The following is a 56,475-nucleotide window of genomic DNA, read 5'->3' as shown; positions in this document are numbered from 1 at the left end:
TAGGTTCGAAACGGGATATCACGATGCGGCCAGCGCGCAGCAAAGCGGCCGCGCAATGCGCGGCCGACGTGTCGAATGCCAATACTGTCAGGTCAGACGGCAACCGGACGAACCTCGGTCACTTCGGGAATGTAGTGACGCAGCAGGTTCTCGATCCCCATCTTCAATGTGAGGGTCGAGGAGGGACAACCCGCGCAAGCCCCTTGCATATGCAGATAGACAACCCCCCGGTCAAAGCCGTGGAAGGTTATGTCACCACCGTCTTGCGCCACGGCAGGACGCACGCGGCTGTCCAGCAGGTCTTTGATCTGGTTGACAATTTCGGCATCTTCACCGGTGTGTTCGGCATGGGCCGGTGCCGTTTCAACGCCTGCGCCCATGACGGGCTGACCGGACTGGTAATGCTCCATCACCGCGCCCAGGATCGCGGGTTTGATGTGATCCCATTGTACGTCGTCGGATTTGGTAACCGTGACGAAATCATTCCCGAAGAACACGCCCGTAACGCCGTTTACGCCAAAAATGCGTTGCGCCAGCGGAGATTTTCCTGCGGCTTCAACAGTCGGAAAATCAGCTGTGCCAGCGTCCAGAACTGTCTGACCGGGCAAAAATTTCAGGGTGGCCGGGTTGGGGGTGGATTCGGTCTGGATGAACATAGCGCGGCTCCGTTTGGGTTGCCTTTGATATGCGCGCGCAGGCAAGGGAAGTCAAGATTTGGAACGATTCTAAATCTTGGATGCGTAAGCAATTGCGCTGTCGAGGCGGTCGTCACCCCAAAAAAGCTCATCCCCGGAAACAAAACTCGGGGCGCCGAAGATTCCAAGGGTTTTTGCTTGACCAACCTGCTCATGGAGCTTGGCCTTGATTTCTGCGTCACCCGTACGAGAAAGCAAATCAGGGGGTGCGTCAGAAGCGCTCAGGCAATCTGCCAGAATGGCTTCATCCGAAATATCGTGGCCCGAGCCGAATTCGGCGGAATAAACCGAGCGAACAAATTGTGCTCTTTGGTCTTGGGATTCGATGGCTAGTGCCAGGCGCGCTGCCCTAAGGCTGTTACGCGGAAACTCGGCCGGGCGCTGAAAGGGCAGGTCATGCTCAGCACACAGACGTTCCATGTCGCGCCACATGTAGCGCCCCTTGGCAGGATAGATATTAAACGGAGAGTTGTTCCATCCCTGTTCGGCAAAGATCGGGCCCAGCAGGAATGGCTGCCACGAAACGCTAACTCCTTTTGCTGACGCGGCCCGCTCGATCCGCATCGCGCTGACGTAGGAATAGGTCGAGGCAAAATCGAACCAGAACTGGATCTGCGTGGCCATACGATCGCTTTCAGGTGATCTCTTCCAGCTTTTCCTTGCTCAAGTCGCCTGGAACGATGGTGATCGGAATCGGTAGGCTGCCTGAGTTGCGGGTAAGCTGAGTCACAAGCGGTCCGGGCCCTTTCTTGTCCGTGCCTGCGCCCAGAACGAGCACGCCGATCTCCGGGTCGGCCTGAACGTGTTCGATGATCTGAGGTACCGGATCACCCTCGCGAATGGCCAATTCGGGCTCCACGCTTTGTTTGTCGCGCATCCATTTCGCGAAAACTTCGAAATGTGCGTGGATCCGTTCGCGGGCCTCTTCGCGCATGACTTCGGCCACACCGATCCAGTGGTTGAATTCATCCGGTGGAATCACCGACAGAATTGTAACACCGCCACCAGTATGGGCCGCACGCATCGCAGCAAAACGCATAGCGTTCAGGCATTCGCGGCTGTCATCCAGAACGACCAGGAATTTGCGCATGATTGTCCTCATTTTTTTCCGGGATCATGCCCGACCGGTTGCGCTCTGGCAACTGGAACGGGATGGCCTAGCGTGTGCTGGCCGCCCAATCCCAGTACATTTCGCGGGCTCGACGGGCAATAGGGCCAATCTGGTATTGCGTGTCATCCAGCGCCGTGATCGGAGTGACCTTGTTCATGTTGCCGGACATGAACACTTCGTCGGCATTGTGGAAATCGTCGAAACTCAGAACAGTTTCGTGGACCGTCACACCGTCTGAACGCAGATTCTTGATGTGACGCGCGCGGGTGATGCCGGCGAGGAACGTGCCATTGGGGATCGGGGTAAACACCTCGCCGTCACGGACCATGAAGATATTGGCCGTGGCCGTCTCGGCTACATGACCCATTGCATCAGCGACCAGGGCGTTCGCAAATCCTTTGGACCGAGCCTCATGCAGCATTCTGGCATTGTTCGGGTAGAGGCATCCTGCCTTGGCATTCACCACCGCGGATTCCAACAATGGGCGGCGAAAGCGTGTGGTGGTCAGCGTGGCCGATGCGGTTTCGGATGCCATCGGGATTTCCTCCAGGCAGACGGCAAAGCCGGTACTGTTTTCCTGCGGCACGATCGCAGTGGCATCCCCGTCGATGCCCCAATACATCGGACGGATGTAAACTGCGGCATCTGGCCCATAGGCCTGCAAGCCTTCTTTGACAATCTCTACCATCTGTTCCGTCGTGACGGTCGGTGTCAGCATCAACGCCTCTGCCGAGCGGTTCACGCGGGCGCAATGTGCATCAAGATCGGGTGTCACCTTGTCGAAAAACCGCGCGCCGTCAAAGACAGACGATCCCAGCCAGGCACCGTGATCTGCCGCGCGCATAATGGGGGCGTCACCGTCGTGCCACCGACCTTCGAAATAAGTACGGATATTCTTGCCGACTGCCATGCGCCCTCCCAAGCTTTTGGCAAACCTAGGAAGGCGTTGCACCAAGGTCCAGCGTAATCAGCGCTATTTTGCGCCGACCATGCCCACGATTTCGTAGGTCTGCCGCAGGATCGGAGCCGCAATTTCCCGCGCTCGCTCAGCACCACGGGTCAGAATACGGTCAATCTCGGCCTCGTCGCCCATCAATCGCGCCATTTCGGTCGAGATCGGCGACAGTTTGGAAACGGCCAATTCGGCAAGCATGGGTTTGAATTCACCAAATTGCTTACCGCCCGCTTCGGCCAGAACTTGTTCGACAGTCTGATCACTGAGCGCGGCATAGATATTCACCAGGTTCCGTGCTTCGGGTCGGTCTTCCAGGCCCTTTACTTCGGAAGGCAGGGCATCCGGATCCGTTTTTGCCTTGCGAATCTTTTTGGCAATGGCGTCGGCATCGTCGGTCATGTTGATCCGGCTCATATCGGACGGATCTGATTTCGACATCTTCTTTGACCCGTCCCGCAGGCTCATGACACGGGTTGCAGCGCCCTCGATAACAGGCTCGGTGATCGGGAAGAAATCGACACCAAAGTCATTGTTGAATTTGATCGCAATGTCCCGGGTCAACTCAAGATGCTGTTTCTGGTCATCGCCCACTGGCACATGGGTCGCGTGATAGGTCAGGATGTCCGCGGCCATAAGAGACGGGTAGGCGAACAGCCCCAGCGAGGCGTTCTGCTGGTTCTTTCCCGCCTTGTCTTTCCACTGTGTCATCCGTTGCATCCAGCCCATGCGGGCGACGCAATTGAAAATCCAAGCCAGTTGCGCATGTTCAGGAACCTGGCTTTGGTTGAACAGGATCGATCCCTCGGGGTCGATTCCGGCTGCGATGAAACCTGCACACAATTCGCGGGTTGAGTGCGCCAGCTCCTTGGGGTCTTGCCACACGGTGATCGCGTGAAGGTCGACCATGCAATAGACCGTCTCCATCTCGGGGCCCTGCATATCGACAAAACGCTTTAGCGCACCCAGGTAATTGCCAAGGTGCAGGTTTCCCGAAGGCTGGATGCCGGAAAACACGCGCGGCGTGAACTGGGTCTCAGTCATCGAAGGGAACTCCCGTCTGGAAAAATCAGCCCCCGTCGCTTACCCATGAGGCCAAGGGACGTCAACAGCCTCGAAAGGCCAGCCCAATGAGCAGTGAGCATTATGCACCGCCCGTGAACCCATTGCCGCCCGTCGTGGTGGCTTTGACCCTGTTCATCATGGGGATCGAACTGGCCTTTATGCTGGGAAGCCGGGGGCTGATCGGAGGACCATCAGCGGTGGGCTGGCGGTTGGATGCGCTACAGCATTACTCATTTTCACCAGATATCTTCGATTGGATGCTTCAGAATGGACGCTGGCCGTTCGAACATGTCATCCGTTTTGTGACTTACCCCTTCGTGTCAGGCAGCTTCACGCAGGCCATTTTTGTCTGCGTTTTCGTATTGGCCATGGGCAAGATGGTCGCCGAGGTTTTTGGCGGCGTTGCGATGTTGCTGATCTTTGTCCTGTCGGGAGTGGGCGGCGCGCTGGTCTACGCGCTGCTGCTGGATCCGGCCTATCCTCTGGTCGGAGGTTTTCCACCAGTCTACGGTCTGATCGGCGCGTTCACATGGCTGTTGTGGCGTAAGCTATCTCTGGTCGGGGAAAACCAGGCGCGGGCATTTCAATTGATTGCCGTTCTGATGGGCATTCAGCTTTTGTTCGGCCTGATCTTTGGCGGCACGCCGGACTGGGTGGCAGATTTGGGCGGATTCGCCACGGGGTTTGGCTTGTCCTTCTTTCTGGCCCCCGGCGGTTGGGCGCGTATTGTGGGTCGTATCCGCCGGGATTGATCTTTTACGAGCGGCGCAGTGCGCGCTTGAAATCCGAGATTTCAAAGGCCTTGAAGACGTGCCCAAGGAAGAAATAGGCGGTCGCTGCAACTGCGATTAACAGGAGCAGGGCCAGATAGCGCCAACCTGAAAGCTCAAAAGCCCATCCGAATAGGTTGATCGCTGCGAATAGGACTACGCCCATTCCTGCCGAGGCCGCCACAATTCGCCATGCCCGGCGTTTGAAACGGTCGTCGAACCGCGCCTCGTCCCCCATCCGTCGCGCGCCTATGACCAGCAGGACGACCATGGCCCAGCCGGCGGTCGATGCCGCGATGGCCGGTGCGATCCATCCGACCACCGGGTAAAGGCCGAAGGCCAAGACTGCATTCACCACCATGGCAACAATGGCATAGTGGAATGGCGAGCGGGTATCTTCTCGCGCGAAAAACAACGGTTGCAGCAGCTTTTGCAACATGAAGGCAGGCAACCCAATGCCATAGATCGCCACGGCCAGAGCAGTCGCCGTGGTATCTTCAGCACTGAACTGACCGCGTTGGAACAACACCGATACCAGCGGATTAGGAACAATTACAAACGCCACTGTCGACGGGATCGTCAGCAAAAGCATGAACTCTCCGGCCCGAGAAAACGCATTGCGTGCTCCTTCTTTGTCATCGGCCCGCAGGCGGCGGGACAGGTCGGGTAGCAACACGATCCCCACCGCGATACCGACCACTCCCAAAGGCAGTTGATACAGACGGTCGGCGGCAAACAACCAGCTGACCGCCTTTTCTGTTTTGGAGGCAACCAGCTGACCCACAACCAGATTGACCTGCGTAACCCCCATTGCCAGAGCTGCGGGGACAGCTATGCGAACCAGATTGCGCATTTCCGGGCTGAGTTTGGGCATCCCCGGGCGTATTCGGAAACCCGCCCGTTCGGTCGCGACCCAGACGAGAATAAGCTGGGCGACACCTGCAACGGGGATAACGGTGATCAGCCACCAAATCACCTCGCCCCCTGATATCGCGCCAAATATCAGCGCTGAACAGGCGAAGATGTTCAACAAAACTGGAGCAGCAGCTGCTGCCGCAAACCGGCCCGTAGCGTTCAGGACGCCTGAGAACAGCGCGGCTAGCGACATGAACAGGATATAGGGGAAAACCACGTATCCATAGCCGACGGCAAGATCAAAGCGCTCGTCGCCATAAAACCCTTCGGCGGTTAGCCAGACCAGTCCGGGCATGAACACCATGGCCAGCCCAACCAAGGCCAATACGGCCACAGCGAGCAGGTTGAATGCGTCCTGCGCGAAGCCTTGCGCGTTCTCGTCGCCTTCCAGACGTTTGGAAAACATCGGCACAAAGGCCGCGTTAAACGCACCCTCGGCAAAGAAGCGGCGGAACATGTTCGGCAGGCGGAAGGCGGCGACAAAAGCATCCATCACCGGGCCGGGGCCGATATAGGCGGTCAGCAGAATCTCTCGCAGGAAGCCCAGAATTCTGCTGGCCAGAGTCCAGAAACCAACTGTGAACAGGCCCGAGAACAACCGGATTTGTTTCATGAGGCGGCGCGCTCCGCACCTTCGGTGATGGCGGTACGTAGTTTGCTCTCTAAGCCGCGCTGTTTGCTTTCTGAGTGGTATTTCAGGCCAAACATATCCTTGACGTAGAAGGTATCTACCACCTGTTCCCCATAGGTCGCGATCACCGCATTGGCGATATAGACATTCGCCGCTGCCAGTGTCCGAGTCAGGTCATAAAGCAGGCCGGGCCGGTCGCGGGTGTCGACCTCGATGATGGTGTAGATTTCTGATCCGTCATTGTCGAAGGTGATATGTGTCGGCACGTTGAATGCGCGTTCACGCTTTTTGATCTTGTCGCGGGATTTCAGTGCGTCCCGGGCCACGACTTCGCCTTTGAGCGTTTTGTGAATCATTTGCGTCAGGCGGGGCAGGCGGGATGCCTCGAACGGGTGTCCTTCGGCGTCCTGTATCCAGAATGCATCCGTTACGTACCCGTCTTTGGTCGTATAACTTCGGGCATCCACAACATTGGCACCAACCAGCGCCAGTGCGCCTGCGATGCGAGCAAAGATACCGGGATGATCCCCCATGGTAAAACACGCACGGGTGGCGTCGCGATCCTCATCAGGGTGCAGTCGGATCTCCATCTCGCCGGGATCGGCCCCAAGTTCCAGCGTACGCAACATTTCGGCAAATTCCACATGGGTCGACAGTTTCAGACCTTGCCAATAAGGCGCGTAGTGGCGTCCTGTTTCTGTTTTGAGGTCTGTCTTGGTCCAGTCTGACAACGCTGCCCGCAGTGCTTTCTTGGCTTCGGCTCCGCGATTGGCTCGGTTCAGGTCTTCCATACCGGTTTCAAGCGCGCGTTTGGTTTCTGCGTGCAGGGCGCGGAGCAAGGTGGCTTTCCAGTTGTTCCAGGTATTCGGCCCCACGCCGCGGATATCGCAAACCGTCAGCACAGTCAGCAGGTCCAGCCGTTTGACGGTCTGCACCGCCTTGGCAAAGTCGCGGACAGTCCGCGGATCCGAGATGTCGCGTTTCTGAGCCATATCCGACATCAGCAGATGATACCGCACCAGCCATTCGACAGTCTCGGAATCTGCTTTGTTCAATCCCAGGCGCGGTGCCACCTTGCGCGCAATCTGTGCGCCCAGGATCGAATGATCCTCGGGCCGTCCCTTCGCGATGTCATGCAGCAGCAGGGCCACATAAAGAACCCTGCGATTGACGCCCTCTTTCAGAATGGACGAGGCCAGAGGCAGCGATTCAACCAGTTCGCCGCGCTCGATCTGGGCGAGATTGACAATGCACTGAATGGTATGCTCGTCCACCGTGTAGCTGTGATACATGTTGAACTGCATCATCGCCACGATGTGCTCAAACTCAGGCAGAAACGCGGACAAGACGCCCAGCTCGTTCATCCGCCGCAGGGCGCGTTCCGGGTTGCCGTGCTTGAGCATCAGATCAAGGAAAATGCGTCGAGCTTCCTTGTTGTTGCGCATGTCGTCATCGAACAGGTTCAGATTGGCGGTTACCAGCCGCATCGCGTCTGGGTGGATCAGTAATCCGGTGCGCAACCCCTCTTCGAACAGCCGCAGAATGTTGACTTTGTCTGACAGAAACTTTTCCGGGTCCGCCACGTCCAGACGGCCATGGACAACCTGGTACCCTGCCTTGACCCGGGGGCGGCGGCGAAAGATGCGTTCCAGCATTGGCGCGCCCTTCATGTGGGCCGCCTCCAGTTTGGTCAGGAAAATCCGGGTCAGCTCGCCGACGCGTGTGGCCTCGCGGAAATAGCGCTGCATGAAAACCTCGACCGCGCGTCGCCCGGCGCGGTCCTCGTATCCCATACGGTCGGCCACTTCGACCTGCAAATCGAATGTCAGTTGCTCCGTCGCACGCCCGGTCACCAGATGAAGGTGCGAACGGACGGCCCAAAGGAAATCTTCGGCCTGGACGAAGCCCTTGAACTCTTCTGGTGTAAACAAACCCAATGGTACGAGCTCGGCCACATCCTGAACGCCGTAGATGTACTTTGCGATCCAATAAAGCGACTGTAGGTCGCGCAACCCGCCTTTGCCCTCTTTGACGTTGGGCTCGACCATATATCGCTCGCCCTGCTTTAGGTGGCGCGCGTCGCGTTCCTGCAGTTTAGCTTCGATGAATTCGCGTTCGCTGCCCTTGAACAGATCGTTCTTTAGACGTTGTTCCAATTCGGCTGCCAGTACCTTGTCGCCAGCCAGATAGCGCTGTTCCAACATCGCTGTTCTGATCGTGAAGTCGTCGCCGCCCAGGCGCAGACAATCTTTGATTGTGCGCGAGGAATGGCCAACCTTCAGCCGCAGGTCCCACAAGATGTAGAGCATGGACTCGATTACACTCTCGGCCCAGGCGGTGATTTTATATGGCGTCAGAAACAGCAGGTCCACGTCTGAAGACGGCGCCATTTCCCCGCGCCCGTACCCGCCGACCGCCAGAACGGCGATCTTTTCGCCCTGCGTCGGAGTCGCCAGCGGGTGCAGGCGTTCACTGGAGACGCGCATGGCCGTGCAAACCAGCTGGTCGGTCAGATAGGTATACGAGCGCGTCAAAGGGCGCGCGTCAAAGGGGCGCTGGGCGAAGGCCTGTGCAATGGCATTGCGGCCGGATTTTTGCGCCTCTCGCAGAATACGCACCGTTTCGGCGCGTATAGCCGAGTTGTCTTTGCTGGTCCCGAAGGCGCTCGATAACCGAGTGGAAACTCCGACACTGTCGAAAATTTCTTCAGCCGGACAGATCAACGCACCATTGGGCGCACCGGTTTGTGCGAGCTGATCAGAATCCGGCGCCAGAGAAGCTTTGTGGGGCAGGGTCAATCACAACCACCTGTTTGTTTTGGATCGTGGCCACAGCCAGACCGCGTTCGTTGGTACCATTCGGACGTAGACGGAAAATTCCGCCTACACCTTGAAAGCCTGCGTTTTGCGTGAGGGCAGCGCCAGTCAAAGCATCGGATTTCCCCTGACTAACCAACGCGGCGATCGCGGCGATGCCATCATAAGCCAGCCCGCTGATGGGGTGCGGCGCCTCGCCGTAAGTCGCATTGTAACGCTGTCGGTATGCTTGCGCCTTGGCTGGGTCAGGCAAGGCGAACCACCCGCCCTGAACACCGGGCAGTTCCAGCGTTTGCGACGGTATATCCCAGCGCGTCAAGCCGATGTACTGCGTTGTTGCTGGCGAAACGCCGGCCTCAGGCAACAGCTGCGTGAGCAATGGCAAAGCTCCGGCTGTAGTTGAGGTTAGAAAGATCGAATCGGCGGCGTTTGCATCCACCGTCGCCTTAATGGTTGGCACGGAGTTGATTACACCTTGCTGCGACCGATCATATCCGACTGTGCCGGCATTGTTGACCCGGCTGTTGGTTAGTGCGCCGGCAATGGCGGATTGCCCAAGCTGACCAGCGGCATCGTTGCTGTGCACAATGACCACCCCAGTTTTGCCCTGTTGCCCCGCATAGCTGACCAGACGGTTCGCCGTGTTTTCAAATGTTGGCCCCAGAACAAAGACATTGCCGCCAGCAATGCTGGTATTGTTCGAAAAAGACAGGACGTTGACGTTGTTGTTCAGAACCGCAAGGCCGGCGGCGTTGGCCGCCTGCGCATAAACGGGCCCAATGATGATCTTGGCGCCATCCGACACCGCCTGCTGAGCAACGGTGGACGCTGTTGCGGCACTACCCGCCGTGTCATAGACGCGCAGATCGATCTGAACGTTCTGCAGATCGGACATCGCCAAACGCGCCGCATTCTCGAGGCTTCGAGCCAGAGACGCATCACCGGATTGGGGCGAGCCGCTGGGAACCAGAAGGGCGACAGGCACTGGTTTGGACGTGTTGATCGAGGGACCTCCACCTAGCCCGCCCGGCTCGCATGCAGCCAAAAATGCTGCGGTGGCCAGGACAGCTGCGGATTTCGCCAGCTTGCGAACGGGCTTGCAAACGGTAAACATCTAAATGAAAACTCCCTGATCCAGCGGCCAAAGCAACTGCTATTATGTTGAGCCGCGATAATAAACGTCACGCGGTGAGGGTCCAGCTTTGAATTTCCAAAAGGTAAGATTGAGCGCAGGTCTGTATTTCGTGGCCACTCCGATCGGTACAGCGCGCGACATCACGCTCAGAGCTCTGGACGTACTGGCTTCGGCGGACATGATTGCTGCCGAGGATACCCGTAGTCTGCGTCGCTTGATGGAGATTCACGGCGTCCCTTTGGAAGGTCGGCGCATTCAAGCCTATCACGATCACAGCGGCGCCGGTGCACGCGGCAAGATCATAGAAGCTCTGGAACAGGGGAAATCCGTCGCCTACGCGTCCGAGGCCGGTATGCCGCTGATTGCAGATCCCGGATATGATCTGGGTAAACAAGCGTCAGAGGCGGGATACGCTGTCACCTGCGCCCCCGGTCCCTCGGCTGCGCTGGCGGCGCTGACCTTGGCGGGACTTCCGACAGATGCATTCTTTTTTGCAGGGTTCCTGCCCAACGCTTCCGGTGCGCGTCGTACAAGGATTGAAGCGCTACGAGATATCCCCGGAACACTTGTGTTTTACGAATCACCCAAGCGCGTCGCGGCGTGCCTTGCAGATTTGGCGCAAGTGCTGGGTTCTGACCGAAAGGTGGCGGTGTGCAGGGAACTCACGAAAAAATTCGAAGAGGTCAGACGCGGTACGTTGGATGAACTGGCAACCGAGTTTCAGGACGCATCTGTCAAAGGCGAGATCGTTTTGTTGGTGGACCGTAGCCATTCGCCCTCTGTTAACGAATCTGACGTAGAACAGGCTTTGAAAAGAGCCCTGGAAACCCATTCCGTGCGCGATGCGGCTGACCTTGTGTCAGAAATGTACGACCTTCCGCGCCGTCCCATATACCAGAAGGCTCTGAAGCTGGGGAAGGGATGACATGACCAGACGATCTGCTCAGGGTTCGATTTCATTTCACTCTGGGCAGGCCGCAGAAATGTGTGTGGCCGCGGATTACGAACGGCGGGGGTTTACTATTGTTCATCGACGCTGGCGCGGTGTCGGCGGTGAAATCGACTTGATTGCGCGTAACACGGATGGGTTGGTGTTCGTCGAAGTTAAAAAAAGCGCCAGTTTCGATCAGGCTGCGGTCCGTATCAGCCGGCGGCAGATGGATCGAATTTGCGCTTCGGCTGCCCAGTTTCTCGAACACGAATCTACGGGGCAACTGACCAATGTGCGCTTTGACGCGGCCCTCGTTAATGCTGAGGGCGCGGTCCAAATCATCGAAAACGCCTTCGGACAGGTCTGAACGGCATTGAACCCTTGGACGTGCTGAGCCATGTATCAGGCGTCAAAACGAGGGACGCGCCATGAAAATCGCCTTTCAGATGGACCCAATCGGGGCCGTGGATATCAATGCCGACAGTTCATTTCGTCTGGCCGAAGAGGCGCAGGCGCGTGGTCATCAGCTGTTTTTCTATGGACCGGACCAATTGGCCTATCAGGAGGGCCGCATCACGGCGCGCGGGCAGGACATGACCGTTCAGCGCGTTCCCGGTGATCCGGCGGTGCTGAGTCCCGAGCGCGAAGTGGATCTGGCCGAGTTCGACGTGGTCTGGCTGCGGCAGGATCCGCCCTTTGACATGCATTACATTACCTCGACCCACCTGCTGGATCGGTTGAACGGGCAGACTTTGGTGGTGAACGACCCTTTCTGGGTGCGTAACTACCCGGAAAAGCTGCTGGTGCTGGACTTTCCCGATCTGACGCCGCCGACAACTGTCGCGCGTGATCTGCAGACCATTAAGGCGTTCAAGGAAAAGCATGGCGACATCATCCTGAAACCGCTTTACGGTAATGGCGGTGCTGGGGTTTTCCGCTTGGATGCAGCTGACCGCAACCTAACGTCTTTGCACGAGCTGTTCACCGGGTTTTCGCGCGAGCCTCTGATCGTGCAGAAATTCCTGCCTGATGTTCGCAACGGCGACAAACGTATCATTCTGGTGGATGGCGAACCTGTCGGCGCGATCAACCGCATCCCGGCAGAAGGCGAAACCCGCTCGAACATGCATGTGGGTGGACGCCCCGAAAAGATTGGGTTGTCCGAACGGGATTTGGAAATCTGCGCCGCTATCGGACCACTGTTGAAAGAAAAGGGTCAGATTTTCGTCGGGATCGATGTGATCGGAGATTACCTGACCGAGATTAACGTGACTTCACCCACAGGCATTCAAGAACTGGAGCGGTTCGACGGCGTTAATATCGCGTGCAAAATCTGGGATGCTATCGAAGCCAGAGTCTAAGCTGCGACACGGGCGCTGATCCGAAAACTCAGCGCCTCGGCCACATGCGGGCGGCGTATGTCTGCACTGCCCTCAAGGTCGGCGATGGTACGTGCGACCCGCAGGATGCGATGAAACGCGCGGGCCGACAGCCCGAACTTTTCCGCGGCTTTTACCAGTAGCTCTTTGCCTTCGGCATCCGGCGCTGCAATTTCTTCCAGCATTTTTCCTTCCATATCCGCGTTCTGGCGGGTTCCGGGAATGTCTACGAACCGTGCCGCCTGTATTTGCCGCACTTCTTCTACCCGTGCCGCAACCATGGCTGAACTGTCGCCGGAAGGGGGGAGGTCCAGGTCGGTGAACCCGACCGGAGGAACCTCGATACGCAGATCAAAACGATCCATCAGCGGGCCTGAGATACGTCCCAAGTAATCTTCCCCGCATCCCGGGGCACGCGAACAGGCGCGCGCCGGGTCAGTTAGGTATCCACATTTGCAAGGGTTTGCCGCGGCCACCAGCATGAACCGGCAGGGATATTTGACATGGGCATTGGCGCGGGCCACCATGACCTCGCCGGTCTCTATCGGCTGGCGCAGTGTTTCCAAAACCGTGCGTGGGAATTCCGGAAACTCATCCATAAAAAGAACGCCATTGTGAGCCAACGAAATCTCGCCTGGCTTGGCCCCTTTGCCCCCACCAACAATAGCCGCCATCGAAGCTGTATGATGTGGTTCCCGAAACGGTCTGGATCGACTGATGCCGCCTTCGTCCATCAAGCCGCAAAGCGATTGTATCATTGACGTTTCCAATGCCTCGATCGGTGTCAGAGGGGGCAAAATGCCCGGCAAACGTGCAGCCAGCATGGACTTCCCCGATCCCGGCGTCCCGATCATGATCATATGGTGCCGACCAGCGGCTGCGATTTCCATCGCTCGTTTTGCGCGTTCCTGCCCTTTTACGTCTCGCAGATCTCGGTTGCTTGGGGCGAGGTCGACTTCGCCGGGTGTTGCCGCGGGGAGTGGCGACTGGCCGGTGAAATGGCGCACAACATCGCCAAGTGATCCTGCGCCGATAACTTGTGTAGCGTCGACCCACGCAGCCTCGGCACTGGATAATCGAGGGCAAAGCAAGGCACGGTCTTCCGCTGCCGCTGTCATCGCGGCGGGTAGGGCACCCACTACGGGAACCAGCGAGCCGTCCAGTGATAACTCCCCCAATGCCACTGCCCCCTCGGCGGCATCCGACGGGATGATTTCCAGCGCCGAAAGCAGTGCAACGGCGATGGGCAGGTCGAAATGGCTGCCTTCTTTCGGTAGATCGGCGGGCGACAGGTTGATGGTGATACGTTTGGAGGGCAGTGCGATAGCCATGGAACTAAGCGCGCTACGGACCCGGTCGCGAGCTTCAGAGACCGCTTTGTCCGGAAGGCCCACAATCGAAAAAGCAGGCAAACCAGGTGACACGGCGCATTGAACTTCAACCGGGCGGGCATCTACCCCTTGAAAAGCAACAGTGTGGGCGCGGGAGACCATGGCGATCCTGTTCTTGGTTAACAGGTCGTTGCTGCCATGGTTGCGGTTTAAGAAGCGTTAACGGCACCGGTCATTGCGACGAATTTTGGCCACGCATCCGGGTCAGCGACGGTTTTGTCGCGGCAGAACGGGTTGCAGAAGCCCCAGATTTGTCCGTTTAATTCGAGAAGATCTTTCACGGGCTTACCGGAATAGGGACAAGTTGTGTTTTCGGATTGCCCGTCGGACACTGGTTTGGCCCGTGACACTCCTCCTACCGGCCAGGGTTGGGAAGGCAAATCCTGAGGGTAAGGAAACGGATCGTAGGACACGGTCAAGCCCATCGCTCGCCATTGTCGCACGGAAAGGTCTGACAAAAGTTCAAGGCAGTAAGCCCGGTTGGGGTCTGATACGGGAAGCCCATAGCCGATGATCCGCGCGGCAACAGGGGTATAGAATATCTCGGCCAGAGAATAGGCGCCGAACAACGGCCCAGTTGCTGCCCCTGAAACTGATCGCGCGTGGGCCCAGAGAGTTTCGATCCGGTCAAGATCGGCAAGGGTCTCGGGTGAGGGTACAAACCCGTCCCAACACTTTTGCAGCTGCATAGGGCACTGGCCGCGCAAGGCGGTAAAACCGGCCACCATCTCGGCGCAGAGCCAACGGGCGGTTGCCCGAGACGCCGGGTCCTGAGGCCAAAGGCCAGCATCGGGATGTCGCTCGGCCAGTGTTTCTGCCATAGCGAGGCTTTCCCCTAAAACAGTACCCTCAGGCAGGCGCAAGGCAGGGACCAGGCGCGCTGGTGCAAGAGGTTTCATATCCTCGGCCATAGTGCCGGAATAAAGGCCAATCATTTGGCTGCGATACGGCAGAGCGAACTTTTCAAGCATCAGCCAGCCGCGTAACGACCAGCTGGAGAACAGGCGGTCACCGATATAAAGATCATAGGTCATGAACCAACGATGTCGGAGAGATCTGTGTCCGTAAATCAGAGAATTGTGCGCAGTCAGATCACGGACAGTGATTGATGCGGCCCACTGACCACCGGTTGCCATGATGGGTGATTTCTGTCACCGACAGGTTGTCTATCCGATGTGACAGTGCTTGTAGTGCATCCAATCCAAGCGCGCGTTGTACCTGAGTCAGAATGACGCCGAAATGGGCAACCACGATCAGGTCCCGTCCAGAATGTTGCGTAATCAGGGCATCGATCACCCCATCCACTCGGGCACACACTTCGTTCCAGCTTTCGCCTTCAGGTGGGCGCACCTCGCCGGGGTTATCCCAGTAGGCAAAGGCCAGTTCTGGGTCCTCGGCCTCGATTTCGACGAATGCTCGCTGTTCCCATGAGCCGAAATTGATCTCACGCAGGTCCGGATGGTGCGGCAAACGTTGTCGCCCGCCCTGAATGGCGGAAGCCGTGTCAGCCGCGCGTGAGAGATCAGAGGATACGACCACTGCATCGGACGGCAGATGCGCGTGCAAACGGTCCAACGCCGCGCGGTCGCTCAGGTCTGCGGGCAGATCAGACCATCCGACCATGGTTTTCGCGTGGGTCGGCCCGTGGCGGACCAGATGCAGCCGTGTCATGGCAGTTGTCCCTTGAGTACAAGTGGAAGCCCCGCTGTAACCTGCACAGCCAGCTCGGCCTGCGCCGCCAGTGCGATATTCAGACGTCCCTGCGCTTCGCGGAACCGGCGGGCCAGGGCATTCTCGGGGACAATTCCGTGGCCCACCTCGTTCGAGACAATCACGATCTGCCCGGCGCAGGACTTCAGTGCGTCCATCAATGTTGCCTGCTCGTGCTTCAGGTCATGTTCGGCGAGCAGGTGATTGGTCAGCCACATTGTCGCGCAATCAATCAGACAAACGTCATCTGATGTCAGTTCTGAAAGCGGTTGCACCAGGTCGAAAGGAGCCTCGATCGTGGTCCAGCCAGCGCCGCGTTGTGCAATATGCTGCTTAACTTTTAGCCGCATTTCATCATCAAGCACTTGTGATGTTGCGACATAAACACGTTTTTTTTCTGTTGAAACAACAAGTTGCTCGGCAAGGGCCGACTTTCCTGATGCAGCGCCACCCATGACAAAGATTAATTCAGGATGCACTATTATTACCTTTCAAGTGATCCACCCGGTTTTGTTCTGCGTATCGACCACAAGTCGGCATGGCAAGCCCGGCCCGCGCCGATGTAAAGGGGAGAGTTGCATGGCACTGGACAACCCAAGAGATTTTTCGATGTCCCGGCAGGCTATGAAGGCCGAGCTTCTGGATGCGGAAACTGAATTGCGGCTCGCCTATGCTTGGCGCGATGAGAGGGACGAGCAGGCTCTGCATCGTTTGATTACAGCTTACATGCGTTTGGCTATATCGATGGCGGCCAAGTTCAAACGCTATGGCGCACCGATGAACGATCTTATCCAAGAGGCCGGATTGGGTCTGATGAAAGCTGCCGACAAGTTTGACCCGGACCGGGGCGTTCGGTTTTCGACCTATGCTGTTTGGTGGATCAAAGCCAGCATTCAGGATTATGTGATGCGCAACTGGTCGATGGTTCGGACTGGCTCGACGTCTTCCCAGAAGTCACTTTTTTTCAACATGCGCCGGGTGCAGGCGCGGCTTGAACGTGAGGCTGCCACAGACGGGCTCGAGTTGGACCGTCATCAGTTGCATCAGATGATCGCTGCCGAGATCGGTGTGCCCTTGCGCGATGTCGAAATGATGGAAGGCCGGCTTGCCGGGTCTGATTTCTCTTTGAACGCGGTGCAGTCGACGGACGAGGACGGGCGTGAGTGGATCGACGCTCTGGAAGATGATCGTGAACAAGCTGCCGAAGCCGTGGAGCACAGCCATGACAACCGGCAGCTGCGTGAGTGGCTGATTACCGCTATGAAAGCACTCAACGAACGCGAGCGGTTTATTGTCAGCGAGCGTAAGCTGCGAGAACCCGCTAGAACATTGGAAAGTCTGGGGCAGGAACTTGGCTTGTCGAAAGAACGCGTACGCCAGTTAGAGGCAGCGGCTTTCGCAAAAATGCGCAAGAACCTTGAAGCCCAATCGCGCGAGGTGCAACACTTCTTCGCATGAAACATATTGCGAATCTGGTGCTTACCTTCGGGTTTCTCGTCGCAGCAATGCGGCCGGGCCTTTCCGCCGAGCTCATCCCTGATGATGTGATCACGTCCATGCAAGCGGCGGATGTCGTGATTTTGGGAGAGATTCACGACAATCCCCAGCATCACCTGGTGCAGACCGAGGCGATCGAAGCCATCGCGCCGTCCGCCGTTGTCTGGGAGATGGTTACAGAAGAAGGTGCTCAGCGCCTTGCGCAAAAGGCGGCGTCGAATCCCGAAGAGTTATCGAAAATTCTGCGTTGGGCCGAGTCTGGTTGGCCTCCGCTCAGTATGTATTACCCGGTGTTTCAAGCTTCAGAGGCCCCGGTTTATGGTGCCTTGGTGCCGCGTAAAGCAGCCCGCGCAGCAATGGAGCGCGGGGCGGCAACGGTATTGGGGGCTGATGCGGCGAGCTATGGGTTGACCGTGCCTCTGGCGACCGAAGATCAGGCGGCCCGCGAAGCGGATCAGCTGGCTGCGCACTGCGACGCGATTCCTGCTGAAACGCTGCCACAACTAGTGGCCATTCAACGGCTGCGCGACGCTGTGCTGACACGGGCAATATTGCGTGCCGAAGAAGAAACTGGTGGCCCGGTTGCAGTAATCACCGGCAACGGTCATGCTCGAAAGGATCGGGGTATTCCTACATTTTTGTCTCGCTTGCGCCCGGGCATGAAAGTCTTTGTTCTCGGTCAATCCGAGGATGGGGTTGTGCACGGAGAATTCGATGCTGTGGTTGATAGCCCAGCAGTGGAACGTGAAGACCCCTGCAAAGCGTTCGAGACGCAGAATTAACTGCTGGAACTACCCGGTGGCGTTGCCTAATGTCAGGACCGACCGGAACGGGAAGGGCTGAACATGCTGGCATCCAAACGCATTCTGCTGATCATCGGTGCCGGGATCGCGGCCTACAAGTCGCTTGATCTGATCCGGCGGCTAAAAGAGCGGGGGGCCTCGGTTACACCGGTTTTGACTCGCGCGGCAGAGGAATTCGTGACGCCGTTGTCGGTATCGGCTCTGGCCGGAGAAAAGGTTTATCGCGATCTGTTCGACCTGACGGATGAAGCCGAGATGGGCCATATTCAATTGTCCCGATCCGCCGATCTGATTGTCGTGGCACCAGCTACAGCGGATCTGATGGGCAAGATGGCAGGGGGATTGGCCAATGATCTGGCCTCGACCTTGCTGATGGCAACGGACACGCCGGTGCTATGCGCGCCCGCGATGAACGTGCGCATGTGGGATCACCCGGCAACGCGGCGCAATCTCACGCAGTTGCAGGCGGACGGCGTGCGATTTGTCGGCCCCAACGAAGGCGACATGGCCTGTGGTGAATACGGACCGGGGCGCATGTCCGAACCTCTGGAGATCGTGGCTGCAATTGAGGCCGCACTGGGCGAAGGTCCACTCAGCGGCAAACGTGTGCTTGTGACTTCCGGCCCGACGCATGAGCCGATTGACCCTGTGCGCTATATCGCCAACCGCTCTTCAGGCGCGCAAGGGGCGGCGGTTGCCCGCGCGCTGGCCGCACTGGGCGCGAACGTAGTTTTTGTCACCGGTCCCGCCGATGTGCCCCCGCCGCAGGGTGTGCAGGTCGTTCGGGTTGAGACAGCGCAACAGATGTCTGATGCAGTCGATGCTGCACTGCCCGTCGATGCAGGTGTTTTTGCAGCGGCCGTGGCGGACTGGCGCATGGCCACTGCCGCGAGCAAAAAGCTGAAGAAAAGCCGCGATGGTTTGCCAACACTGGAATTCGCCGAGAACCCGGACATTCTGAAACGCGTCGCGCAGATGGAAAAGGGTCGGCCTGCGCTGGTGGTAGGCTTTGCTGCAGAGACCGACAGCGTAGTCGATCACGCAACCGCCAAGCGGGCGCGCAAAGGGTGCGACTGGATCGTTGCCAATGATGTCAGCCCGGCGACAGGGATCATGGGGGGCTCGGAAAACGCGGTAATCCTGATCACCGACGACGGGGCCGAGGAATGGCCGCGCATGGGCAAGGATGCTGTGGCAGACAAGCTGGCGCGTAGGATCGCCGATACTCTTACCCAATAAACACTCAGAGGAAGAACGATGGTAGCAATCCGTGTAACCCGCGAGGAAGGGGCTGACCCATCGGTGGCATTGCCTTCGTATGAGACCGACGGGGCAGCGGGCGCCGATGTACGGGCCAACCTGCCGGACGCGGTTTCGATCACGTTGCAACCCGGTGAGCGCACGTTGGTACCCACGGGCCTGCGGATCGAAATCCCGATGGGATATGAGGTTCAGGTTCGGCCTCGGTCCGGCCTTGCGCTGAAGCACGGCATTACTTTGCCGAACACGCCCGGAACCATCGACAGTGACTATCGCGGCCCTCTGGGTGTGATCGTTTTGAACGCAGGGCAAGAAGCCTTCGAAATCACTCATGGAGAGCGTATCGCTCAGCTGGTCGTCGCGCCAGTGGTGCAGGCACAGTTCGAACTGTCCGAAACCCTGGGCGAGACACAACGCGGGGCTGGCGGGTTCGGCTCTACCGGACGCGGCTGATGCTTCTGGTCCTGCTTCTTTGCGCCGGATTATGGGGCATTGGATATATTGCCGGCGTAACCCGATCCGTACGAACCGTATCTGTCGCGGTGCTTTTGGCGGGCGTCATACTGGCGCAACTGGTGCTGCCCGATGGCAACGCTTTGCGTCAGGCGACTGGCGGTTCTGCCGCGCTGTGGCTGATTCTGTGTGGCTTTGCCGCGTTGGCTTTGGTTTATGGCAGGGTATTGAAGGCCTTGCGCACCCGCGCCGCGCCGATCCCGGAGAAGGAAGCCGCTATGCCTGCCAGTCAGTTCACTGAAACGGAATTGGAACGTTACGCACGGCATATTGTGCTGCGCGAACTGGGTGGGCCGGGTCAGAAACGTCTGAAACAGGCGCGGGTGCTGGTGATCGGCGCCGGGGGTCTGGGCGCTCCGGCGTTGCAATATCTGGCGGCAGCTGGTGTCGGCACTATTGGTGTGATCGACGATGACGTGGTCGAAAACGCCAATTTGCAACGCCAGGTGATCCATCGCGACACCGACATCGGAATTCCCAAGGTCTTTTCTGCACAACAGGCGATGGAGTCGCAGAACCCGAACGTGGTTGTCCTGCCCTACCATCGTCGCCTGACCGAAGAGGTCGCTACCGACCTTTTCGCGGATTTCGATCTGGTTCTCGATGGAACCGACAATTTCGACACCCGCTATCTGGCAAACCGGACGGCGGTTGCACTTGGTAAGCCGCTGATCTCCGGCGCACTGTCGCAATGGGAAGGGCAGCTGAGCGTCTTTGATCCGGCAATGGACGGCCCGTGCTATCAATGTATATTCCCCGAGGCTCCGGCCCCCGGTCTTGCGCCCTCTTGCGCCGAGGCAGGTGTGATTGGTCCTCTGCCCGGTGTGGTCGGATCGATGATGGCGGTCGAGGCCATCAAGGTGATCGCCGGCGCCGGACAGGTACTGCGTGGTGAGATGTTGATCTACGATGCGCTCTATGGAGAGAGTCGCAAGATTACTCTGTCGCGCCGAGCAGCTTGTCCGGTTTGCGGGGGCACAGCCGACTAAAGACTGTCAAAAGCAACAGGCACTCTGGATCATCCGGTCGACCTTGCCTAGCTATAGGGGCAAAGGAGACATGCATGACCAACCCAATCTTGTCCGACTGGAATACCCCCTTCGAAATAGCGCCTTTTGCTGAAATATCCGATGAGGATTATGCCTCTGCTCTTGAGCAGGCTTTGCAGACGCATAACGCTCAGATCGACATGATTGCAGCAAATCCGGACGCCGCTACCTTTGCCAACACAATCGAAGCATTGGAGGCAGCAGGTGAGCAGATGGACAAGGTGCTTGCGGTCTTCTTCACAGTTGCCGGGGCCGACAGCAATCCCAAACGGGAAGAGTTGCAGCGTGAGTTTTCACCCAAGCTAGCCGCGCATTTCTCGGGCATATCTTCGAACAAGGCGTTGTTTCGCCGCGTGGCCGAGCTTTGGGATCGGCGCGATGATCTGGGCCTGAATGACGAGCAGGCCCGCGTGCTGATGCTCAGCCATCGTGGTTTTGTTCGCGCGGGTGCTGCGCTGCAGGGCGATGAGGACGCAAGAATGCAAGAAATCAAGTCGCGCCTGGCTTCCTTGGGTACGTCCTTTACGCAAAACCTGCTGGCGGATGAACGTGACTGGTACATGCATCTGGCCGAAGGTGACTTGCAGGGCCTGCCGGAATTCGTCGTGAATTCTGCTCGGGCCGCAGGTCAGGAAAAGGACGCGGAAGGTCCAGTGGTGACGCTGTCGCGATCGCTGATCGTACCGTTTTTGCAATTCTCACCCCGTCGGGATTTACGGGAAAAAGCCTATCGCGCCTGGACCGCGCGTGGGGCAAATGGTGGGGATACAGACAACCGTGAAATCGCCGCTGAAATCCTGAAATTGCGAGAAGAACGAGCCAAGCTGCTCGGTTATGGCAGCTTTGCCGATTTCAAACTGGAACCCGAGATGGCCCGCACGCCGGACCGGGTGCGTGATCTGTTGATGAAGGTTTGGGAGCCTGCCAGGGCTCGGGCCGATGCCGATGCGGAAATCCTGACGCAGATGATGCAGGAGGACGGCGTCAACGGCCCGCTTGAGGCGTGGGATTGGCGCTACTATGCCGAGAAGCGGCGAAAATCCGAGCATGATCTGGATGAAGCCGCCCTAAAGCCGTACCTGCAGTTGGACCGAATGATCGAGGCCGTTTTTGCCTGCGCCAACCGCCTGTTCGGTTTGGAGTTTGCGCAGTTGGACGTGCCACTCTACCACCCCGACTGCCGCGCATGGGAGGTTACAAGGAACGGTCGCCACGTAGCGGTATTCATTGGTGACTATTTCGCGCGCGGGTCCAAACGCTCGGGCGCATGGTGCAGTGCGATGCGCGGGCAGGCAAAGTACCCCAAGGATCAGGCGCCAATCGTGATCAATGTTTGCAACTTCGCGAAAGGTGATCCGGCGTTGTTGTCCTATGACGATGCCCGTACTCTGTTCCACGAGTTCGGCCACGCTCTGCACCAGATGCTGTCGAATGTGACTTATGAGAGCATCTCGGGCACCTCGGTAGCCCGCGATTTCGTCGAGTTGCCAAGCCAGCTGTATGAACACTGGCTGGAGGTGCCAGAGGTTCTGGCCGAATTCGCGACCCACGCCGAAACCGGTGAGCCAATGCCTCAGGAAATGCTGGAGAAAGTGTTGAACGCCGCCAATTTCGATCAGGGTTTCCAGACGGTCGAGTATGTGGCCTCGGCGTTGGTGGATCTGGCCTTTCATGACGGTGATGCACCGGCTGATCCGATGGCCAAGCAAGCCGAGGTTTTGTCGCAAATCGGGATGCCTAATGCTATTGGCATGCGACATGCAACGCCGCACTTCGCGCATGTGTTTGCGGGCGACGGCTATAGTTCGGGCTACTACAGCTATATGTGGTCCGAAGTTATGGACGCCGACGCATTCGCCGCGTTCGAAGAGGCCGGTGGGGCGTTTGACCCGGAACGCGCCAAAGCCCTTGAGGACAACATTCTGTCGACCGGCGGCTCACGCGAGGCCGAGGATTTGTATCTGGCGTTTCGGGGACGCATGCCGGGCGTAGATGCGTTGCTGAAAGGACGCGGACTGATCTCAGCTTAAGCCAACAGGGCCGTCAGTATCCCAACTGACGGTCCACCAAATGCAAAAACGGTTCACCTGCTTCGCCACGCCTGATGTTTTCGCAAATGACTTGCGCAGCAGTGACCGGTCGGGTTTCCGACGCGATGTGCGGCGTGACAGTAACGTGGGGGTTTGCCCAGTAAGGATGCTCTGGCGGCAATGGTTCCACCCTGAATACGTCCAGCGTGGCATGGCCGACCTGACCAGAGTTCAGAGCCGCCAGCAGTGCGTCGTCGTCGATCAAAGACCCACGTCCCGGATTGATGATCTTTGCGCCTTTTGGCAACAGAGCGAGTGTTTCTACGTTCAGAATGTTCTCTGTCGCGGGGGTGTTGGGAAGCAGAAGAACAACGATCTCGGCGTTTGACAGCGCAGTGCGCAATCCGTCTGCACCGTGCAAACATGTCACCCCGGGGATGTTTTTGGGCGTCCTGCTCCAACCAGAGACGTCGAAATTCAGCGCCGCCAGTGCTCGGGCGGATGCCTCACCCAGCGCGCCCAAACCCAATACGCACACGTTGCGCTGTGAGGCTAAAGGAGGTGCCTCGGGTGTCCACGTACCGTCCTGTTGCGTGATATGCGCGTCCATCCCCAGATGGTATCGCAACACATGCCCAACCACCCATTCGGTCATGCCCTCAGTCAGCCCGTGATCAACCATTCGGGCCAGCGGCACCTTAAGGGTTTTGTTTTCCGATATAGTCTCGACCCCAGCCCAAAGGCTGAGCACTGCTTTCAGGCGGGTAAACGGAGTGAAATCCGCAAGACCTCCATTTGGAGCATAGACAACATAGTCGACCTGATCCGCAGGAACGTTCGTAGCCAGATGGAAGTCCACGCCCGCCTCTTGCAGATACTGCGACAGCAGTGGTTCATACACGGGCCACAGTTCGGGGCGCGCGGAAAACAGGACGTTCACTGTCATGGAGGGCCTTTCAGATCAACGAGGGCGATGGATATGGGCGCTTTGCACAATACCGAAAGCGGCCATAAGCACCAGCATCGCTGATCCACCGTAACTGACCATGGGCAGAGGCACACCTACAACAGGAGCCAGCCCCATCACCATCGACATATTTACGGCAAAGAACAGGAAGAAGTTCAGTGCAATGCCCAGCGTTACCAGCGACGAAAACCGGTCTTTGGCCGACAGTGCCGTAACCATGCAAAACAGCAGGATCAGACCATAGAGAACCAACAAAGTGATCCCTCCGACAAATCCGAATTCCTCTGCCAGCGTTGTAAAGATGAAATCTGTGTGTTTCTCGGGCAGGAAATTCAGACGGGATTGCGTTCCCTGCATGAATCCGCGCCCGTTCCAACCACCCGAACCCAGCGCGATCTTGGATTGGGTGATGTGATACCCTGCACCCAGCGGGTCAGTGGATGGGTCAAGGAACGTGTCGATGCGCCGAAACTGATAGTCCTTGAGCAGCTGCCACTCTGTCCCGCGGCTGTTGAACACCGTCGCGACAAGGCCAACGCCCGCGGCAATCACCACTGCAAAATAGGCCCAATGGACGCCAGCGAGAAACATAAGCCCACCACCTGCGGCCAACAGCAGGATGGACGTTCCGAGATCTGGCTGCCGCAGTACCATGAAGGTCGGGATCAGGATCAGAAGGACCGGGAGGATGACCCAAAGTGGACGAGAAGTTTTGTGCGACGGCAGCCAGTCATAGTAAGCCGCCAGAAGCATAACCAGCGTGACCTTCATCAGCTCTGAAGGCTGTAGCCGCATGAATCCAAGGTCGATCCAGCGCTGTGCGCCCATGCCAACGGTGCCAAACAGCTCAACAAACACCAGCAGGGCGATGGAGCCCAGATAGGCCAGCACCGACATGTTGCGCCAGAACCATATGGGCACAATAGCCACGATGAACATGACCGCCATCCCCAGTCCAAACCGCTCCATCTGCGGTTCGGCCCAAGGTGTCCACGACCCGCCTGCTACTGAGAAAAGCATCAGGAAACCGGCACTGGCAACGCTGATCAGCAACAGTGTCAGCGGCCAGTTCATGTAAAGGACTTTGCGAAACCCTGATGGCGTAGATTTGACTGCGTATTCAAGATAGCTCATGCGCGGTCCTTTTCGTCAGGACGCGCTTTGGGGCGTCGGTCGCCCTCCAGCCGTTTTTGCTGTTCCTTTATACGCTCGCGATCCGCTGTCGGATAAGCCTCGAGCGGGGGGGTGCCGTTGTAAAGTGCCTGCAACATGATGTCCCGAGCCACAGGGGCTGCGGCCTTGGATCCACCGCCACCGTGTTCGACAACAACCGCTACCGCGTATTTTGGATTGTCGTAGGGTGCGAAACTGACGAACAAGGCGTGGTCGCGCCGCTCCCAAGGCAGGTCTTCGTTTCGGATAACACCTGCGGCGCGTTCAGCCTTGGTGATGTTGCGCACCTGACTGGTGCCAGTTTTTCCAGCCATGCGGAATTCATCCGCGATGATCCGACTGCGATAAGCCGTGCCACGTCGGTTGTTCGAGACTGTAAACATCGCTCGGCGCACCTGCTCCAGGTTATTCCGGTTCACGTTCAGAGGCTCACCGGCGCCCGAAGGCTGTTCAACACCGTTCATGCTGCGCACCAGACGAGGCGTTACCGCGCGTCCGGTTGCCAGCCGTGCGGTCATCACTGCCAGTTGCAGGGGCGAGGCCAGCATGAAGCCCTGACCGATAGACGCGTTCGCGGTGTCGCCAACCAGCCATTCCTGCCCGTGCACCCGCCGTTTCCAATCCTGATTAGGCGCAAGGCCTGCGGCAACAGCGGACATCGGTATGTCGTGTTTGACACCCAGCCCAAATGTTCGGGCCATGTCGGATATCTTGTCGATTCCGACGCGCAGGGCTACGTCGTAGTAGTAGACGTCGCAACTGCGCTTCAGCGAGGTCTCAAGATCGACCGTGCCGTGCCCGCCGCGTTTCCAGCAGTGAAACCTGCGGCTGCCCACCTTCAGATGGCCTGGACAATAGACGGTATTGGACGGCCCCATCACCCCGGCCTCCAGCGCGGCCATGGCAGTGATCATTTTGAAGGTCGAACCGGGCGGATAGGTGCCCTGAACTGTCTTGTTGGCCAGCGGGCGGTAATTGTCTTGCGTCAGCGCCCTGTAGTCAGCGACCGAGATACCGCGCACGAACAGATTGGGGTCGAAACTGGGGGCTGAACTGATCGCCCGTATATCGCCCGTTTCGCAATCGATCACGACGGCAGCGGCGCTTTCGCCTGCAAGCCGAGCCTGTGCGTATTGCTGCAGGTCCGCGTCAACCGACAACTGAAGATCCGCACCGGCCTCACCTTCCTGGCGATCTAGTTCACGCATCACTCGACCAGTGGCGTTGACCTCGACCCGTTTGGCGCCAGCCTTGCCGCGCAGGGTAATTTCCTGCTTGGCCTCAAGCCCGACTTTGCCGATCTGAAAGCGTGGGATGCGCAGAACCGGCTCGGGGTCTTCGATCTGACTCAGATCGTAATCACTGACCGGGCCGACATAACCTACGACATGCGCAAAGTCTTCATATCGAGGATACTGGCGGGTCATACCGACTTCGGGAATGACACCGGGCAGGGCGGGGGCATTGACCGCGACTTTCGAGATATCTTCCCAAGTTACTTGGTCGGCCAGCGTCACCGGCAGGAACGGGGCCGAGCGACGCATTTCCGACTTGGCGCGTTCAATCTCGTCTTCGTTCAGGGGGATCAGCTCGGACAGTTTGGCGACGACATTGTCGATATCTCCGGCGTCTTCGCGCACAATGACGATACGATAAGACGGAGAGTTCTGGCCAATGATCTGGCCATTTCGGTCGTAAATCCGACCGCGTGTAGGAGGGATCAGGCGGATATTGATCCGGTTTTCTTCGGCCAATAGCCGATATTCATCGGCCTGATCGACCTGCATAAATCGCATTCTTGCGGCCAGGCCACCGATGAACGCGGCCTGAAGCCCTCCTAGCAACAACGCCCGGCGTGGCAGTCGTTTATAAGCAAGGCCTTGTGATTTGGGTTTGCGCTGCTTCACGGTCGCGCTCCTGCGGTGGCATTATCCGCGGCGGAAACCCGGCGAACTCCGAAGCCGCTTTGACACAGCAGAACGACCAAAGGATAAATTGCAATTGTCAGGACCACTTGTATCACCGTCGGAGCCAGTGCAGCCTGTTGGACCGACAGGATACCAAGTATCACGCGATTCATAACAAAAATCGCCGTGATTACGGCACCGACCGTGGTCCATTCACCGACAAACCCTGTATCCCGCATGCCGGGTGCAGCCGAACGAAGATAGGCCGCTCCCAGAACGACCAGCGCCGCCAGAAGGCCCGGAGGGCGTTGCAGCAGTAGATCTGCCATCAGCATCACGGCCGCGATTGTAAGCGTCGGCACGTATTCCGGGCGGCGCAGAACCCAGGCGAACGTCAAGGCAATCAGAAAATCCGGGAACGGCCAGCGATCCGGCGGTGTGTCCAGCGGCAACAGGTGCAAAAACAAGACAAGCGCCGCCAGCAAGAGATACAAACTGCGCTTGACCCAAAGTTGTGAGGTTGGCTTATCCATCGCCGGGCTCCTGCGGCGTTAGGGCGGCTTCGGGTCTTAAGGGGCCAACGATACCGCCGGGATCCTGAATGGGATTGGCGGGTTGGTATCGTAGCACGCGCAGAAATTCCAACCGTTCGAAATCAGCGGACAAGCGCACCCGCAGCCTACCTCCCGGGTCAACGGTGACCTGACCGATCAGCAAACCGCCCGGAAACACACCTCCGTCGCCAGACGTGACCACGCGATCACCCGGACGCACCAGCTCGCGATTTTCCAGAAATTCCACCACCGGTGCCGAGGTATTGTCCCCGGCTATCAAAGCGGTCTGGCCTGAGGGCTGGATAGTGGCCGGAATGGCGCTTGAGGCGTCCGTCAACAGGATCACCCGTGCTGTGTCCGACCCCACGCCCGAGATGCGCCCGACCACGCCAATGCCATCCATAGTGGCCCAGCCATTCAGGATGCCGTCCCGCTCGCCTACATTCAACAAAACCGATTGCCGGAAAGGTGATCCACTGTCGGCCATCACAACGCCGGTGACATAAGTCAGTCGCGGGTCGAGACGTACGTTGTTAAGGTCCAGCAGACGGGCGTTTTCCTGTTCCAGCTGCAAAGCAGCTTCTTTCCAAGCACGCATCAGGCGCAACTCGCTGCGCAGTTCGCGGTTTTGTTCGCTGAGCCGCTGATAACTTTGAAAATCACGCACCAGATTGATAGCGCCGGTGACGGGCACCATGGCCCACTCCATTGAGGGGACGACCTTGTCCACCACCTGAGCGCGGAACCTTTCGACACGCGGGCTGTCAATACGCCAGACGATGAAGATGCCCAGAAGACACAGAACAACGATCCCCAACAGCAAACGGCGCAGCGGGGCGGTGTAGTCATCGCGCTGTGAACGGTCTTTTGCCACAGGACTCCTTCCCGTGCTGCTCGCGTCCGATAGTCACCCTGTTATGAGAGGGTGCGCGCCTTAGCTTTCGTAGTCAATCGCATGGCGCAGTTGTTTTTCGTATTCCAGCGCTTTGCCGGTGCCCAGAGCCACACAGTTCAGGCTTTCATCGGCAATCGACACGGCCAGACCGGTCTGCTCGCGCAGGGCCAAATCCAAATCTCCAAGCAAAGCACCACCACCGGTCAGCATTACGCCACGGTCGACAATGTCCGCAGCCAGATCGGGCGGCGTGGTTTCCAGAGCGGTCATCACGGCCTCGCAAATGGCCTGAACTGGCTCGGTCAGCGCTTCGGCAACCTGAGCCTGGCTGATTTCGATTTCCTTCGGGACACCGTTCAGTAGGTCGCGTCCGCGGATATGCATCGACTGGCCGCGCCCATCGTCGGGCATGCGAGCGGTGCCGATTGTGGTCTTGATCCGCTCGGCGGTTGATTCACCGACCAGCAGGTTTTGCTGACGACGCAGATAAGAGATGATGGCTTCGTCCATGCGGTCGCCGCCAACGCGAACTGATCGGGCGTAGACAATGTCGCCGAGGGACAGAACCGCAACTTCGGTCGTGCCGCCGCCGATGTCGACGACCATGTTTCCGGTTGGATCGGTGATCGGCATTCCGGCACCAATCGCAGCTGCAATCGGTTCGGCAATCAATCCCGCGCGACGCGCGCCAGCTGACAGAACTGACTGACGGATAGCGCGTTTTTCAACAGGGGTCGCGCCGTGGGGGACGCAGACGATAATCTTGGGTTTCGAGAAGGTCGAGCGCTTGTGCACTTTGCGGATGAAATGCTTGATCATTTCTTCGGCGGTGTCGAAATCGGCAATCACGCCTTCGCGCATCGGGCGGATGGCTTCGATAGAACCGGGGGTCCGACCCAGCATCAGCTTGGCATCCTCACCAACGGCCAGAACCTTCTTCACGCCGTCCTTGACGTGGTAGGCCACCACCGAGGGTTCCGACAGGATGACACCGCGCCCCTTGACATAAACCAGCGTGTTTGCTGTTCCAAGATCAATGGCCATGTCCGCTGTGAACAAGCCGCCCAGATTGCCAAAGAATCCCATGTGTGCCCTGATCCTGTTAGTCAGATGTTTTCTACTGCCCGCGACTCGACGGTTCCGGGACGGATGTCTTATAGGGTGCGAACCCTCCCGGTAAAAGGGTTGATTCCGCGACAATCAGCACCTTTCCGCCTCATTGATAAGGACTTTAGAAGGCAAAATGCTGTCTTATCAACACATTTACCACGCTGGAAATCTGGCTGATGTACAAAAGCACGCATTGCTGGCGTGGATGCTGAGTTATCTGGCGCAAAAAGACAAACCGTTGTCCTATTTCGAAACCCATTCCGGGCGCGGTCTGTATCATCTGGACGCAGCCGAAGCCGTGCGCACAGGCGAAGCGGCCGCAGGCATTGGACGGGCTCAGGCAGAAGGTTGGTTTGACGCGCAACATCCTTTGTCACGCGCGCTTCGGCTGGTGCAGGACAAACATGGTGCGATGGCTTACCCGGGCTCGCCTGTGATTGCAGCAAATCTGTTGCGAGAAATGGATAGCCTGCATCTTGCCGAGCTGCACCCACAGGAATATGCGGCTTTGACCGACGCCATGAGGTCATACAACGCCAAGACCTATCAGCAGGACGGTTTCGAGCTGGCGCAGTCCCTGCTTCCTCCAACGCCGCGTCGAGGTTTGGCTCTGATTGATCCCAGCTATGAGGTGAAAACAGACTACGACCGTCTGCCGGGTATCGTGGCTAAGCTGCACCGCAAGTGGAACGTGGGCGTGATCGCCCTTTGGTACCCGATCCTTACAGACGGGCGGCAGGCCCCCATGGTTGCAGCGCTGAAGGCACAAAACCTGCCCAAATCGGTTTGTCACGAAGTCCGTTTTCCAGCGGCGCGTGAAGGGCACCGAATGGTGGGGTCAGGGATGTTTGTCGTCAACGCGCCGTTTGGGCTTGTCGAAGAAACCCGAAATCTGGATGCGTTGTTCACCGGCCTCGGAGAGTGATTTACAGGCATTGGGGGCATCATCTGGCCTTGAATACACGCCTTGCATGTACGTGTGAATTTCCTTGTTAGAACAAGGCGCGCGGCACTAGACTTGTCGCAGGGGGAAACGATGGAACGCCGACTTGCCGCAGTTCTTGCAGCCGATATGGTAGGCTACAGCCGTTTGATGGAAATAGACGAACAAGGCACGCTGGCTCGATTGCGCACACACCGGATCGAGCTGATCGATCCGTCAATCGAAAAGAACCGGGGCACGATCATAAAGACAACAGGCGACGGGATGCTGGTAGAATTCGCCAGTGCCTGTGATGCTGTCGCCTGTGCGGTCGAGGTTCAGAACCGGATGTTTCGTCGAAACGCTGATGTGCCCACAAACCAGCGTATCCTGTTTCGGATCGGTATCAATCTTGATGAAATCATCTTCGAAGACGGGGATATCTTTGGCAGCGGTGTCAACGTGGCTGCACGTCTGGAGCAGTCTGCCAGTGCCGGAGAAGTGCTGATCTCCGGGGCGGTGCATGAACAGGTGATCAGTCGTCTGGATTTGCATTATGAGGATCTGGGGAACCTTTCGCTCAAGAACCTGTCTCAGCCTGTCCAGGCTTTTCGCGTTGGCCTGGATGGGGTGACTGAGGCTGGCGATGAAGATACCACGGGTGATGGTTCCACCAGGGTCGTCAAACCATCCATTGCAGTTTTGCCGTTCGAGAACATGAGCGGCGACCCAGAGCAGGAGTTTTTTGTCGATGGCTTGACCGAGGACCTGCTTACCGAACTTAGCCGTCGGCACGAATTGTTCGTGATCTCGCGCAATTCCAGTTTTGTCTATAAGGGTCAGGCCGTTAACCTGCGAGATGTGGGCGAAACACTGGGCGCCAGATACATCGTCGAAGGTAGCGTGCGCAAAGCGGGGAAACGATTGCGTGTAACCGTGCAGCTTATCGACAGTCAGAACGATGCCCATATTTGGGCCGAGCGGTATGATCGCGACCTGGACGATATCTTTTCCATCCAGGACGAGGTCACGTCAGCCGTCGTCGCAACCCTTCCCGGTCGGATCGAAGCATCGCAGCAGGAAGGATTGACGCGAAAACTACCATCGAACTTTGCGGCCTATGAATGCGTTCTGGCGGCCAAGGCTCTGCATCATCGCAGTACGCGGGAAGACAATGCCGAAGCGACCAGGTTGATCGACCGGGCAATCGAGCTGGATCCCGAATATGCGCATGCGCATGCCTGGAGCGGATGTATACGCGGGCAGGCTTGGGGGTATGGTTGGTGCGACGACCCGGAAGAGATGCTGGCGCTGTGTGAAGCGGCAACTTACAAGGCGGCGTCTCTGGACGACAACGACGCCGATGTGCACCGATTGATGGCAGCGGTTGCAATTCTGCGAAACAAGCTGGCCCGGGCGCGTTATCATCAGGAACGGGCTCTGTCGTTAAATCCCAACTATGATCTGGTTGTTGTCCAAATGGGCGAGTTACTCACTTGGACAGGGCGACCACACGAGGGGGCGGAGTGGATTCAGAAAGCAATGCGCCTTAATCCGCACCATCCTGCCCGGTTCTGGAGCCATCTGGGCCGCGCCCGATTTGGGGAAAAGAACTATGAGCAGGCCATTGATGACTTTGCTCATCTGCCCTTGCTGGACACAGCGCAGAATGCCTATGTCGCCGCGTGCCATGGTTGGCTTGGGAACGCGGAAGAAGCAAAAAGGCACGTCGAGGCAGTCTATGGTGCCCAGCCGGAATTCAAGATCGAAGACCTGGTCGCGACGCTGCACTACGCCAATAACGAAGATCTGCAGCATTTCGTCGAAGGCATGGAAAAAGCCGGACTATCCTGACTACGCCATGAAACGACCGGCAAGAAGGTAACGGCCCGGATTACCGAGCCGTCTTTGTTTGTTCATTTGCCGATCAGGTCAGGTCTTTGTAGCTGATTTCCCGTGCATCTGCTCCGGGGCCGGCCTTTGCGCGACGAACGATCAACCGGTTCAGGGCGTGTATGTACGCTTTGGCCGATGCAACGACTGTGTCGGTGTTGGCGGACTGGCCTGTGGCGATCATGCCGTCTTCTTCCAGTCGGACCGAAACTGTGGCTTGTGCATCGGTCCCTTCGGTAACCGCATGCACCTGATAAAGCTGCAGATGCGCCTCGTTTGGATAGATCGCCCGGATCGCCCGAAAGGCCGCGTCAACGGGACCGTCGCCATGTTCTGTGGCTGTGACATCCGCGCCATCAACCTCGAGTTCAACGGTAGCTTCCGCTTGTCCACCTGTGCCACAGGTCACCTTCATCGATACCAGTTGCAGGTGATCGTTGGCCTCGTCATCGTCCAACGTCATCAAGGCGATGAGGTCGTCGTCGAACACCTCTTTCTTGCGATCGGCCAGATCTTTGAAACGGACGAAGATATCTTTCAGTTGGTTGTCGCCGACTTCATACCCAAGGGTTTCCAGCTTGTCGCGCAATGCTGCACGGCCGGAATGCTTGCCCAACGGCAGAGATGTGCCCGACAGGCCGATATCTTCGGGACGCATGATCTCGAAGTTTTCGCGGTTCTTCAACATACCATCCTGATGGATGCCACTTTCATGGGCAAACGCGTTCTTGCCGACGATGGCCTTGTTGAATTGAACGTTGAAGCCCGAAACCGTCGCTACCCGGCGCGATATATGCATGATCTTGGTGGTGTCGATACAGGTTTTCCAAGGCATGATGTCGTTGCGCGTGCGCAGTGCCATCACGACTTCTTCCAGCGCAGTGTTGCCCGCACGTTCGCCAAGACCGTTAATCGTGCATTCGATCTGGCGTGCACCACCGGCAACAGCCGCCAGCGAGTTCGCGGTCGCCATGCCAAGATCGTTGTGGCAGTGGGTGGCAAAGACAACTTCATCCGCGCCTGGAACCGTTTCGATCAGCCGCTTGATTAGGTCCGCAGACTCGAGCGGGGCTGTATAACCCACAGTGTCGGGAATATTGATCGTGGTGGCGCCCGCCTTGATCGCAATCTCGATCACACGGCACAGGTAGTCCCATTCGGTCCGGGTCGCATCCATCGGCGACCACTGCACGTTTTCGCAAAGGTTGCGGGCATGGCTGACCGTGTCGTGGATCTTCTCGGCCATTTCGTCCTGCGTCAGGTTCGGAATGGCCCGGTGCAGCGGAGAAGTGCCGATGAACGTGTGGATGCGGTTCTTTCCGGCGTGTTTCACCGCTTCCCAGCATCGGTCGATATCAGCAAAATTGGCGCGGGCGAGGCCGCAGATGCGGCTGTTTTTCGACCGCTGTGCAATCTCGGACACGGCCTTGAAATCGCCCTCGGACGCAATCGGGAAACCGGCTTCGATAATGTCGACGCCCATCTCGTCCAACAGCTCTGCAATTTCCAGCTTTTCGTCATGGGTCATGGTCGCGCCTGGGCTTTGCTCGCCGTCGCGCAAAGTAGTGTCAAAGATCAAGACGCGGTCTTGGTCGGTCACGTTGGTCATGGGAATCTCTTTCTTGTCTGTCCTAAAGCCTATGGCGCGCGGGCGTCCTCCTCTGAGCGGGCGCGCCGGGTGGCACGCTCAGAGGCGGATTAGGATCAGTAGGCCACGCAGCGACGCACCGCGAAGGGCGGCGTCGGCAAAAGCGATATCTGCGCGGTTGATCATGAAGTTGAGGTTATACAGTTCGATCCCGGAATGAAAAGAAGGAAATTGCCCAAGCGTGAGCTTTGCGCATTATTTGGCGGCGTACAGTGTTGATTGGTCAGTGTTGCCGACTAGCTTCCCCTCATGAAAACGGCGTTGATCATAGGTGCAACGGGTGGAATTGGCCGGGCCGTGTGTGACCGGCTGGAGGCCCAGAATGTTGTGGTTACCCGGGTGTCACGGTCTGTGGATGGGTTTGATCTGAGGCGACCAGATGTGGCTGAACGAAAACTCTCGCAGATCGAGGGCCCGTTCGATCTGATCCTTGTTACCACAGGCGCGCTTGAGATTGACAATGCAGCGCCGGAAAAGTCGCTACGTGCGGTCACGGCGCAGGCGATGATGGATCAGTTCGCTCTGAACGCAGTTGGACCAGCGTTGGTGTTGAAACAGGCAGCCCGCCTTTTGCCGCGCGAACGTCGGTCGGTATTGGGGGTTCTGTCCGCGCGAGTTGGGTCGATCGGCGACAACAGGTTGGGAGGATGGGTCAGTTACCGCGCAGCCAAAGCAGCCGTTAACCAAATCGTCCATACCGCCGCTATTGAGCTGGCGCGAACCCACAAGCAGGCCATATGCGCATCGCTTCATCCGGGAACAGTAAAAACTGACTTTACCACAAAGTACCTCGGTGGGCATCCGGCTGTGGAACCGGAAACCGCAGCCAAGAACCTCTTGACTGTGATCGACGGGCTGTCGACTGCCGATACGGGCGGATTCTTTGATTGGGCTGGAAAACCAGTGCCTTGGTAACTCGGTTTATCCGTCCGAAGTGTCTCCATCCGGCGTGTTTTCGGCAGGGTTGGTTTCCGGAGGCGTAGGTTCAGCGGCAGGTGCTTCGGCATCGTTTTCTGCCTCGGATGACAGTTCGCCGTTTTCCCAGACTCCTGTCTTCTCCTGCCCGCTCGCATAGCGCATCGTGCCATCGCCATGGCGTTTGTTGTCCAGGAATGTGCCTTCATAGACATCGCCGGTTTCATAGGTTGCGACACCGACACCGGTGATTTTCCCCCGGACCCAGTCACCGTCGTATTCGAAGCCCGTTGAAGTAACGATCTTGCCCCTGCCGTGTCGGTTCCCGTTGTCAAAGCTGCCTTCGTATACTGTTCCGTCGGGGTAGGTTGCCTTGCCCTGTCCCTGCCTGACACCATCCACCCAGTCGCCGTCGTAACGGTATCCGTCGGCGAAAGTCAGAACACCCTTGCCGTGGTTCTGGGCGTTTTTGAATTGGCCCTTGTACACGGTTCCGTTGGGAAATGTGGCGGTTCCGCTGCCTTCGAATACGCCAGCGATCCAGTCTCCGTCATATACTGCACCGTTGGGATAGGTCGTCTGACCTTTGCCGTGAGGCAGGTCAGCCTCAAAATCGCCGACATAGACCGAACCATCAGGGTAAGTCATTTCGCCCAGGCCTTCGATCTGGCCTTTTGTCCATGTGCCGGAATAACGGAAACCGTCGTTGCCGGCAAAAACACCCTGTCCATGACGTTGGTCGTCGACAAAATCACCCTCGTATACCGCACCGTTTGCGTATGTCGCTTTGCCTTTGCCCTGGCGGCGACCTTCGACCATATCACCTTCGTAAACGTCGCCATTGGCCTGAGTCGCCCGGCCGGTGCCGGTCATGTGTCCCTCGACCCAATCACCAACATAGCTCATGCCGTCTGGAAAGGTCATGGTGCCTTTCCCGTGGCGTTGGCCTGCCCGGATGTCACCTTCATAGATGCTACCGTCAGCCGAGGTGATTTTCGCTGTACCCTGTTTGACCCCCTCGACCCAATCACCGTCATAAACAAATCCGTTCTGATCGGATAATACGCCCTTGCCGTGGCGGTGCCCATCTTCGAACTGACCTTCATAGCGCATACCGCTTGAATACACAGCGACGCCCGTCCCGTTGACTGCGCCGTTTGCCCACTCACCTTCGTAAGAGCCGCCATCGGCAAACAGTATCTTGCCTTGCCCCTCGGGCTGGCCTTTGGAGAATGCGCCCTCGTAGATGGATCCATTGGCGTATCGGGCCGTTCCTTGCCCCTGAATCTCACCCGCGACCCATTCGCCTGAATACTCGAACCCGTCGGGCAATCGGTAGGTTCCGGTTCCATGGCGCAGCCCGTTTTCGAATGTACCCTCGTAAACGCCGCCAACCTCATCGTCGGCAATGATGATCTGTCCTTGCTGTGCCAGGGTAGCCTGCGCCGCCACTGCAAGCGTTACTATGGCAATTGAGTTGCGGATCACATTCATGCTGGTTCCTGCCTGCCCTGTTTTTCGGGTTGCATACTTTTTCGCAAAACTAAGGTACCGCCGGGGGCAGAGCAACGGCTTTTGCCGCATTTGTCTTTTACTCGCGGTGTGATCTGCTAAATCCCTTTGGGACCTACAAGAACAAGGGGGCAAAATGGCCGATCGTTTCCGCATCACTCTGGCGCAGCTCAACCCCGTGGTTGGGGATCTCGAGAGCAACGCGTCGAAGGCGATGGAAGCCTGGGAGCAAGGGCGCGATGCCGGCGCCGATCTGGTGGCGCTGCCCGAAATGTTCATCACCGGCTACAATACACAGGATCTGGTGATGAAGCCGGTGTTTCATCGCGCCGCGATGGCCGCGGTCGAGGTGCTGGCAGCGAAATGCGCAGACGGCCCGGCGCTTGCCATCGGTGGGCCCTGGTTCGAAGGCGGCAGTCTGTACAATGCCTACTTGATTCTGAAGGGCGGGCGCATCACCAGTAAGATGCTGAAACATCACCTGCCGAATGAAACCGTGTTCGATGAGGTGCGCCTTTATGATGCTGGGCCGCTGGGCGGGCCTTATTCCGTCGGCAATACACGGATCGGCAGCCCAATCTGCGAGGACGGCTGGCACGAGGATGTCGTAGAGACCCTGGCAGAAACGGGTGCCGAGTTCCTACTGATCCCAAATGGTTCGCCCTATTTTCGCAACAAGTATGACGTACGCCTGAACCACATGGTCGCCCGGGTGGTCGAGACCGGATTACCGCTGATTTATCTCAACATGGTCGGCGGTCAGGACGACCAGGTTTTTGATGGCGGCACGTTCGGGCTGAACCCGGGCGGCGAGCTTGCCTTTCGCATGCCGGTTTTTGATGAAGCCGTGACCCATATTGATCTTCAACGCGGCGACGACGGGTGGCAGATGGTGCCGGCTGAGATCGTGCCGCAGCCGGATGAGTGGGAGCAGGACTATCGCGCCATGGTGCAATCCCTGCGTGATTACATGGGCAAAACCGGGTTTGGGAAGGCGGTGCTGGGGCTGTCCGGCGGGGTCGATTCCGCGCTGGTGGCTGCCATAGCGGTTGATGCGATCGGGGCAGACAATGTGCGCTGTGTGATGTTGCCATCGGAGTATACCAGTCAAGGTTCCTTGGATGATGCCGAAGCCGTAGCCCAGGCGTTGGGCGTGCAGTATGACTTTGTGCCGATCTCGCAGGGACGTGCGGCGGTAACCGAGACTCTCGCTCCGCTGTTCGCCGGGCGCAATGAGGACCTGACCGAGGAAAACATTCAGTCTCGTTTGCGGGGTTTGCTGTTGATGGCGATCTCGAACAAGTTTGGCGAGATGTTGCTGACGACCGGCAATAAATCCGAGGTCGCGGTGGGGTATGCCACGATCTATGGCGACATGAATGGCGGCTACAATCCGATAAAGGATCTGTACAAGACGCGGGTTTTCGAGACCTGTCGTTGGCGCAACGCCAACCATCGTGACTGGATGATGGGACCTGAGGGCGAAGTCATTCGACCTTCGGTCATTGATAAACCTCCGAGCGCCGAGTTGCGCGAAGATCAGAAAGACAGTGATAGCCTGCCGGATTACCCGGTTCTGGACTCCATTCTTGATATTCTTGTGGATCAGGATGGTTCGATTGCTGACTGCGTTGCCGCCGGGTTTGACGAGGCTGTCGCGCGACGGGTCGAGCGCCTGATTTATATCAGCGAATACAAGCGGTTCCAGTCTGCGCCAGGAACTCGGTTGACCTCACGCGCCTTTTGGTTGGACCGACGGTATCCCATCGTGAATTGTTGGCGAGACAAGGGTTGAATAGGGGCTGGTTTTCGCGTTGAGTATACAACAGTTGGAGTCCGCACCTCTAATAGTTGACAAATCGGATGTAATTTCGAAAATCTCATATCATTGTCTATAAAAAACAGCTAGTTGCCGAACATTCCGACACGTGCGCCTTGCGCTTTTGTCCATTTTTTGCCACATTTGTGACCGGGGTTTGCCTTAGTTGGGGCAAGCGTGACGCAACCCGGTCGGTCGATCTGCCTTCTGACCAAAGCGCCGGGTTTGTTGAACTGGGAGTATTGCGCCCGTGTGTGTGGGTGCAGGTAAATGTTTTGGTGGTCAAATGTATAATGAATACGATAAGTCGCTTCATTCGCCTTTGAGGTACAAGGCGATGGAGTCACCTGCGCAAGAACTGGACGAGGTAGCATTGGATGTCGCTATTGCCGATATTCTGAGCGAAGAGACAGCTGCCGATCCAAAAACTACCCTAAATGAGCCGAATGTCCGATCCGAGTTTCCAACCCTGATGTCGCATGAGACATCTGAGGAAGAAACCAAGCCTCAGGAAAGCGGCGTAGGCGCGATCCTGCGTCAAACTTGGGCGCATTTGTCCGGCGCGGCGTAAGTCAAACGGATACGGTTGTCCTGAAGGGACTCTATTCCTGTGGGTTCGTTTGCTAATGTGCCACAGGCTCGGGCAATCGCCCGGTTTATTGTTTTTCTACATTGTCTGCACCTACGTCTTGGGGCTCCATACCGGTCCGAAGAATTTTAGTTGAGCAGTTGATGCCCGGCCCTAAGCCAACACATGTCGAATCCGATTTTACCTTGCCCAAACAGGTGGACGTCGTCGTAATAGGCGGCGGCATCATTGGCGCGTCCTCAGCGTTGGAGCTGGCAGAGCGTGGGCTTTCGGTTCTGTTGTGTGAAAAGGGTCAGATTGGGGGCGAACAAAGCTCTCGCAACTGGGGTTGGGTCCGGCTAGGGATGCGCGATCCCCGAGAGATTCCACTAATGCAGGAATCTATTCGTATCTGGCAGGGGTTGGATGCGCGGATCGGGCGAAAAACCGGTTATGTTCCATCGGGAATAATGTTTGGCGCGCGAAACGCACTGTCAGAAGGAAAGCTGAACCGCTGGCTTCGTCATCTTGAGGGGCTTCAGACCGGTGCGCGTATGGTCTGGGGCGCTGAACTGGATCAGCTGTTGCCAGGCGCTACTCTGGATTTGTCTGCGGCCCTGTACACGCCGCAGGATGGCCGGGCAGAACCACAATGGGCCGCGCCCGCAATTGCCGAAAGCGCCCGGGACAACGGAGCTACGATCCTGACCAACTGCGCGGTTCGCAGCCTTGATGTTCAGGCGGGTAAGGTTGCCGGTGTCTACACCGAGCGCGGTCGTGTGGCCTGTGAAGGGGTTGTTCTGGCCGGTGGGGCGTGGTCCCGCCTGTTTGCCGGGAATCTCGGTATCGCGCTGCCGCAGCTCAAAGTCCTGAACACCGTAATGCGGACTTCGCCGACTGAGGCAGGACCGGAAATCGCCTTGTGGTCAGACGATTGTGCGATCCGAAGGCGGGCAGATGGCGGGTTTACCATTGCTTCGGGGCACGAAAACACCGTGGACATCGTTCCCGATAGCTTTCGTCTGGCGTGGCAATTCCTGCCTGCCTTTGCACAGGAGTGGAAATCGCTGCGGTTTCGACTGTCACGACGCTGGTCGGTTGAAGCGCGGCAGAACCGGACCTGGTCTCCATCAGACATCACAGCGTTTGAAGATTGCCGCATTCTGGACCCGGAACCCTCGAAAAAGGCATTGCGGCAGGCGTTGTTCGCAGCGACCAAAGCCTTTCCCGATCTGAAGAATTCGGATGTTGTGGAAAGCTGGGCGGGCATGATCGATGTGACCCCGGATGCTATTCCGGTGATCTCGGATGTGGAAAGTCTGCCGGGTCTGTGGATTGCCACAGGTTTTTCTGGCCACGGTTTCGGGATCGGGCCGGGTGCCGGTCGGTTGGTTGCCGATCTCGTGACGCAGGTTGCGCCGTGTGTCGACCCATCGGCCTTTCGCCTGTCCCGTTTCACAGACGGTTCGAAAGTAAGGCCGGACCCAGGGTATTAGGCTATTGTGTGGTAAGCAATCTAACGCTTTTTGGTTTCCCTGTAGTCAGGATTGAGTGTTGATTTTAGGAAATCAAAATATGGAAACGCATTGTAACCGGCCCGGATTGACGACCTCCAACTGACATGACTGATTCATTGCGTGCGTCTCGGGCATATCATCTTGAATCATCACGTCTGGCCGATCTCGGGCTTCGGCGAGAGATGAAGCCGGACCATACCGGTGACCCGGAATTCATCGATAGAAACTATGATTTCGACACGGTTTGGATGACGCCATTCGGGACAAGGGCAGAACTGAGATCAAATGCCCGAAACTATTCGGTCTTCACAGGGTAATTAGTGAGAGCAGTTTTCACGTGGATGGATAACGTAGTCGGCAAGTTTTACAGCATGCAAAGAATGCTCTACTTCGATAACGGCTCCACAGGGTACGAAGTAGAAGATGTAGGAGAGGCATTGCAAGGCGCCGGTCTTGTGGAATCCGTCGTGATCAGTGTGCCCTTCCGCTATGGTGAGATCACGCAGCGTTATCACTCAGCGTTTTTGGCTTACCATTAACCGAAGGGCTGGTTTCGCGCGGCTGAGTGTTGTGAGGCGATATCCAATGACAAATGGACTGGCCGTCCAGACATTCGGATCATATCCATGCTGACCAGATGATAAGCCTGCGGGGGAAGTACTGAATCAATCCGGCCGGGCGCCGGAGTGTTTCTGAATGGCGCGTTCACGCGATCGGGTTTCTGAGAATCCGAGGCAGGCTTATTGCTCGCGAAAAAGCACGAAAATTGGCCTTGCAAGGCGATCGCGGACAGTGACTGGAGGAGGTGTTGCCGCGGCCAATCCGTAGATATTGAAATTGCCAGGAAAACTCAGTCGCAGCTTCGCGCAGGGAACTGGGATGGCGAACAGGGCTACCTGCCCAGAGGCCGAAGGTCAGGTTGCCCCCCGTCACAGTGTTTGCACCACAAGGAAACCACCGAGCGTATCGGCCACATAAGTAAGTAACGTTCGCGAAGAGCGCGTATGTTTTCGCCCCGACGCTCCGGGCGCCGGGGCTTTGTGATCTCAGCCCATCATCTGATAGCTGACCGGGACAAAACGGAAACCGTTACTGCGGGTTTCGACATACCCGGCGGCGGGGAAAGGCATGTGATAACCGATCATCGGAACCTTGTCGGCAGCCAGCATGCCCAGCACATTGCGCCGCGCCTCGGTGGCAGCGGCTTTGTCCATGTCAAACTGCACCTCCCATTCCGGATGGGCGAAGGACCAGACATAGTGGTTAGCGAGATCAGCGGTCAGGATCAGGCGTTGGCCGTTGTTTTCCAGATGATAAACCATATGACCTGGCGTATGCCCAAACGCCGCCATGGCCGTGATACCCGAGGCGACTTCGCCACCGTCTTCGACAAAGGTCATCTTTTCTACCAGTGGTGTCACCTTGGCCGCCACCAGATCACCCACCCGGTTACCTGCATCCTGAGCTGCCCAGAAGTCATATTCCGTCGCCGCAGTAACATAGCGTGCGTTCGGAAATGTCGGAGCATCGTCAGTCGTCATGCCGCCGATGTGGTCGGGATGCATGTGGGTGATGACTACCACGTCTACCTGATCCGGAGTCACGCCTGCGTCAGCCAGAGCAGCCTGTATGCCGCCCTGTCCAAGGCCGGTGTCGAACAAAACCAGTTCAGACCCGGTATTGACCAATGTGGGGGTAAAGAAGAAATGCGCCTTGTCAGCAGGTATGAAATTCTCGGCCGAGACCTTGGCAAATTCTTCGTCTGTGGCGCCGCCGCCGAAGATCTCTTTGGCTCCATCGCGCGGCAGGCTACCATCCAGAAGCGTAGTGACTTTAAAACCTCCCAGCTGGAAGGACTTGGCGATCGTAGAATTGGCTTTGGTGTCCGATCCCGCGGCCAGAACCGGTGCTGCCACTGTTGCAAATGGCAAAGCAGCGGCAGTTCCAAGAGCCGCCCGGCGTGTCAGTTTAATTGTCATTTTCGTTCTCCCTGTCAGAACATCAGGATTTCAACTAGGTCGATGCGAGCGTCCCGCCACTCTATACCCCAACACATGGGCTGCGCAGATGAACATTACGTGTTAATTTTTGTTCATGCCGCGATCTCAGAACAAAACCGTTCCAACAAAGCAAAGCGTCGAGAGCTTTCTGTCGGGCGTCCTGCCGCCTCGCAAAGCGGAAGAGGCGCGTGTGCTGGACGCGCTGTTTCGCGACATTACGGGGTTTGCACCTGTTATGTGGGGGCCTTCAATCATTGGCTATGGCAGATACCACTACCGTTATGACACCGGGCGCGAGGGGGACTTTCTTGCAACCGGTTTTTCTCCGCGCAAGGCCGCGCATTCCATTTACATCATGCCGGGATACGCCGATTTTGGAGAAATCCTGTCTCGTTTGGGAAAGCACAAGCTGGGCAAGTCGTGCCTGTATGTGAACAAGCTGCCGGACATTGATCTTCAAGTTTTGTCTGAATTGATAACTGCTGGGTTGAATGACCTGGGCCGCTATTGGCCTGTGGAACCAAACTGACACGCCTCTTGGCTGGCTATCTCCTCAAGCGGCTGCTGGACAAAACGCTGTTCATGTGACAAGAGCCGCGCCAACAGGAGACACCCATGACAACCACCCGTTTTGCCCCGTCGCCCACCGGTTACATCCACGTGGGCAACCTGCGTACCGCCCTGATGAACTATCTGATCGCCCGCAAGGCTGGCGGCACGTTCATCCTGCGTATCGACGACACTGATCCTGAGCGGTCGAAAGAAGAGTATGTCGACGCCATCAAGCAGGATCTGGAATGGCTGGGATTGCATTGGGACCGGGTTGAGCGGCAATCCGAGCGGTTGGACAGGTACGCTGAGGCCGCTGACAAGCTGCGTGAGATGGGACGGTTCTACGAGGCGTTCGAGACGCCGACCGAGCTGGACCTGAAGCGTAAGAAGCAATTGAATATGGGCAAGCCGCCGGTCTACGACCGCGCCGCGCTCAACTTGTCGGATGTAGAGAAAGAGGCGCTGCGCGCCGAGCGCGGCAACGGCGTCTGGCGCTTCAAGCTGGACCATGAGCGGATCGAATGGACCGACGGTATTCTGGGTGACATCTCGATTGATGCGGCCTCGGTGTCCGACCCGGTGCTGATCCGAGGCGACGGCCAGGTTCTGTATACGATTGCGTCCGTGGTGGATGATACCGAAATGGGCGTGACGGACGTGGTGCGTGGTTCGGACCACGTGACCAACACTGCGACCCAGATCCAGATCATCGAGGCGCTGGGCGGCACATGCCCGCGCTTTGCACATCATTCGCTGCTAACCGGCCCGCAGGGCGAGGCGCTGTCCAAGCGACTCGGTACGCTGGCACTGCGCGATCTGCGCGAGCAGGGGGTGCAACCGATGGCTCTGCTCAGCCTGATGGCGCGGCTGGGTTCGTCTGATCCGGTCGAGTTGCGGGCCGAGATGGCCGAACTGATCGAAGGGTTCGACGTCACTCGCTTTGGCGCAGCGCCGACCAAATTCGACGTACAGGACCTGTTCCCGCTGACCGCCAAACACCTGCAGTCGCTGCCTCTGGTTGACGTGGCTGATGCCGTTGCCGATGCAGGAGTTCCGGCAGCGTTGGCTGAACCGTTCTGGGCTATGGCGCGCGAGAACATCACCACTCTGGCCGACCTCAAGGGTTGGTGGGAGTTGTGCCGAGACGGAGCAGAGCCTCTGATCGCCGATGAAGATTGCGATTTCATTGCCGAGGCGATGGCATTGCTGCCTGAGGGGCCGTTTGACGGTGAAACCTGGGGTGCATGGACCAAGGCCGTGAAAGAAGCCACAGGCCGCAAGGGTAAAGGCCTGTTCATGCCATTGCGCAAAGCGCTGACCGGTATGGAACGGGGTCCGGAAATGGCGACTCTGTTGCCGTTATTGCAGGTAATCCGCGCGCGGGGCTGACGTTCCCTGCGCAGCAAGGTGAGCTGCCACTGTCGGTAATATGGATTGGAAGAAGGGTGGGGTGAAAACTCCACCCTTTTTTAGCGGGCGTCCTGCAATATCCGCGCGGATATCCGATGCAGCCGGTCGTCCACGAATTCAGTCTCGGACGGGTTCAACTGCTGATGGCGCGGATAACGCGGTTCACTGCGGTCGTTCAGAATCGGGGCCTCCCAGCCATCAGTGGTGGCAAAGAACAAATCTGCGCCTTCGGGACCGAATGCACGCAAATAACCCTGCACGACAACGTCAATGTAACTCAGCAGCAGAGGGTGGCAGTTGGTGGGTTCGTTCTGACGGCCCTTCGGCACGGCATAAACCGCAATCTCGACATCATGCGTCAGGGGATGGGTGATGGACTGTGTCGCCGGAATTCGGTCATAGGCCCATTCTCGTTCATCCAATGCGACCCAATCGTTTTTAGGGACGTGCGCGACCATGCCCTGAATTTCGGAATTCGAATCGGGGACCGCAGTCAGGAAAGCGACTGGTCGCAGATCTGTGTGCCTCCAGACGCGTCGCCAGCCTTTTAAAACAGCCGGCTGCGGATCGGGAAAATCATGCGTGGCAAGGTTCACCAGGCTGCCATAGCCAAAGAAATAGGGGTCTGCCATGCGCTGAGGTTTCCTTTTGTAGCGATTGATGTATGTCAAACCGCTTTTTTGTCCGGCATGCAATAAGATTGCATCTAGTATTCTGGGAGGATTCCATGCGGATTACCAAACGGACAAACATTGCTGTGCGGCTTTTGATGTATTGTGCTGCACATCAGGATCGGCTGGTGACCAAATCCGAGATTGCCGAAGTGTGCAATATCTCGGAAAATCATCTGGCTCAGGTGATCAACCAACTTGGCCAGCTGAACTATCTCAGTACGCAGCGCGGTCGGAATGGCGGTATGTCGCTGGCGCGGCCTGCGGATCAGATTCGTATCGGGTCGGTTTTTCGCCACGTTGAGGGCGGTCTACCGATCGCCGAGTGTTTTGCCGACGCAGACAATACGTGTCCCCTGACAGATGCCTGCCGGTTGCGGTTGGCCCTGCAGGACGCCGCCGAAGTGTTCTATGCCTCGCTGGACGAAATCACGCTTGATGCACTGGTTTGCGACAATGATCAGCTGCTCAGGATATTGCAGCCCGTCGCTTGTATGCACTGAGCTCAGTCGCAGGCACGTAGGGTACGGGCTGGCCGGACGGAAAGTGGGCGAATTGCAAAGATCAGGCCGGCGCCCAGCGTCACGGCTATCCCGGTGCCGATGATGATCAGTGCTGATGACCAGATGACGGTGAAATCCGTTTCAAAGATATAGGTCGCAACGGCCCATCCACCGAGGATTCCGGTCAAAAGGGCGACGCACCCGGCGGCAGCGCCCAGCAAAATGGCCCGCAAGGCAAAGCTGAACAGAACGCGTCGCCGACCAGCTCCCAGCGTCTTGAGGATCGCGGCCTCGTAACGCCGTGCGGGTTCCCCCGCTGCGGCAGCGCCGATCAGCACAAGAAAACCTGTCAGTAGCGAGACTCCAGCACCATAGGACGTCGCGGCAGCCAGTCCTTCGAGCAGCCCCGAGACTCGGTCGATTGCATCCCTCACGCGGATTGCCGTGATGTTGGGGAATTGCCCGGCAAGATCCCGCAGAATGGCAGCTTCAGCATGTTCCTCAGCATAAACTGTTGCAATAAAACTGTGTGGCGCGCCAGCCAGTGCCGTAGGGTTCATCGACATGACAAAACCCATGCCTGCCGTTGAAAAATCCACTTCGCGTAGCGAAGTAAGTTCCGCAGTGATATCGCGCCCAAGGATGTTGACGGTCAGCTCATCCCCCAGTTTCAAACCCATTTCCAACGCTTCTTCTGCGGCAAAGCTGACCTGTGGGGGCCCTGAATAGGTGTCAGGCCACCATCTTCCTTCGGTTATTCGGGTGTTCGGGGCTGGGCGTTCTGAATAAGTTACGCCCCGGTCGCCCTCCAATACCCAGTGATCACCAGCAACCTCGTGGGCTGGGCGCCCATTGATCTCTGAAATGATGCCGCGCAGCATCGGCGCGCTTTCGATCCGACTAACGGCGGGGTCGGTCTCTAGCCGTTTGGAAAATCCGGGCATCTGGTCCTTTTGAATGTCGACAAAGAAATATGATGGAGCGACGTCGGGCAGGTTCCCCGATATTGCGTTTCGCAATGTCCCATCAATCTGACCGACAGTAGCAAGAACCGACAGGCCTAACCCGAGCGACAGTACAACAGAGGCCGCTCCTTCGCGTGGGCCGGAAATCGCAGATAATGCCCACCGCAAGGCAGGACGACCACGTGCCAGGGGGCTGCCTTTGCGCGCAAGCCATTGGATGGCAAAGGCCGATAGCGACAGAAGGAAAAGCGCGCCGACGATCCCGCCGCCAGTCCAGAGCGTCAGCTGGGTAGACCCGCTGAACACTGCAGCAGCGGTGATCAACAACGCCAGCCCGATCCCAGTTGCGAGAACGTAAACAGGGCGTGGAATGCTGCGCGCGGATGACAGGGCATCCCTGAACAACGTTGCTGCGCGTACCTCTTCTGTGCGGGCCAAAGGCCACAAGGTGAACAGAAACGCCGTAAGCAGCCCATACAACGCAGCCTCTGCGAGAGGTTGCGGATAGAGTGTAAATACCGCTGGTACAGGCAGACGGCTTTCGATTGCCGGAGCCAGCAACAGGGGAAGCGCGCCACCAAGAAACACGCCTAACAGAACTCCTATGCCGGAAAGAACGCCGATCTGGATCATATAGGTTTGAAAAATTGTGGCTCTGTCAGCGCCCAATGTGCGTAGTGTTGCGATGGTATCGGTCTTCTGCGCCAGATACGCGCGAACTGCGGCTGAAACGCCGATCCCACCAACAGCCAGCCCGGACAAGCCCACCAGGACCAGAAATGCACTGAGGCGACCAACGAATTCGGTAATACCCGGCGCACCGTTACGGGCATCAGTCCAGCGCATTCCGGTGCCCTCAAAGGCTTGCCCTGCGTCCGCAGAAATTCGGGCGAGATCGGTTTCCCGCGGCAGGTTCAGACGGTACTTGGTAGAAAACAATGTCCCCGGCTCTAGCAAGCCGGAGTTCTCGAGATCTTGTGTGCGAACCAAAGTCCGTGGACCCAAGCCAAACCCGTCTGAGACGCCGTCCGGTTCGTGTTCCAATGCTGCCATCAGAACGAAATCCTGTGTACCGAGTGCAAACCTGTCGCCGATAGAAAGCCCCATACGTTCAATAAGCGTAGGTTCCATAATTGCGCCCGGCAGGCCGTTCGTCCCATCAAGCGCTGCTGACAACGAAATGCTCGGTTGCAGCTGGACGGAGCCCAACAAAGGGTAGGCGTCGTCCACTGCCTTAACCTGTGTTAGCGCCCGTTGCGTTTCGCCGTTGTGGTCTGTTACGGCCATCGAACGGAAGTCGACAACTTCGGATACAGCGTGCGCAGCTTCCTCCATCCACGCCCGTTCTCGATCATCCGCAAACCGATAAGTGAATTCCAGCTCGGCGTCTCCGCCAAGTAAAGCTGCCCCTTCCTGCGCCAGACCTGTCTCGATCGCCGATCGTACAGACCCGACGGCTGCAATTGCCGCGACACCCAGGGCAAGGCAGGCCAGAAACACGCGAAAACCGCGTAATCCTCCGCGCAATTCCCGACGCGCCATCCGCGCAGCAAGTCGCAGACTCATTCTGCGGCCTCTCTCGTTATGTACTCGGAAATGCGACCATCCCTTAGCCGGGCAACCCGATTACATTTCTGCGCCAGCGTATGGCTATGGGTGACCAGAACCAGTGTTGCGCCATGCTTGTCTCGCAAGTCAAAGAGCAGGTCGACAATGGCCGCCCCGTTGGCTTCGTCCAGGTTGCCGGTGGGTTCGTCTGCCAGCAAAATCTTTGGGCGCGGGGCCGAGGCCCGGGCTAGTGCCACGCGCTGCTGCTCTCCGCCCGAAAGCTGGGCGGGATAGTGATCGCGCCGATGGAACAGGCCGACAGCGTGCAATTCCTGCTCGGCGCGGACGAATGCATCCTTGTAACCTGCAAGTTCCAGCGGAGTCGCGACATTCTCAAGCGCAGTCATGGTCGGGATCAGGTGAAAATTCTGAAAGACGACGCCCATTGAATCACGCCTGAACCGAGCCAGCGCGTCTTCATCCATTCCGGTTAGGTCACGGCCAAGTGCCATCACGCTGCCAGCCGTCGCTTGTTCCAGCCCGCCCATCAGCATCAGAAGTGAGGATTTTCCTGACCCGGATGGGCCAACCAACGCCAGTGTTTCGCCTTGACCTACCGTTAAGGTGATTTCATGCAGAATATCGACACGACCGGCATTGCCATCCAGCGACAAAGCGGCATCTTTAAGCGTCAGAACTGGTGTCGTCATCGATCATTCCAAAAGGAGTTCAGTCAATTGGGATATGGCGCCGTAGAAAAAATTCGCAAGGCTTTGATTTCAGGTGTCTTCATCTGCTGCGGCTTCGCGGCCACAGCCGAGCCTGTGGTGATTGCGGCTTTGGGGGACTCGCTGACGCAGGGACACGGGCTGGCCAAACAGAACGGATTTGTACCACAATTGGAACGTTGGTTGCAGGATCAAGGGGCTGAGGTGCGTCTGATCAATGCAGGTGTCTCGGGGGATACAACGGCGGGCGGGGCGGCACGGGTGGAGTGGACGCTGACACCCGATGTTGACGGAATGATCGTGGCGCTGGGCGGAAACGACCTGTTGCGAGGTATAGACCCGACCGTTTCCCGTGCGAATCTGGATTATATTCTCAGCGTGGCCGATGCAGCGGACGTGGATGTCCTGCTGATTGGGTTGAAGTCGCCCGGCAACTATGGTGCCGCTTACAAGCAAGCGTTCGATTCAATATATCCCAACCTGGCCGGACAGTATCAGACGCTATTTGCTCCAAATTTTTTTGAAGGCTTTGGGGTCGGTGATGATCCAAGGGCTGCGCGCCGATTCATGCAGGCTGACGGTATTCATCCCAATAAGTTCGGCGTTTCCGTGATTGTAGACGCGCTTGGTCCGCATGTGCTCGAACTGGTTGAGCAGGCCTCGGAATAAGGGGTAAGTCAAACGACCGTTACGACCGTTCCCAACGGAACCCGCTGGTACAAGTCGATCACATGCTCGTTTAGCATCCGGATACACCCGTTTGACACGGCATGCCCGATTGTCTGTGGCTGCGTTGTGCCGTGGATGCGGAAATAAGTATCGACACCGTTCTGGAACAAATACAGCGCCCGCGCCCCCAAAGGGTTGTCGCCACCTCCCGGCTGAACATAGTCATTGTCCTTAAAGCGGGCATAAGTCACTGGCTCGCGCTCGATCATTTCGTCGGTCGGGCGCCAGGTCGGCCATTCCTTTTTCACATCAATCGTGGCGGTGCCGGTGAATTCGAGTCCCGCCTTGCCGACGCCGCATCCGTAGCGAATTGCCTTGCGCGGCTCGGTCACGAAATACAGATAGAATGAACGGGGTGCGACCAGAAGCTGGCCGGGTTGAAACTGCTTCTTGATCCGGACAACTTGCGGTGTCGGGTCATATTCGACCGGTTTCTTTTTGGCCAAACTCATACTGGGTGCGAGGCTGGCGGCAGCAGTTGAGGCTAGAAATGTGCGGCGTGTGAACATGGCAGGGCTCACTTATCGATCAATGAAAACATGAATCCAGTTTCCAAAGGATATCCGATCTGGTCAATCGGCGCGCACAGATAAAGAAAATGTGATGTATTGCGAGCGCCACACTATCGGGGGCTCTGAAAGAAAAAGGGCGGGGAAGATCCCCACCCTTTCAACTGGTTAGGCCAGTTCGATGTTGTCGGCGCTTTCGCGGCCGTCACGACCAGCGCGCAGCTCGTACGTGACTTTCTGGTTGTCGGCCAGACCGGTGAGGCCCGAACGCTCTACAGCAGAGATGTGTACGAAGACGTCTTTGCCGCCTTCTTCAGGTGCGATAAAGCCGAAGCCTTTGGTGGTGTTGAACCATTTTACGGTGCCTGCAGGCATATCCGTGTCTCCTGTTTAAGTGCTGCCCACGGAGTTGCGGCAGCCTGGCGTCGTTGTCTGTATCGATAGACTGAGCGCCGGAAACGGAGACAGTAGGTCGAATAGAATAACGTAAGCCCCATGGATATGGCATCGGGAAAGGCGTGTGACAAGGGAAGATTGTTCGGAATGTGCTGTGCTTTCAGGGCGCAACCGGTGTGTTTGGACGGAAATCCGCCGAGGGTAGAGTACGCAACTGAGTGGCCGTATTCTTCGATATACCACGATATTCGTTCGGGTCGGGTTGATCCGGAATGGAGTGGCGGCGCGACCGAAGGGATGTTTGGGGAACCGTAGGATGCGTGATTTCACCCATCATTTGAGATAGTTGGATTTTGGAGAATTGAGGAGTGATGGGTGCGAGTACCCATACTACGCTTGCTGGGTTCAGACAGCCATTTACCCATTGTTTAAATTGTATTTCGCACATGTGTCTCCGATTTTTTGATGGTTCGCATTTAGATTTCCTCGGCGATAAAAATCCTCAACCAAGCCAGCTGCGAAGCATGAAATAAAAGCCCCTTTTTGAATCTGCTCTTTCGAAAAACCTTCCTCTTCCAACTTCTCTCGCAATCGAGAAACAGACACAATGTAGACGTCAGAATCTAACGTTCCTCCGAAAACTCTACTTGATAACTGATAAAAATGCGTATCAACAATTGACAAAACAGTTTGGAATGAAGTGTAGAGTTTTGCCGGAACAAAATCGATGTCTTCTCTGTTTTCTATGAAAACCACAATCACATCAGATTTTTCTGGATCCACCCATTTATCGGTGAAATCAAATTTTCCCTGCTCACCGTCGTGCTTGCGCAAGAAATAAGTGAAATCCGCCGGCGCGGCAAAGGTGGTAACCTTCTTTGGCGCCTCAGCCAATGAGCTACCTGCACCGCAAACTAGGAAAGCAGAAATCTGGACACAGCGCGTCGCTAACCTAATCATTAAGAAAGCATCTCCATTTCTGCTTTTTTAGCAGTATGACGCTCATCCAGTCTTACCGCGCAAACTTCTTATGCTTCAACCGCTTAGGTTCCAGCGCGTCCGGTCCCAACCGCCGCTTCTTGTCCTCTTCGTAATCCTCGAAGTTCCCTTCGAACCACTCCACATGGGCGTCACCCTCAAACGCCAGAATATGCGTGCAAATCCGGTCGAGGAAGAAGCGGTCGTGTGAGATCACCACGGCGCAGCCGGCGAAATCGACCAGCGCGTCTTCCAGCGCACGCAGGGTTTCGACGTCGAGGTCGTTGGTCGGTTCGTCGAGCAGCAGGACGTTGCCGCCCTCTTTCAGCAGGCGGGCCATGTGGACGCGGTTGCGCTCACCGCCCGACAGCAGTGAAACCTTTTTCTGCTGGTCGCCGCCCTTGAAGTTGAAGGACGAGCAATAGGCGCGGGAATTGACCTGTGCGTCACCCAACTGGATGATCTCGGCACCGCCGGTGATTGCCTCCCACACGGTGTCGTTGTCCTTGAGGTCATCGCGGGACTGGTCGACGTAGGACAATTCCACGGTGTCGCCCAGCGTGATGGTGCCGCTGTCGGGCTGTTCCTGACCGGTGAGCATCTTGAACAGGGTCGATTTACCGGCGCCGTTGGGTCCAATGACGCCGACGATGCCGCCAGGGGGCAAGGCAAAGTCCAGCCCTTCGATCAGTTGCTTGTCGCCCATGTGTTTCGACAGTCCCTCGACCTCGATCACCTTGCCTCCAAGGCGCTGGCCATTGGGTATAACGATCTGGGCGCGGGTGAGCTTTTCGCGTTCGGACTGGTCTGCCAGCTCGTTATAGGCGTTGATCCGGGCCTTGGATTTGGCCTGACGGGCCTTTTGGCCTTGCCGCATCCATTCCAGTTCGCGCTGCAGGGTCTTCTGCTTGGACTTGTCCTCGCGGGCTTCCTGCTCCAGCCGTTTGGCCTTTTGTTCCAGCCACGCGGAATAGTTGCCCTCGTAGGGAATGCCGCGGCCACGATCGAGTTCAAGAATCCAACCGGTGATGTCATCCAGGAAATAACGGTCGTGAGTGACGATCAGGATGGTGCCCTTGTAGTCGATCAGGTGCTGTTGCAGCCATGCGATGGTCTCGGCATCCAGGTGGTTGGTCGGTTCGTCGAGCAGCAGCATGTCCGGCGCTTCGAGCAACAATTTGCAGAGCGCCACGCGACGTTTTTCACCACCCGAAAGGTTGGCGATATTCGCATCGTCCGGAGGGCAGCGCAGGGCTTCCATCGAAACGTCGATTTGGCTGTCGAGATCCCACAGGTTTTCGGCGTCGATCGCGTCCTGCAGGGTGGTCATCTCTTCCATCAGCTCGTCCGAGTAGTTTTCGGCGATCTCCATAGCGATTTCGTTGAAGCGGTCGACCTTGGCCTTTTTCGCGGCCACGCCCAGCATGACGTTTTCGCGGACGGTGAGGCTTTCGTCCAGTTGCGGTTCCTGCGGCAGATAGCCGACCTTGGCACCTTCGGCAGCCCAGGCCTCACCGGTGAAATCAGTGTCCAGACCGGCCATGATCTTCATCAGCGTTGATTTACCCGCGCCGTTGACACCGACGACACCGATTTTCACGCCGGGCAGAAAGCTCAGGTGGATGTTTTCAAAGCACTTCTTGCCACCGGGATAGGTCTTCGAGACACCCTGCATGTGGTAGACATATTGATAGGCGGCCATTGATCTGCTCCGATGGAATCCAAGTTTAATGGCGGTAATATATTGGAAGAGATTGAGGAGCAATCAGCAGATGTCATTTGACAAGATGGGAATTAGACGGCGGCACATTCAGGACGCCATAGATTGGACGAAATCACTGAGTTATTTGCCAACTGGACGGGCACCTTCGCAAAACACCTACGTCTTATGTCCGGTTGACCATACGCTTTGGGATCTGAAGATCGTCGTGAACCGGGCAATGTCAGGTGTGCCTGTCGCGACAAAGCCGCGCGAATGGGTCACGCAGACATATGAACCCGATTTGAGCCGTTTGGGATTTGAAATCGTCAAGTTTGCGACAAACAAATCTCGAATTCTCGGCGTGCGCGGTTTCGACCCGAATGAGCTGTCCGACCCACACATTGTGATCACGGCAGACGGTGAAAATGAAGAAAACGGGTTGGCGATCAGCGCCGGGGCGCAACCAGGGCGCAAGTTGGTGAGCAGCAACAGGTTTGTTCGGAATTCTGATTTTGTCAAAGGGGTCCGATCCAGAGCTGCGGGGCGGTGTGAATGTTGCGGCGAGCGGACGTTCAGGAATGCGTTGGGGGAGTGGTTTCTTGAGGTTCACCACAAGGTCTGGCTTTCCGAAGGCGGTGCCGATGAGATTTTCAACATGATAGCGCTTTGCCCTAATTGTCATAGGCGGGAGCACTTCGGAACCGACCGCCGGTACGGGCTTTCCTGTGACGCGGAATTGAGTGAAATCAGAACATGATGATTTCCGATCTTATCGGCGGCTGGACGCAGCCGGGGAGGGTTGAATGGGTTGGTCTGCGCCCTGACCGGCGGGTTGAGATGGAGATTGTGGATGCTGCCATGATCTCCGCCGGCGGGCTTTCTGGTGATCGCAGCAGGGCAGGCAAGCGAGCGGTGACTCTGATTCAGCAGGAACATCTGGCGGCCATAGGCTCGTATCTGGGGCAGGGCTCGGTGGCACCGGAAGTCCTGCGGCGCAATCTGGTGGTTTCGGGGATCAATCTGGCGGCGCTCAAGGGGCGTGAGGTGCAGGTGGGCGAGGCCATATTGCGCTTTACCGTGATCTGCGCGCCCTGCAGCCGGATGGAGGAGGCGCTGGGTAAGGGGGGCTACTCCGCCGTGCGCGGACATGGCGGCTGGTGCGCCGAGGTGGTGCGGCCCGGGCGGGTTCGGCTGGGCGACGCGGTGCAACCTGTTGATTGACAACACCCCTGAGTTCTGAACATCAGCAAGGGATGTTGCGAAGTGCTGTTCCATATGCGCGGCCGGGACAGGTCGTGGGGCTGTTCGGTGGGTCTTTTGATCCGCCGCATCAGGGACATGTGCATGTCACGCTAGAAGCGATGAAGGCTTTCGGGCTGGATCGGGTCTGGTGGCTGGTATCTCCGGGCAATCCGTTGAAAGTGAGAGGGCCTGCTCCGCTGGCGCAGCGAATGGATGTTGCGCGAGATGTGATGCGGCACCCACGGGTTGAAGTGACGGACATCGAGGCAAAAACGGGTACGCGAGCGACGGCTGATACGCTGGCTGCGCTGCAGCGATTGTATCCGGAGGTCAAATTTGTCTGGCTGATGGGCGCGGATAATCTGGCGCAGTTCCATAAATGGAAAGATTGGCGGTTGATCATGGACAATGTGCCGGTAGGCGTGGTGGCGCGGCCAGGGGACCGGATCTCGGCCCGGATGTCTCCCGCAGCGCGGGTTTATGCCAAGTACCGGATCGACGGGCAGGCGCGGCGTTTATTGGGGCGGGCGGCGGCACCGGCCTGGTGTTTCGTAAATGTGCCGATGGTCGATGTCAGCTCGACTGAAATCCGTACGCGGGGCGAATGGACGACCGGAGTGTTGCCTGAATAGCCCCCCTGGGCTCATTATCGTAATCGATGGTTGTTTGGCGGAGATCTCTGGGATTTTAATTGACCATGGTTGATCGTTTTTCGCGTCGTGCATTTCTTGGTGGGTTAGGGGCGTCTCTGCTTCCGGCCTCCGCTCTGGCCGAAGCGCCATTGGTGTCATTGCGTCCTCAGGTGCGGGGCGTACAGCTAACAGGGGCGGAGCGTCTTGTTCAGTCTGCCGGGTTGCGAGGCGAAGTCGTATTCGCCGTTGCTGACGTCAAGACAGGTTCTCAATTGGAGGCATTCGGAGGAGACCGAGGCTTACCGCCGGCGAGTGTCGCAAAGGCGCTGACTGCGCTTTATGCGTTGGATGTTTTGGGATCGGATTATCGGTTAGAGACTAAGCTGGTGGCAGATGGGGTGATCGAGAACGGAATCCTCAAAGGAGATCTGATCCTTGTCGGTGGCGGTGATCCATTGTTGGATACGGACGCCCTAGCCGCTATGGCCGCAAATCTGCGCAAGGCTGGAATTACCGAGGTTAGAGGAGCCTTCAAGGTCTATGACGGGGCTTTGCCATATGTATTCAGTATCGACCCTGGCCAGCCCGACCATCTTGGGTATAGCCCGGCTATCAGTGGCATTTCGTTGAATTTCAATCGTGTGCATTTCGAGTGGAAGCGCGAAGGCGCTAGCTATGGCGTTTCAATGGATGCGCGCAGTCAGCATTACAGACCTTCGGTCGACATGGCGTCGATGAAGGTCGAAAGTCGCAGTCTTCCAATCTACACATATCAACCCAGCGCACGGCAGGATCGTTGGACCGTGGCCAAAGGTGCGTTGGGCAATGGCGGCGCGCGTTGGCTGCCGGTACGCAAGCCAGCGCTGTATACGGGCGACGTTTTCCGGACGCTGGCACGAGCGAACGGAATCGTGTTGGGCCGCGTACAAGTCACGCGTGAAGCGCCGCAGGGAACAGTTCTGGTGGTGCACCAAAGCGACCCGCTGGATAGCATTATGCGCGGGATGCTGAAGTATTCGACCAATGTCACGGCGGAAATGGTCGGGATGGCGGCGTCGAAAGCACGCGGCGCCAACTTGCAAAGCCTTGCGGATTCGGCGGCTGAAATGAACCAATGGGCTTCCGAGGTCTTCGGCGTGGGCGGGATCGCAATGGTCGATCATTCCGGTCTTGGGGACACGTCACGCATGGCGCCGGGTGATCTGGTGGCTGTATTGGTCGCGGCGCGTAACTCCGAGGTTTTGCGACCTTTACTTAAGCCATTTGCTCTGACCGACCGAAATGGAAGACCGGTCAAAAATCACCCGATCACTGTCGACGCCAAAACGGGAACGCTGAATTTTGTATCGGGGCTTGGCGGCTTTCTGACAACGGCGGAAGGTGCCGAATTGGCCTTTGCCATCTTTTCAGCCGATGTAGATCACCGCGCCACAATTCCGCGCGCATTTCGCGAGCGCCCAGAAGGCGCCCGTAGCTGGAACAGAAGATCTCGCAAATTGCAGCGAGCCCTCATTGAACGGTGGGGCGCGCTGTACGGCAGTTGAAACCAAAGTCAGACAGTATGACGGGCACGAGCCCCGCGTTCGATGGCCGCGGCATGCAGGCGATCGATATTCAGCTCGTACCGGATCTCTTCCAGCAGACGCAGTTCAGTCTCGGCCAATGATCCGTCAGCAGCTGCCACGTCACAGGCCAGCGCATACGCGGTTTCGTGCAGTCGTTCGGGCAGGTTGTTACGGATCAAGCCGAAAAGCGCATCCAGACCATCTTCCTGTTCGAACAGATCAAAAACGATCTGTGAAACGCGGCGGGTGCGGTCGATGTCATATTCAGCAAAAACCGGCAGCATGTTCACGG

55 protein-coding genes (2 of these 55 cut by a window edge) are annotated in these 56,475 nt (G+C 57.5%); 25 read left to right on the top strand and 30 right to left on the bottom strand.

Annotated elements, in window-relative coordinates:
* The 6 genes from tsaB to trpS form a co-directional block, all read right to left on the bottom strand.
* Positions 1-103: the beginning of a tRNA (adenosine(37)-N6)-threonylcarbamoyltransferase complex dimerization subunit type 1 TsaB gene (gene tsaB, locus AC2TDA_RS18585; protein WP_480880229.1), read on the bottom strand. 488 nt of this gene lie to the left of the window's left edge; 103 of the gene's 591 nt are visible here — the first part of the coding sequence; it begins with the start codon at positions 101-103; its stop codon lies off the left edge, out of view.
* Complete coding sequence (locus AC2TDA_RS18580; protein WP_480880228.1) at positions 93-656, bottom strand: NifU family protein; 564 nt, start codon at positions 654-656, stop codon at positions 93-95. The genes tsaB and AC2TDA_RS18580 overlap by 11 nt, the downstream gene beginning before the upstream one ends.
* A 69-nt stretch (positions 657-725) precedes the next feature.
* Positions 726-1,319 carry a DsbA family protein gene (locus tag AC2TDA_RS18575; RefSeq protein ID WP_480848927.1) on the bottom strand — a complete coding sequence of 198 codons (594 nt, stop codon included), beginning with the start codon at positions 1,317-1,319 and terminating at the stop codon, positions 726-728.
* Between the two features lie 10 nt (positions 1,320-1,329).
* Positions 1,330-1,785, bottom strand: coding sequence for a universal stress protein (locus AC2TDA_RS18570; RefSeq protein ID WP_480848928.1), 456 nt, complete (start codon positions 1,783-1,785; stop codon positions 1,330-1,332).
* A gap of 67 nt (positions 1,786-1,852) precedes the next feature.
* Positions 1,853-2,716 carry a branched-chain amino acid aminotransferase gene (locus AC2TDA_RS18565; protein ID WP_480880226.1) on the bottom strand — a complete coding sequence of 288 codons (864 nt, stop codon included), beginning with the start codon at positions 2,714-2,716 and terminating at the stop codon, positions 1,853-1,855.
* A 63-nt stretch (positions 2,717-2,779) separates the two neighbouring features.
* A complete protein-coding gene (gene trpS / locus AC2TDA_RS18560; protein WP_480880225.1) occupies positions 2,780-3,802 on the bottom strand; it encodes a tryptophan--tRNA ligase in 1,023 nt (340 codons plus the stop codon).
* Between the two features lie 86 nt (positions 3,803-3,888).
* Between trpS and AC2TDA_RS18555 the strand changes: the two genes are divergently transcribed.
* A complete protein-coding gene (locus AC2TDA_RS18555) occupies positions 3,889-4,575 on the top strand; it encodes a rhomboid family intramembrane serine protease (RefSeq protein ID WP_480848932.1) in 687 nt (228 codons plus the stop codon).
* A gap of 4 nt (positions 4,576-4,579) precedes the next feature.
* Here the strand turns inward: AC2TDA_RS18555 and murJ are convergent, their stop codons facing one another.
* Genes murJ through AC2TDA_RS18540 form a run of 3 tightly spaced genes read right to left on the bottom strand, consistent with a single transcriptional unit; the run spans position 4,580 to position 10,069 of the window.
* Positions 4,580-6,121, bottom strand: a complete 1,542-nt coding sequence (gene murJ / locus AC2TDA_RS18550) for a murein biosynthesis integral membrane protein MurJ (protein WP_480880223.1) — start codon at positions 6,119-6,121, stop codon at positions 4,580-4,582.
* Complete coding sequence (locus AC2TDA_RS18545) at positions 6,118-8,937, bottom strand: [protein-PII] uridylyltransferase (protein WP_480880221.1); 2,820 nt, start codon at positions 8,935-8,937, stop codon at positions 6,118-6,120. Before AC2TDA_RS18545 ends, murJ begins: the two co-directional genes overlap by 4 nt.
* On the bottom strand, positions 8,897-10,069 hold the full coding sequence (locus tag AC2TDA_RS18540; RefSeq protein WP_480848935.1) for a penicillin-binding protein activator: 1,173 nt from the start codon (positions 10,067-10,069) through the stop codon (positions 8,897-8,899). The genes AC2TDA_RS18545 and AC2TDA_RS18540 overlap by 41 nt, the downstream gene beginning before the upstream one ends.
* Positions 10,070-10,157: 88 nt before the next feature.
* Between AC2TDA_RS18540 and rsmI the strand changes: the two genes are divergently transcribed.
* The 3 genes from rsmI to gshB all read left to right on the top strand — a co-directional run bounded on the left by rsmI (position 10,158) and on the right by gshB (position 12,382).
* Positions 10,158-11,015 carry a 16S rRNA (cytidine(1402)-2'-O)-methyltransferase gene (gene rsmI / locus AC2TDA_RS18535; RefSeq protein ID WP_480848937.1) on the top strand — a complete coding sequence of 286 codons (858 nt, stop codon included), beginning with the start codon at positions 10,158-10,160 and terminating at the stop codon, positions 11,013-11,015.
* Position 11,016: 1 nt separating this feature from the next.
* On the top strand, positions 11,017-11,388 hold the full coding sequence (locus AC2TDA_RS18530; protein WP_480880220.1) for a YraN family protein: 372 nt from the start codon (positions 11,017-11,019) through the stop codon (positions 11,386-11,388).
* A 61-nt stretch (positions 11,389-11,449) separates the two neighbouring features.
* Complete coding sequence (gene gshB / locus AC2TDA_RS18525; RefSeq protein WP_480880218.1) at positions 11,450-12,382, top strand: glutathione synthase; 933 nt, start codon at positions 11,450-11,452, stop codon at positions 12,380-12,382.
* Here the strand turns inward: gshB and AC2TDA_RS18520 are convergent.
* From AC2TDA_RS18520 to cobU, 4 genes are read right to left on the bottom strand one after another with little or no spacing between them, the layout of a single operon-like run.
* The gene (locus AC2TDA_RS18520) at positions 12,379-13,893 is read right to left on the bottom strand and encodes a YifB family Mg chelatase-like AAA ATPase (RefSeq protein WP_480880217.1); all 1,515 of its coding nucleotides are present in this window, start codon (positions 13,891-13,893) and stop codon (positions 12,379-12,381) included. The genes gshB and AC2TDA_RS18520 overlap by 4 nt on opposite strands.
* Before the next feature lie 47 nt (positions 13,894-13,940).
* Complete coding sequence (locus AC2TDA_RS18515; protein WP_480880216.1) at positions 13,941-14,825, bottom strand: glutathione S-transferase; 885 nt, start codon at positions 14,823-14,825, stop codon at positions 13,941-13,943.
* 58 nt (positions 14,826-14,883) lie between these two features.
* Entirely contained in the window at positions 14,884-15,462 is a 579-nt protein-coding gene (locus AC2TDA_RS18510; RefSeq protein WP_480880214.1) for a histidine phosphatase family protein, read from the bottom strand.
* Positions 15,459-15,980, bottom strand: coding sequence for a bifunctional adenosylcobinamide kinase/adenosylcobinamide-phosphate guanylyltransferase (gene cobU, locus AC2TDA_RS18505; RefSeq protein WP_480880213.1), 522 nt, complete (start codon positions 15,978-15,980; stop codon positions 15,459-15,461). The genes AC2TDA_RS18510 and cobU overlap by 4 nt, the downstream gene beginning before the upstream one ends.
* A gap of 100 nt (positions 15,981-16,080) precedes the next feature.
* Between cobU and AC2TDA_RS18500 the strand changes: the two genes are divergently transcribed.
* The 6 genes from AC2TDA_RS18500 (at position 16,081) to AC2TDA_RS18475 (ending at position 22,653) form a co-directional block, all read left to right on the top strand.
* The gene (locus AC2TDA_RS18500) at positions 16,081-16,959 is read left to right on the top strand and encodes an RNA polymerase factor sigma-32 (protein WP_480848949.1); all 879 of its coding nucleotides are present in this window, start codon (positions 16,081-16,083) and stop codon (positions 16,957-16,959) included.
* The gene (locus AC2TDA_RS18495; protein WP_480880211.1) at positions 16,956-17,780 is read left to right on the top strand and encodes a ChaN family lipoprotein; all 825 of its coding nucleotides are present in this window, start codon (positions 16,956-16,958) and stop codon (positions 17,778-17,780) included. The genes AC2TDA_RS18500 and AC2TDA_RS18495 overlap by 4 nt, the downstream gene beginning before the upstream one ends.
* A 63-nt stretch (positions 17,781-17,843) precedes the next feature.
* The gene (coaBC, locus tag AC2TDA_RS18490; RefSeq protein ID WP_480880210.1) at positions 17,844-19,040 is read left to right on the top strand and encodes a bifunctional phosphopantothenoylcysteine decarboxylase/phosphopantothenate--cysteine ligase CoaBC; all 1,197 of its coding nucleotides are present in this window, start codon (positions 17,844-17,846) and stop codon (positions 19,038-19,040) included.
* A gap of 18 nt (positions 19,041-19,058) precedes the next feature.
* Positions 19,059-19,514, top strand: coding sequence for a dUTP diphosphatase (gene dut, locus AC2TDA_RS18485; protein ID WP_480848954.1), 456 nt, complete (start codon positions 19,059-19,061; stop codon positions 19,512-19,514).
* Positions 19,514-20,563 carry a HesA/MoeB/ThiF family protein gene (locus AC2TDA_RS18480; protein ID WP_480880208.1) on the top strand — a complete coding sequence of 350 codons (1,050 nt, stop codon included), beginning with the start codon at positions 19,514-19,516 and terminating at the stop codon, positions 20,561-20,563. Before dut ends, AC2TDA_RS18480 begins: the two co-directional genes overlap by 1 nt.
* Before the next feature lie 74 nt (positions 20,564-20,637).
* Positions 20,638-22,653 (top strand): M3 family metallopeptidase, encoded by a 2,016-nt coding sequence (locus AC2TDA_RS18475; RefSeq protein WP_480880207.1) that lies wholly within the window; start codon positions 20,638-20,640, stop codon positions 22,651-22,653.
* A gap of 13 nt (positions 22,654-22,666) precedes the next feature.
* On the opposite strand, the gene AC2TDA_RS18470 is transcribed toward AC2TDA_RS18475, so the two are convergent.
* From AC2TDA_RS18470 to AC2TDA_RS18445, 6 genes are read right to left on the bottom strand one after another with little or no spacing between them, the layout of a single operon-like run.
* Complete coding sequence (locus AC2TDA_RS18470) at positions 22,667-23,599, bottom strand: 2-hydroxyacid dehydrogenase (RefSeq protein WP_480880206.1); 933 nt, start codon at positions 23,597-23,599, stop codon at positions 22,667-22,669.
* A gap of 15 nt (positions 23,600-23,614) precedes the next feature.
* Positions 23,615-24,754 (bottom strand): rod shape-determining protein RodA, encoded by a 1,140-nt coding sequence (rodA, locus tag AC2TDA_RS18465; RefSeq protein WP_480848959.1) that lies wholly within the window; start codon positions 24,752-24,754, stop codon positions 23,615-23,617.
* Positions 24,751-26,700: a penicillin-binding protein 2 gene (gene mrdA, locus AC2TDA_RS18460; RefSeq protein ID WP_480880205.1), complete on the bottom strand. Its 1,950-nt coding sequence runs from the start codon at positions 26,698-26,700 to the stop codon at positions 24,751-24,753. The genes rodA and mrdA overlap by 4 nt, the downstream gene beginning before the upstream one ends.
* Entirely contained in the window at positions 26,697-27,233 is a 537-nt protein-coding gene (locus tag AC2TDA_RS18455; RefSeq protein WP_480880204.1) for a rod shape-determining protein MreD, read from the bottom strand. Before AC2TDA_RS18455 ends, mrdA begins: the two co-directional genes overlap by 4 nt.
* Positions 27,226-28,128, bottom strand: coding sequence for a rod shape-determining protein MreC (gene mreC / locus AC2TDA_RS18450; protein ID WP_480848962.1), 903 nt, complete (start codon positions 28,126-28,128; stop codon positions 27,226-27,228). The genes AC2TDA_RS18455 and mreC overlap by 8 nt, the downstream gene beginning before the upstream one ends.
* 60 nt (positions 28,129-28,188) lie before the next feature.
* Positions 28,189-29,235, bottom strand: a complete 1,047-nt coding sequence (locus tag AC2TDA_RS18445; RefSeq protein ID WP_480844102.1) for a rod shape-determining protein — start codon at positions 29,233-29,235, stop codon at positions 28,189-28,191.
* A gap of 157 nt (positions 29,236-29,392) precedes the next feature.
* Between AC2TDA_RS18445 and AC2TDA_RS18440 the strand changes: the two genes are divergently transcribed.
* On the top strand, positions 29,393-30,184 hold the full coding sequence (locus tag AC2TDA_RS18440) for a 23S rRNA (adenine(2030)-N(6))-methyltransferase RlmJ (RefSeq protein ID WP_480880203.1): 792 nt from the start codon (positions 29,393-29,395) through the stop codon (positions 30,182-30,184).
* Positions 30,185-30,295: 111 nt separating this feature from the next.
* Positions 30,296-32,035 carry an adenylate/guanylate cyclase domain-containing protein gene (locus tag AC2TDA_RS18435; protein ID WP_480880202.1) on the top strand — a complete coding sequence of 580 codons (1,740 nt, stop codon included), beginning with the start codon at positions 30,296-30,298 and terminating at the stop codon, positions 32,033-32,035.
* A 73-nt stretch (positions 32,036-32,108) separates the two neighbouring features.
* Here AC2TDA_RS18435 and AC2TDA_RS18430 read toward each other — a convergent pair whose 3' ends face one another.
* The gene (locus AC2TDA_RS18430) at positions 32,109-33,683 is read right to left on the bottom strand and encodes a 2-isopropylmalate synthase (protein WP_480880201.1); all 1,575 of its coding nucleotides are present in this window, start codon (positions 33,681-33,683) and stop codon (positions 32,109-32,111) included.
* A gap of 288 nt (positions 33,684-33,971) precedes the next feature.
* On the opposite strand from AC2TDA_RS18430, the gene AC2TDA_RS18425 reads away from it, so the two are divergent.
* Positions 33,972-34,637, top strand: a complete 666-nt coding sequence (locus AC2TDA_RS18425; protein WP_480880200.1) for an SDR family NAD(P)-dependent oxidoreductase — start codon at positions 33,972-33,974, stop codon at positions 34,635-34,637.
* A gap of 6 nt (positions 34,638-34,643) precedes the next feature.
* Here the strand turns inward: AC2TDA_RS18425 and AC2TDA_RS18420 are convergent, their stop codons facing one another.
* Positions 34,644-36,131: an MORN repeat-containing protein gene (locus AC2TDA_RS18420; RefSeq protein ID WP_480880199.1), complete on the bottom strand. Its 1,488-nt coding sequence runs from the start codon at positions 36,129-36,131 to the stop codon at positions 34,644-34,646.
* 154 nt (positions 36,132-36,285) lie between these two features.
* Between AC2TDA_RS18420 and AC2TDA_RS18415 the strand changes: the two genes are divergently transcribed.
* The 4 genes from AC2TDA_RS18415 (at position 36,286) to AC2TDA_RS18400 (ending at position 40,592) form a co-directional block, all read left to right on the top strand.
* The gene (locus AC2TDA_RS18415; protein WP_480880198.1) at positions 36,286-37,944 is read left to right on the top strand and encodes an NAD+ synthase; all 1,659 of its coding nucleotides are present in this window, start codon (positions 36,286-36,288) and stop codon (positions 37,942-37,944) included.
* A 361-nt stretch (positions 37,945-38,305) separates the two neighbouring features.
* The gene (locus AC2TDA_RS18410; protein WP_480848973.1) at positions 38,306-38,539 is read left to right on the top strand and encodes a hypothetical protein; all 234 of its coding nucleotides are present in this window, start codon (positions 38,306-38,308) and stop codon (positions 38,537-38,539) included.
* Positions 38,540-38,700: 161 nt separating this feature from the next.
* Positions 38,701-40,032, top strand: coding sequence for an NAD(P)/FAD-dependent oxidoreductase (locus AC2TDA_RS18405; protein ID WP_480880197.1), 1,332 nt, complete (start codon positions 38,701-38,703; stop codon positions 40,030-40,032).
* Between the two features lie 401 nt (positions 40,033-40,433).
* Complete coding sequence (locus AC2TDA_RS18400) at positions 40,434-40,592, top strand: hypothetical protein (protein ID WP_480880196.1); 159 nt, start codon at positions 40,434-40,436, stop codon at positions 40,590-40,592.
* Positions 40,593-41,099: 507 nt separating this feature from the next.
* Here AC2TDA_RS18400 and AC2TDA_RS18395 read toward each other — a convergent pair.
* Positions 41,100-42,032, bottom strand: a complete 933-nt coding sequence (locus tag AC2TDA_RS18395) for an MBL fold metallo-hydrolase (protein ID WP_480880194.1) — start codon at positions 42,030-42,032, stop codon at positions 41,100-41,102.
* A 115-nt stretch (positions 42,033-42,147) separates the two neighbouring features.
* Between AC2TDA_RS18395 and AC2TDA_RS18390 the strand changes: the two genes are divergently transcribed.
* Positions 42,148-42,582, top strand: a complete 435-nt coding sequence (locus AC2TDA_RS18390; protein ID WP_480880192.1) for a DUF1801 domain-containing protein — start codon at positions 42,148-42,150, stop codon at positions 42,580-42,582.
* A gap of 86 nt (positions 42,583-42,668) precedes the next feature.
* Positions 42,669-43,994, top strand: a complete 1,326-nt coding sequence (gene gltX / locus AC2TDA_RS18385; protein ID WP_480880190.1) for a glutamate--tRNA ligase — start codon at positions 42,669-42,671, stop codon at positions 43,992-43,994.
* An 80-nt stretch (positions 43,995-44,074) separates the two neighbouring features.
* Here gltX and AC2TDA_RS18380 read toward each other — a convergent pair whose 3' ends face one another.
* On the bottom strand, positions 44,075-44,647 hold the full coding sequence (locus AC2TDA_RS18380) for a gamma-glutamylcyclotransferase family protein (protein WP_480880188.1): 573 nt from the start codon (positions 44,645-44,647) through the stop codon (positions 44,075-44,077).
* A 95-nt stretch (positions 44,648-44,742) separates the two neighbouring features.
* Here AC2TDA_RS18380 and AC2TDA_RS18375 point away from each other — a divergent pair, with 95 nt between their 5' ends.
* Positions 44,743-45,189 (top strand): RrF2 family transcriptional regulator, encoded by a 447-nt coding sequence (locus tag AC2TDA_RS18375; RefSeq protein WP_480880186.1) that lies wholly within the window; start codon positions 44,743-44,745, stop codon positions 45,187-45,189.
* 2 nt (positions 45,190-45,191) lie between these two features.
* Here AC2TDA_RS18375 and AC2TDA_RS18370 read toward each other — a convergent pair whose 3' ends face one another.
* Both AC2TDA_RS18370 and AC2TDA_RS18365 read right to left on the bottom strand, forming a co-directional pair.
* Complete coding sequence (locus AC2TDA_RS18370; protein WP_480880185.1) at positions 45,192-47,720, bottom strand: ABC transporter permease; 2,529 nt, start codon at positions 47,718-47,720, stop codon at positions 45,192-45,194.
* Positions 47,717-48,412 carry an ABC transporter ATP-binding protein gene (locus tag AC2TDA_RS18365; RefSeq protein ID WP_480848986.1) on the bottom strand — a complete coding sequence of 232 codons (696 nt, stop codon included), beginning with the start codon at positions 48,410-48,412 and terminating at the stop codon, positions 47,717-47,719. Before AC2TDA_RS18365 ends, AC2TDA_RS18370 begins: the two co-directional genes overlap by 4 nt.
* 27 nt (positions 48,413-48,439) lie before the next feature.
* Here AC2TDA_RS18365 and AC2TDA_RS18360 point away from each other — a divergent pair, with 27 nt between their 5' ends.
* Positions 48,440-49,099 carry an arylesterase gene (locus tag AC2TDA_RS18360; RefSeq protein ID WP_480848987.1) on the top strand — a complete coding sequence of 220 codons (660 nt, stop codon included), beginning with the start codon at positions 48,440-48,442 and terminating at the stop codon, positions 49,097-49,099.
* 8 nt (positions 49,100-49,107) lie between these two features.
* Here the strand turns inward: AC2TDA_RS18360 and AC2TDA_RS18355 are convergent, their stop codons facing one another.
* From AC2TDA_RS18355 to ettA, 4 genes are all read right to left on the bottom strand, one after another.
* Positions 49,108-49,668: a L,D-transpeptidase gene (locus AC2TDA_RS18355; RefSeq protein WP_480848989.1), complete on the bottom strand. Its 561-nt coding sequence runs from the start codon at positions 49,666-49,668 to the stop codon at positions 49,108-49,110.
* Between the two features lie 168 nt (positions 49,669-49,836).
* Entirely contained in the window at positions 49,837-50,043 is a 207-nt protein-coding gene (locus AC2TDA_RS18350) for a cold-shock protein (protein ID WP_008757902.1), read from the bottom strand.
* Positions 50,044-50,481: 438 nt separating this feature from the next.
* Positions 50,482-51,024: a pre-mRNA-splicing factor CWC21 gene (locus AC2TDA_RS18345; RefSeq protein ID WP_480880183.1), complete on the bottom strand. Its 543-nt coding sequence runs from the start codon at positions 51,022-51,024 to the stop codon at positions 50,482-50,484.
* A 52-nt stretch (positions 51,025-51,076) separates the two neighbouring features.
* Positions 51,077-52,744 carry an energy-dependent translational throttle protein EttA gene (ettA, locus tag AC2TDA_RS18340; RefSeq protein ID WP_170514038.1) on the bottom strand — a complete coding sequence of 556 codons (1,668 nt, stop codon included), beginning with the start codon at positions 52,742-52,744 and terminating at the stop codon, positions 51,077-51,079.
* A gap of 70 nt (positions 52,745-52,814) precedes the next feature.
* On the opposite strand from ettA, the gene AC2TDA_RS18335 reads away from it, so the two are divergent.
* From AC2TDA_RS18335 to dacB, 4 genes are all read left to right on the top strand, one after another.
* Complete coding sequence (locus AC2TDA_RS18335; protein WP_480880182.1) at positions 52,815-53,501, top strand: HNH endonuclease; 687 nt, start codon at positions 52,815-52,817, stop codon at positions 53,499-53,501.
* Positions 53,498-53,965 (top strand): MOSC domain-containing protein, encoded by a 468-nt coding sequence (locus tag AC2TDA_RS18330; RefSeq protein ID WP_480880181.1) that lies wholly within the window; start codon positions 53,498-53,500, stop codon positions 53,963-53,965. Before AC2TDA_RS18335 ends, AC2TDA_RS18330 begins: the two co-directional genes overlap by 4 nt.
* 32 nt (positions 53,966-53,997) lie before the next feature.
* A complete protein-coding gene (locus tag AC2TDA_RS18325; RefSeq protein WP_480880180.1) occupies positions 53,998-54,618 on the top strand; it encodes a nicotinate-nucleotide adenylyltransferase in 621 nt (206 codons plus the stop codon).
* A 65-nt stretch (positions 54,619-54,683) separates the two neighbouring features.
* On the top strand, positions 54,684-56,162 hold the full coding sequence (gene dacB / locus AC2TDA_RS18320) for a D-alanyl-D-alanine carboxypeptidase/D-alanyl-D-alanine endopeptidase (RefSeq protein ID WP_480880179.1): 1,479 nt from the start codon (positions 54,684-54,686) through the stop codon (positions 56,160-56,162).
* Between the two features lie 8 nt (positions 56,163-56,170).
* On the opposite strand, the gene AC2TDA_RS18315 is transcribed toward dacB, so the two are convergent.
* Positions 56,171-56,475: the 3' portion of a tellurite resistance TerB family protein gene (locus tag AC2TDA_RS18315; protein ID WP_480849001.1), read on the bottom strand. The gene runs 118 nt beyond the window's last position; the window shows 305 of its 423 coding nt (coding positions 119-423); the start codon falls outside the window, past its right edge; its stop codon occupies positions 56,171-56,173.

The organism is Ruegeria sp. HKCCD6426, from assembly GCF_057221115.1.
Note: the sequence above shows the minus strand (reverse complement) of the source record. Positions and strands in the feature narration are given on the sequence as shown.

Bases quoted from the DNA above. Each gene is read 5' to 3' on its own strand.
- AC2TDA_RS18580 (WP_480880228.1), bottom strand. From the start codon at position 656: ATGTTCATCCAGACCGAATCCACCCCCAACCCGGCCACCCTGAAATTT.
- AC2TDA_RS18575 (WP_480848927.1), bottom strand. From the start codon at position 1,319: ATGGCCACGCAGATCCAGTTCTGGTTCGATTTTGCCTCGACCTATTCC.
- AC2TDA_RS18570 (WP_480848928.1), bottom strand. From the start codon at position 1,785: ATGCGCAAATTCCTGGTCGTTCTGGATGACAGCCGCGAATGCCTGAAC.
- AC2TDA_RS18565 (WP_480880226.1), bottom strand. From the start codon at position 2,716: ATGGCAGTCGGCAAGAATATCCGTACTTATTTCGAAGGTCGGTGGCAC.
- trpS (WP_480880225.1), bottom strand. From the start codon at position 3,802: ATGACTGAGACCCAGTTCACGCCGCGCGTGTTTTCCGGCATCCAGCCT.
- AC2TDA_RS18555 (WP_480848932.1), top strand. From the start codon at position 3,889: ATGAGCAGTGAGCATTATGCACCGCCCGTGAACCCATTGCCGCCCGTC.
- murJ (WP_480880223.1), bottom strand. From the start codon at position 6,121: ATGAAACAAATCCGGTTGTTCTCGGGCCTGTTCACAGTTGGTTTCTGG.
- AC2TDA_RS18540 (WP_480848935.1), bottom strand. From the start codon at position 10,069: ATGTTTACCGTTTGCAAGCCCGTTCGCAAGCTGGCGAAATCCGCAGCT.
- AC2TDA_RS18530 (WP_480880220.1), top strand. From the start codon at position 11,017: ATGACCAGACGATCTGCTCAGGGTTCGATTTCATTTCACTCTGGGCAG.
- gshB (WP_480880218.1), top strand. From the start codon at position 11,450: ATGAAAATCGCCTTTCAGATGGACCCAATCGGGGCCGTGGATATCAAT.
- AC2TDA_RS18520 (WP_480880217.1), bottom strand. From the start codon at position 13,893: ATGGTCTCCCGCGCCCACACTGTTGCTTTTCAAGGGGTAGATGCCCGC.
- AC2TDA_RS18515 (WP_480880216.1), bottom strand. From the start codon at position 14,825: ATGACCTATGATCTTTATATCGGTGACCGCCTGTTCTCCAGCTGGTCG.
- AC2TDA_RS18510 (WP_480880214.1), bottom strand. From the start codon at position 15,462: ATGACACGGCTGCATCTGGTCCGCCACGGGCCGACCCACGCGAAAACC.
- AC2TDA_RS18500 (WP_480848949.1), top strand. From the start codon at position 16,081: ATGGCACTGGACAACCCAAGAGATTTTTCGATGTCCCGGCAGGCTATG.
- AC2TDA_RS18495 (WP_480880211.1), top strand. From the start codon at position 16,956: ATGAAACATATTGCGAATCTGGTGCTTACCTTCGGGTTTCTCGTCGCA.
- coaBC (WP_480880210.1), top strand. From the start codon at position 17,844: ATGCTGGCATCCAAACGCATTCTGCTGATCATCGGTGCCGGGATCGCG.
- dut (WP_480848954.1), top strand. From the start codon at position 19,059: ATGGTAGCAATCCGTGTAACCCGCGAGGAAGGGGCTGACCCATCGGTG.
- AC2TDA_RS18480 (WP_480880208.1), top strand. From the start codon at position 19,514: ATGCTTCTGGTCCTGCTTCTTTGCGCCGGATTATGGGGCATTGGATAT.
- AC2TDA_RS18475 (WP_480880207.1), top strand. From the start codon at position 20,638: ATGACCAACCCAATCTTGTCCGACTGGAATACCCCCTTCGAAATAGCG.
- AC2TDA_RS18470 (WP_480880206.1), bottom strand. From the start codon at position 23,599: ATGACAGTGAACGTCCTGTTTTCCGCGCGCCCCGAACTGTGGCCCGTG.
- rodA (WP_480848959.1), bottom strand. From the start codon at position 24,754: ATGAGCTATCTTGAATACGCAGTCAAATCTACGCCATCAGGGTTTCGC.
- AC2TDA_RS18455 (WP_480880204.1), bottom strand. From the start codon at position 27,233: ATGGATAAGCCAACCTCACAACTTTGGGTCAAGCGCAGTTTGTATCTC.
- AC2TDA_RS18445 (WP_480844102.1), bottom strand. From the start codon at position 29,235: ATGGGATTCTTTGGCAATCTGGGCGGCTTGTTCACAGCGGACATGGCC.
- AC2TDA_RS18440 (WP_480880203.1), top strand. From the start codon at position 29,393: ATGCTGTCTTATCAACACATTTACCACGCTGGAAATCTGGCTGATGTA.
- AC2TDA_RS18435 (WP_480880202.1), top strand. From the start codon at position 30,296: ATGGAACGCCGACTTGCCGCAGTTCTTGCAGCCGATATGGTAGGCTAC.
- AC2TDA_RS18430 (WP_480880201.1), bottom strand. From the start codon at position 33,683: ATGACCAACGTGACCGACCAAGACCGCGTCTTGATCTTTGACACTACT.
- AC2TDA_RS18425 (WP_480880200.1), top strand. From the start codon at position 33,972: ATGAAAACGGCGTTGATCATAGGTGCAACGGGTGGAATTGGCCGGGCC.
- AC2TDA_RS18420 (WP_480880199.1), bottom strand. From the start codon at position 36,131: ATGAATGTGATCCGCAACTCAATTGCCATAGTAACGCTTGCAGTGGCG.
- AC2TDA_RS18415 (WP_480880198.1), top strand. From the start codon at position 36,286: ATGGCCGATCGTTTCCGCATCACTCTGGCGCAGCTCAACCCCGTGGTT.
- AC2TDA_RS18410 (WP_480848973.1), top strand. From the start codon at position 38,306: ATGGAGTCACCTGCGCAAGAACTGGACGAGGTAGCATTGGATGTCGCT.
- AC2TDA_RS18405 (WP_480880197.1), top strand. From the start codon at position 38,701: ATGCCCGGCCCTAAGCCAACACATGTCGAATCCGATTTTACCTTGCCC.
- AC2TDA_RS18400 (WP_480880196.1), top strand. From the start codon at position 40,434: ATGCTCTACTTCGATAACGGCTCCACAGGGTACGAAGTAGAAGATGTA.
- AC2TDA_RS18395 (WP_480880194.1), bottom strand. From the start codon at position 42,032: ATGACAATTAAACTGACACGCCGGGCGGCTCTTGGAACTGCCGCTGCT.
- AC2TDA_RS18390 (WP_480880192.1), top strand. From the start codon at position 42,148: ATGCCGCGATCTCAGAACAAAACCGTTCCAACAAAGCAAAGCGTCGAG.
- gltX (WP_480880190.1), top strand. From the start codon at position 42,669: ATGACAACCACCCGTTTTGCCCCGTCGCCCACCGGTTACATCCACGTG.
- AC2TDA_RS18380 (WP_480880188.1), bottom strand. From the start codon at position 44,647: ATGGCAGACCCCTATTTCTTTGGCTATGGCAGCCTGGTGAACCTTGCC.
- AC2TDA_RS18375 (WP_480880186.1), top strand. From the start codon at position 44,743: ATGCGGATTACCAAACGGACAAACATTGCTGTGCGGCTTTTGATGTAT.
- AC2TDA_RS18370 (WP_480880185.1), bottom strand. From the start codon at position 47,720: ATGAGTCTGCGACTTGCTGCGCGGATGGCGCGTCGGGAATTGCGCGGA.
- AC2TDA_RS18365 (WP_480848986.1), bottom strand. From the start codon at position 48,412: ATGACGACACCAGTTCTGACGCTTAAAGATGCCGCTTTGTCGCTGGAT.
- AC2TDA_RS18355 (WP_480848989.1), bottom strand. From the start codon at position 49,668: ATGTTCACACGCCGCACATTTCTAGCCTCAACTGCTGCCGCCAGCCTC.
- AC2TDA_RS18350 (WP_008757902.1), bottom strand. From the start codon at position 50,043: ATGCCTGCAGGCACCGTAAAATGGTTCAACACCACCAAAGGCTTCGGC.
- AC2TDA_RS18345 (WP_480880183.1), bottom strand. From the start codon at position 51,024: ATGATTAGGTTAGCGACGCGCTGTGTCCAGATTTCTGCTTTCCTAGTT.
- ettA (WP_170514038.1), bottom strand. From the start codon at position 52,744: ATGGCCGCCTATCAATATGTCTACCACATGCAGGGTGTCTCGAAGACC.
- AC2TDA_RS18335 (WP_480880182.1), top strand. From the start codon at position 52,815: ATGTCATTTGACAAGATGGGAATTAGACGGCGGCACATTCAGGACGCC.
- AC2TDA_RS18330 (WP_480880181.1), top strand. From the start codon at position 53,498: ATGATGATTTCCGATCTTATCGGCGGCTGGACGCAGCCGGGGAGGGTT.
- AC2TDA_RS18325 (WP_480880180.1), top strand. From the start codon at position 53,998: ATGTTGCGAAGTGCTGTTCCATATGCGCGGCCGGGACAGGTCGTGGGG.
- dacB (WP_480880179.1), top strand. From the start codon at position 54,684: ATGGTTGATCGTTTTTCGCGTCGTGCATTTCTTGGTGGGTTAGGGGCG.